At 45.3% G+C, this 56288-nt stretch carries 49 protein-coding genes, 1 tRNA gene and 3 pseudogenes; 23 read left to right on the forward strand and 30 right to left on the reverse strand.

Annotation, left to right across the window (positions count from 1 at the left end):
* Window positions 1–1303, forward strand: a 1303-nt coding sequence (locus PR799_RS16925) for a YadA-like family protein (RefSeq protein ID WP_272522959.1), incomplete at its 5' end; no start/stop codon positions are given.
* Between the two features lie 50 nt (window positions 1304–1353).
* Here the strand turns inward: PR799_RS16925 and PR799_RS16930 are convergent.
* From PR799_RS16930 to PR799_RS16940, 3 genes are all read right to left on the reverse strand, one after another.
* Entirely contained in the window at window positions 1354–1914 is a 561-nt protein-coding gene (locus tag PR799_RS16930) for a DUF6630 family protein (RefSeq protein WP_154627881.1), read from the reverse strand.
* A gap of 88 nt (window positions 1915–2002) precedes the next feature.
* The gene (locus PR799_RS16935; RefSeq protein WP_272522964.1) at window positions 2003–2386 is read right to left on the reverse strand and encodes a VOC family protein; all 384 of its coding nucleotides are present in this window, start codon (window positions 2384–2386) and stop codon (window positions 2003–2005) included.
* A 40-nt stretch (window positions 2387–2426) separates the two neighbouring features.
* Window positions 2427–2912 (reverse strand): MarR family winged helix-turn-helix transcriptional regulator, encoded by a 486-nt coding sequence (locus tag PR799_RS16940; RefSeq protein WP_154627883.1) that lies wholly within the window; start codon window positions 2910–2912, stop codon window positions 2427–2429.
* A 58-nt stretch (window positions 2913–2970) separates the two neighbouring features.
* Here PR799_RS16940 and PR799_RS16945 point away from each other — a divergent pair, with 58 nt between their 5' ends.
* Window positions 2971–3447 carry a carboxymuconolactone decarboxylase family protein gene (locus PR799_RS16945; protein WP_272522968.1) on the forward strand — a complete coding sequence of 159 codons (477 nt, stop codon included), beginning with the start codon at window positions 2971–2973 and terminating at the stop codon, window positions 3445–3447.
* Window positions 3448–3489: 42 nt separating this feature from the next.
* Here PR799_RS16945 and PR799_RS16950 read toward each other — a convergent pair whose 3' ends face one another.
* The 4 genes from PR799_RS16950 to PR799_RS16965 all read right to left on the reverse strand — a co-directional run bounded on the left by PR799_RS16950 (window position 3490) and on the right by PR799_RS16965 (window position 8842).
* The gene (locus tag PR799_RS16950; protein WP_154627908.1) at window positions 3490–5142 is read right to left on the reverse strand and encodes an ABC transporter permease; all 1653 of its coding nucleotides are present in this window, start codon (window positions 5140–5142) and stop codon (window positions 3490–3492) included.
* A 62-nt stretch (window positions 5143–5204) separates the two neighbouring features.
* The gene (locus PR799_RS16955) at window positions 5205–6152 is read right to left on the reverse strand and encodes an ABC transporter substrate-binding protein (protein ID WP_442959366.1); all 948 of its coding nucleotides are present in this window, start codon (window positions 6150–6152) and stop codon (window positions 5205–5207) included.
* 47 nt (window positions 6153–6199) lie between these two features.
* Window positions 6200–6952: an ABC transporter ATP-binding protein gene (locus PR799_RS16960; protein WP_272522971.1), complete on the reverse strand. Its 753-nt coding sequence runs from the start codon at window positions 6950–6952 to the stop codon at window positions 6200–6202.
* A 171-nt stretch (window positions 6953–7123) separates the two neighbouring features.
* Window positions 7124–8842 (reverse strand): lysophospholipid acyltransferase family protein, encoded by a 1719-nt coding sequence (locus PR799_RS16965; RefSeq protein ID WP_272522974.1) that lies wholly within the window; start codon window positions 8840–8842, stop codon window positions 7124–7126.
* A gap of 305 nt (window positions 8843–9147) precedes the next feature.
* Between PR799_RS16965 and fdhF the strand changes: the two genes are divergently transcribed.
* Window positions 9148–11295, forward strand: a complete 2148-nt coding sequence (fdhF, locus tag PR799_RS16970; RefSeq protein ID WP_272522975.1) for a formate dehydrogenase subunit alpha — start codon at window positions 9148–9150, stop codon at window positions 11293–11295.
* Between the two features lie 448 nt (window positions 11296–11743).
* Here fdhF and PR799_RS16975 read toward each other — a convergent pair whose 3' ends face one another.
* Window positions 11744–13339, reverse strand: coding sequence for a sigma 54-interacting transcriptional regulator (locus PR799_RS16975; protein ID WP_272522977.1), 1596 nt, complete (start codon window positions 13337–13339; stop codon window positions 11744–11746).
* A gap of 510 nt (window positions 13340–13849) precedes the next feature.
* Here PR799_RS16975 and hydN point away from each other — a divergent pair.
* From hydN to hybG, 3 genes are read left to right on the forward strand one after another with little or no spacing between them, the layout of a single operon-like run.
* The gene (hydN, locus tag PR799_RS16980; protein WP_132496486.1) at window positions 13850–14398 is read left to right on the forward strand and encodes an electron transport protein HydN; all 549 of its coding nucleotides are present in this window, start codon (window positions 13850–13852) and stop codon (window positions 14396–14398) included.
* A gap of 10 nt (window positions 14399–14408) precedes the next feature.
* Window positions 14409–14750, forward strand: coding sequence for a hydrogenase maturation nickel metallochaperone HypA (gene hypA / locus PR799_RS16985; protein ID WP_272522979.1), 342 nt, complete (start codon window positions 14409–14411; stop codon window positions 14748–14750).
* Between the two features lie 18 nt (window positions 14751–14768).
* The gene (gene hybG, locus PR799_RS16990) at window positions 14769–15041 is read left to right on the forward strand and encodes a hydrogenase maturation factor HybG (protein WP_154627889.1); all 273 of its coding nucleotides are present in this window, start codon (window positions 14769–14771) and stop codon (window positions 15039–15041) included.
* A gap of 132 nt (window positions 15042–15173) precedes the next feature.
* Here the strand turns inward: hybG and PR799_RS16995 are convergent, their stop codons facing one another.
* The 13 genes and pseudogenes from PR799_RS16995 to PR799_RS17055 form a co-directional block, all read right to left on the reverse strand.
* On the reverse strand, window positions 15174–16967 hold the full coding sequence (locus PR799_RS16995) for an NAD-dependent malic enzyme (protein ID WP_272522981.1): 1794 nt from the start codon (window positions 16965–16967) through the stop codon (window positions 15174–15176).
* Between the two features lie 41 nt (window positions 16968–17008).
* The gene (fumC, locus tag PR799_RS17000; protein WP_272522982.1) at window positions 17009–18457 is read right to left on the reverse strand and encodes a class II fumarate hydratase; all 1449 of its coding nucleotides are present in this window, start codon (window positions 18455–18457) and stop codon (window positions 17009–17011) included.
* Between the two features lie 879 nt (window positions 18458–19336).
* On the reverse strand, window positions 19337–19789 hold the full coding sequence (hycI, locus tag PR799_RS17005) for a hydrogenase maturation peptidase HycI (RefSeq protein ID WP_230088566.1): 453 nt from the start codon (window positions 19787–19789) through the stop codon (window positions 19337–19339).
* A gap of 135 nt (window positions 19790–19924) precedes the next feature.
* Window positions 19925–20329 (reverse strand): annotated as a pseudogene (locus tag PR799_RS17010) (formate hydrogenlyase maturation HycH family protein); the annotation flags it as partial.
* Complete coding sequence (locus tag PR799_RS17015; protein ID WP_272522983.1) at window positions 20322–21104, reverse strand: NADH-quinone oxidoreductase subunit B family protein; 783 nt, start codon at window positions 21102–21104, stop codon at window positions 20322–20324. The pseudogene PR799_RS17010 and the gene PR799_RS17015, both read right to left, overlap by 8 nt.
* Window positions 21101–21652, reverse strand: coding sequence for a hydrogenase 4 subunit H (gene hyfH, locus PR799_RS17020; protein WP_272522985.1), 552 nt, complete (start codon window positions 21650–21652; stop codon window positions 21101–21103). Before hyfH ends, PR799_RS17015 begins: the two co-directional genes overlap by 4 nt.
* A 12-nt stretch (window positions 21653–21664) precedes the next feature.
* Window positions 21665–23398 carry a hydrogenase large subunit gene (locus PR799_RS17025; RefSeq protein ID WP_036949178.1) on the reverse strand — a complete coding sequence of 578 codons (1734 nt, stop codon included), beginning with the start codon at window positions 23396–23398 and terminating at the stop codon, window positions 21665–21667.
* 1 nt (window position 23399) lies between these two features.
* Entirely contained in the window at window positions 23400–24980 is a 1581-nt protein-coding gene (locus tag PR799_RS17030) for a hydrogenase 4 subunit F (protein WP_272522989.1), read from the reverse strand.
* A 4-nt stretch (window positions 24981–24984) separates the two neighbouring features.
* A complete protein-coding gene (gene hyfE, locus PR799_RS17035; RefSeq protein WP_006658444.1) occupies window positions 24985–25635 on the reverse strand; it encodes a hydrogenase 4 membrane subunit in 651 nt (216 codons plus the stop codon).
* 12 nt (window positions 25636–25647) lie between these two features.
* A complete protein-coding gene (locus tag PR799_RS17040) occupies window positions 25648–27090 on the reverse strand; it encodes a hydrogenase 4 subunit D (protein WP_036949173.1) in 1443 nt (480 codons plus the stop codon).
* 13 nt (window positions 27091–27103) lie between these two features.
* Complete coding sequence (locus PR799_RS17045; protein WP_154626567.1) at window positions 27104–28054, reverse strand: respiratory chain complex I subunit 1 family protein; 951 nt, start codon at window positions 28052–28054, stop codon at window positions 27104–27106.
* 11 nt (window positions 28055–28065) lie between these two features.
* Window positions 28066–30081 (reverse strand): hydrogenase 4 subunit B, encoded by a 2016-nt coding sequence (hyfB, locus tag PR799_RS17050; protein WP_272522993.1) that lies wholly within the window; start codon window positions 30079–30081, stop codon window positions 28066–28068.
* Window positions 30081–30698, reverse strand: a complete 618-nt coding sequence (locus tag PR799_RS17055; RefSeq protein WP_272522994.1) for a 4Fe-4S dicluster domain-containing protein — start codon at window positions 30696–30698, stop codon at window positions 30081–30083. Before PR799_RS17055 ends, hyfB begins: the two co-directional genes overlap by 1 nt.
* 688 nt (window positions 30699–31386) lie before the next feature.
* On the opposite strand from PR799_RS17055, the gene PR799_RS17060 reads away from it, so the two are divergent.
* Entirely contained in the window at window positions 31387–32790 is a 1404-nt protein-coding gene (locus tag PR799_RS17060) for a cytochrome c peroxidase (protein ID WP_181480341.1), read from the forward strand.
* Between the two features lie 330 nt (window positions 32791–33120).
* On the opposite strand, the gene PR799_RS17065 is transcribed toward PR799_RS17060, so the two are convergent.
* A complete protein-coding gene (locus PR799_RS17065) occupies window positions 33121–33333 on the reverse strand; it encodes a hypothetical protein (protein ID WP_272522996.1) in 213 nt (70 codons plus the stop codon).
* On the reverse strand, window positions 33330–33626 hold the full coding sequence (locus PR799_RS17670) for an ankyrin repeat domain-containing protein (protein WP_442959928.1): 297 nt from the start codon (window positions 33624–33626) through the stop codon (window positions 33330–33332). Before PR799_RS17670 ends, PR799_RS17065 begins: the two co-directional genes overlap by 4 nt.
* 449 nt (window positions 33627–34075) lie before the next feature.
* Between PR799_RS17670 and PR799_RS17070 the strand changes: the two genes are divergently transcribed.
* The 3 genes and pseudogenes from PR799_RS17070 to PR799_RS17080 form a co-directional block, all read left to right on the forward strand.
* Entirely contained in the window at window positions 34076–34912 is an 837-nt protein-coding gene (locus PR799_RS17070; protein WP_272522998.1) for an HNH endonuclease, read from the forward strand.
* Complete coding sequence (locus PR799_RS17075) at window positions 34909–35310, forward strand: (deoxy)nucleoside triphosphate pyrophosphohydrolase (RefSeq protein ID WP_272523000.1); 402 nt, start codon at window positions 34909–34911, stop codon at window positions 35308–35310. The genes PR799_RS17070 and PR799_RS17075 overlap by 4 nt, the downstream gene beginning before the upstream one ends.
* A 98-nt stretch (window positions 35311–35408) precedes the next feature.
* Window positions 35409–35576 (forward strand): annotated as a pseudogene (locus tag PR799_RS17080) (PAAR domain-containing protein); the annotation flags it as partial.
* Here PR799_RS17080 and PR799_RS17085 read toward each other — a convergent pair.
* Together PR799_RS17085 and PR799_RS17090 are read right to left on the reverse strand one after the other, a co-directional pair.
* Window positions 35575–36161 (reverse strand): annotated as a pseudogene (locus tag PR799_RS17085) (tyrosine-type recombinase/integrase); the annotation flags it as partial. The pseudogenes PR799_RS17080 and PR799_RS17085 sit on opposite strands and share 2 nt — an antisense overlap.
* 163 nt (window positions 36162–36324) lie before the next feature.
* A tRNA-Leu gene (locus PR799_RS17090) sits at window positions 36325–36409 on the reverse strand.
* 419 nt (window positions 36410–36828) lie between these two features.
* Here PR799_RS17090 and ampH point away from each other — a divergent pair.
* Entirely contained in the window at window positions 36829–38055 is a 1227-nt protein-coding gene (gene ampH / locus PR799_RS17095; protein WP_272523002.1) for a D-alanyl-D-alanine-carboxypeptidase/endopeptidase AmpH, read from the forward strand.
* 221 nt (window positions 38056–38276) lie between these two features.
* Entirely contained in the window at window positions 38277–38777 is a 501-nt protein-coding gene (locus PR799_RS17100; RefSeq protein ID WP_272523004.1) for a hypothetical protein, read from the forward strand.
* A 93-nt stretch (window positions 38778–38870) separates the two neighbouring features.
* On the opposite strand, the gene lptG is transcribed toward PR799_RS17100, so the two are convergent.
* Both lptG and lptF read right to left on the reverse strand, forming a co-directional pair.
* On the reverse strand, window positions 38871–39947 hold the full coding sequence (lptG, locus tag PR799_RS17105; protein ID WP_154628791.1) for an LPS export ABC transporter permease LptG: 1077 nt from the start codon (window positions 39945–39947) through the stop codon (window positions 38871–38873).
* On the reverse strand, window positions 39947–41044 hold the full coding sequence (lptF, locus tag PR799_RS17110) for an LPS export ABC transporter permease LptF (RefSeq protein WP_272523006.1): 1098 nt from the start codon (window positions 41042–41044) through the stop codon (window positions 39947–39949). Before lptF ends, lptG begins: the two co-directional genes overlap by 1 nt.
* 276 nt (window positions 41045–41320) lie before the next feature.
* Between lptF and pepA the strand changes: the two genes are divergently transcribed.
* From pepA to PR799_RS17130, 4 genes are all read left to right on the forward strand, one after another.
* A complete protein-coding gene (pepA, locus tag PR799_RS17115) occupies window positions 41321–42832 on the forward strand; it encodes a leucyl aminopeptidase (protein ID WP_272523009.1) in 1512 nt (503 codons plus the stop codon).
* A 492-nt stretch (window positions 42833–43324) separates the two neighbouring features.
* Window positions 43325–43774, forward strand: coding sequence for a DNA polymerase III subunit chi (locus PR799_RS17120; protein ID WP_154628793.1), 450 nt, complete (start codon window positions 43325–43327; stop codon window positions 43772–43774).
* 38 nt (window positions 43775–43812) lie between these two features.
* Entirely contained in the window at window positions 43813–46683 is a 2871-nt protein-coding gene (locus PR799_RS17125; RefSeq protein WP_195848266.1) for a valine--tRNA ligase, read from the forward strand.
* A 164-nt stretch (window positions 46684–46847) separates the two neighbouring features.
* Window positions 46848–47351: a GNAT family N-acetyltransferase gene (locus tag PR799_RS17130; RefSeq protein ID WP_154628795.1), complete on the forward strand. Its 504-nt coding sequence runs from the start codon at window positions 46848–46850 to the stop codon at window positions 47349–47351.
* A gap of 133 nt (window positions 47352–47484) precedes the next feature.
* On the opposite strand, the gene rraB is transcribed toward PR799_RS17130, so the two are convergent.
* The gene (rraB, locus tag PR799_RS17135; RefSeq protein WP_272523012.1) at window positions 47485–47907 is read right to left on the reverse strand and encodes a ribonuclease E inhibitor RraB; all 423 of its coding nucleotides are present in this window, start codon (window positions 47905–47907) and stop codon (window positions 47485–47487) included.
* Between the two features lie 162 nt (window positions 47908–48069).
* On the opposite strand from rraB, the gene argF reads away from it, so the two are divergent.
* On the forward strand, window positions 48070–49095 hold the full coding sequence (argF, locus tag PR799_RS17140; RefSeq protein ID WP_154628796.1) for an ornithine carbamoyltransferase: 1026 nt from the start codon (window positions 48070–48072) through the stop codon (window positions 49093–49095).
* Between the two features lie 58 nt (window positions 49096–49153).
* On the opposite strand, the gene phnX is transcribed toward argF, so the two are convergent.
* Together phnX and phnW are read right to left on the reverse strand one after the other, a co-directional pair.
* Window positions 49154–49963, reverse strand: coding sequence for a phosphonoacetaldehyde hydrolase (gene phnX / locus PR799_RS17145; RefSeq protein ID WP_272523013.1), 810 nt, complete (start codon window positions 49961–49963; stop codon window positions 49154–49156).
* A gap of 25 nt (window positions 49964–49988) precedes the next feature.
* Window positions 49989–51107 carry a 2-aminoethylphosphonate--pyruvate transaminase gene (phnW, locus tag PR799_RS17150; RefSeq protein ID WP_272523014.1) on the reverse strand — a complete coding sequence of 373 codons (1119 nt, stop codon included), beginning with the start codon at window positions 51105–51107 and terminating at the stop codon, window positions 49989–49991.
* Between the two features lie 150 nt (window positions 51108–51257).
* Between phnW and phnR the strand changes: the two genes are divergently transcribed.
* The 6 genes from phnR to PR799_RS17180 all read left to right on the forward strand — a co-directional run.
* On the forward strand, window positions 51258–51965 hold the full coding sequence (gene phnR / locus PR799_RS17155; RefSeq protein WP_154628889.1) for a phosphonate utilization transcriptional regulator PhnR: 708 nt from the start codon (window positions 51258–51260) through the stop codon (window positions 51963–51965).
* 135 nt (window positions 51966–52100) lie between these two features.
* Window positions 52101–53114 (forward strand): 2-aminoethylphosphonate ABC transporter substrate-binding protein, encoded by a 1014-nt coding sequence (phnS, locus tag PR799_RS17160; protein WP_154628890.1) that lies wholly within the window; start codon window positions 52101–52103, stop codon window positions 53112–53114.
* Between the two features lie 7 nt (window positions 53115–53121).
* Window positions 53122–54231 carry a 2-aminoethylphosphonate ABC transport system ATP-binding subunit PhnT gene (gene phnT / locus PR799_RS17165; protein ID WP_272523015.1) on the forward strand — a complete coding sequence of 370 codons (1110 nt, stop codon included), beginning with the start codon at window positions 53122–53124 and terminating at the stop codon, window positions 54229–54231.
* Window position 54232: 1 nt separating this feature from the next.
* Window positions 54233–55093: a 2-aminoethylphosphonate ABC transporter permease subunit gene (phnU, locus tag PR799_RS17170; protein WP_154628800.1), complete on the forward strand. Its 861-nt coding sequence runs from the start codon at window positions 54233–54235 to the stop codon at window positions 55091–55093.
* A gap of 2 nt (window positions 55094–55095) precedes the next feature.
* The gene (gene phnV / locus PR799_RS17175) at window positions 55096–55893 is read left to right on the forward strand and encodes a 2-aminoethylphosphonate ABC transport system, membrane component PhnV (protein WP_154628801.1); all 798 of its coding nucleotides are present in this window, start codon (window positions 55096–55098) and stop codon (window positions 55891–55893) included.
* 155 nt (window positions 55894–56048) lie between these two features.
* Window positions 56049–56288: toxin VasX (locus PR799_RS17180; RefSeq protein ID WP_272523016.1), on the forward strand; the 240-nt coding region annotated here is incomplete at its 3' end.

The raw sequence follows: 56288 nt of genomic DNA on the forward strand, positions 1-56288 counted from the left end.
CGGTGAAGAAGTGATCCTCAGTGACAAAGCCAAAGATGCCAAAGCGTTTAATATCGGAAATAAAACCCTGAACGGTGTGAAAGCGGGTAAATTAAGTGCAGACTCCACCGAAGCGGTGAATGGTAGCCAGCTCCATGCCACCAATCAAACAGTGAAAACCAACACTGACAATATTACCAAGAATACAAACGCTATCAGCCAAAATACTCAGGATATCGCAGAAAATAAAAACGCGATTACCACCATCACCAAAAACATTGATTCTGGCTCGTTAGGATTGGTGCAATTAAGTGCAGACAACCAGAAAATAGTGTTGAACAACAAAGCTGATAGCGCCCGTGTATTTGAATTTAACAACCGGACATTAAGCGGCGTATCGGCAGGCCGAGTAGCAGCGGACTCTACAGAAGCGGTCAATGGTAGCCAATTGCATTCCACCAACCAAAATGTGGCTCAAAACACGCAAAAAATTCAAGAAAATAGCGACAAAATAGCGCAACACGATACGGCGATTACGCAAAATACCAAAGATATCCAAGCCAATACCGATAAACTGACGCAGCATGACAAAATGCTTAACCAGAATAGCCAAGATATTAAGGAAAACACCAACCGTCTAAACGAGCACGATAAGGAAATTGCTCAGAGTAAACAGGATATTAAGGCGAATACGGAAAAACTGGCTGAGCATGATAGCGCCATCAGTAAAAACACTAGCGATATTCAGAAAAATACGGCTACGTTAGATAAACAAGGTAGCGAAATTGCGCGTTTATCCTCAGAAATGGGAGATGCCGGAACGCTGAAAATGAGCCGTGATGGTGAAAGCATCAATCTCAGTGATAAGGCAAAAAGCGTCAAATCCATCAATTTTGGTGATAAACAACTTTCCGGTATTGCCGATGCGAAAAATGACAGCGATGCCGTCAATTTAGCGCAAATGAAACGCGGTAATGCCGAAACCTTAAAATCTGCGAATACCTACACCGATGAACGAGTCAATCAGTTGGGCGAATTTACAGAAAATGGTTTAAATCGCCTGAATACCAAAATTGATGATTTAGACAAAAAAGTCGACAAAGGTTTTGCTGCAAATGCCGCACTATCCGGTTTGTTCCAACCTTATGGCGTAGGGAAAATGAACTTAACGGCAGGTGTCGGGGGTTATAAAGATGAATCCGCAGTCGCTGTCGGTATGGGGTATCGCATTAATGAAAATGTCGCTATCAAAGGGGGCGTCGCCGCATCAACGGGTACAGGTTCTTCCACTATGTATAACGCGTCAGTTAACTTTGAATGGTAGTTTGAGTTGATATATGAAGGGGAATACCTATTGTATTCCCCTTTTTGCTATTAATACTCGCTGTAATCCACTTCTTCGTCATTCAGTTCAACCATGACGTCGAAATGTTCCATGATGTCCATAAACGGTTCGAAAATACCGGAAGGAATTAAGATCTCATGGTAGGCATCATTGCCGGAAGTCAGACCCAATAAATAGTAACCAAGGGCTTGTAGTTGCTGATTAGCGCGAACAAAAATTTGGTCTGGTCTTAAATCGTTTTTAGGGTCTTTAACGGCAAAATTTAGCTGAATATCCAACCCTTCAACGTCAACAGCGTCTTCCAAGAAACTCACCGCAGATTCACTGTCTTTCCAGTCTATCCAAAAGCTGTTTCCCATATTCGACCTGACAATAAGATCTGCCATTAAATAGCCAATTTCACCCTCTTCGATACGCTCGACGAACCCCTCTTCGTCTTCACTGATCGACTCTTTTAACTCTTCCTCAAATGAAGAGATATCCGTTTCCATATTCTCGATTGAATCTGGATTTAACAGCTTCGCCAGCTTGTTAACCACCTGCATAATGTCATTGAAATGGTCGAGCGCTTCTGGGTTCATGCCCTGCATCGTTATTCCTTATTTTTAGCGTAATTGGCTGTATTTTCACTAAAATAGGTGATTCGGTATATCGACTAATTCCGATATTTACAGTGAATTAGCCCTGCACTGGTGTGCAAATCTCGATCAAAAAGCCATTTAGGTCATGAACATAACCTATCGTTTGTCTCCAAGGCATCTCCTGCGCGTCTTGTACCAACTCAGCTCCGGCTTTAACCGCCTGAGCCAACGCGTTTTGTACATTATCAGTCTCAAAAGCAAGTTCAAAAACAGGGGCGTGTGGATTGGGAGCAACCGCGCCTTTACCTAGTTGATTCATTAACGCCAATGAAGAAAATGAAATCGTTGTGCTGCCAGTATCCAGCTCACCATAATCACCACTTTCATGGAGAAACGACTTTTTAAAACCAAAAGCTCGTTGGTAAAAATCGAGGGTTTTCTCAACATTCTCGACATACAAAATAGCGTATTTGAATTTCATTATTTTCTCTCACGTCATAGGAAGTATTAGATAGGGAGTATTAAGCTTTGTCGATATCAAATTGCTTGGCGACATCCACCAGCCATTTTCGGATCACTTTTTCATCAGATTCACTCACTCCACTTAATAACCTATTTTCAGTGGACTTAACAGCCCCTTTGCATTGACGTAATAATGCTTCCCCTAATTGGGTTATTTCAATAATTTGGATCCGTCCATGCTCAGGGTGCGGCAACTTAGAGATCATTCCCGCCTTTTCGAGATTTTTAACAATCACACTCATGGTCTGTGGCGTTAATAATGATAGCCTCGCTAAATCAGCCCCTGAGGCTTTAGGATATTCTGCAACCATTAACAACACAGAAAATTGAGGAAGCGTTACTCCCACATCCTGCAAAACTTGCTCCATGCGAATACGATGAGCCGCATGAGCCTGTCGCAGTAAATAGCCAATATGACCTGATTCCCCACGTTTGCCTTCCCCTATTTCAGGGATCATCGATGTATTAACTTTTGACTTGCGCATAATGTAAGAATTCGAATATTATTATCAGAGTTCTTATATTATCCGTTTGGAGCACATAATGAAACCTGAAATTATTGGAAGAAGTGATTGGAACCAGTTTGAAAAAATCGCCCCTGACGTCGTTGCCGCGATGGGAGAACTGGGAAAAGCCGTTAGCAATTCAGGGCTTGAAAAACCACTTACTGAGTTACTGAAAATACGCGTTTCCCAAATCAACGGTTGCGCGTTTTGCCTGCAATATCACTTAAACTTAGCCCGTAAATTGGGGATTGAAGCCGCCAAATTGGATCTTTTACCAACTTGGCGTGATGCCTGTATTTATACGCCTCGCGAACAAGCTGCGCTCGCTTGGGCAGAATCACTAACGCTAATGGCTGCTCAGCATGTTTCTGATGATGTTTATCAAGCACTACAGAATGAATTTACTGAATCCGAAATTGCGTTTCTAACCTCAGCGATTGGGGCGATTAACGCTTGGAACCGCATCGCGGGTGCTCTGCAATTTTCGCCACCAATTCCTAAATCGAGTTTGTAAAATCAACCATCCCAAGGTGAATACCACCCTTGGGATGGTTGATTAACGGCTATACCGCTGCTGAATAAATTGCGCGCACAGCATCAAGGTTAAACTTATCAATACCGCCAGACAGGCCATCGCCATACCGCTGCCAATGGAACCTTGCTCAAACTGGCGCCAAACAAAAATCGACACGGTTTGCATACCCGCAGGAGCCAGTAACAGCGAAGAAACCAACTCTCGCGATGCCACCGCAAACACCAACATCATCGCCGCCACTAAACTCGGTAAAACTAACGGAAATAAAATCAGTCTCAGTGACGTCATTAACCCAGCACCATGAACCCGTGCCGCATCGGATAAACTGCCGCCAATTTGCGTAAATGCCGCACTGCAATAACGCACGGGATAAGGCAGTAATAAGCAACTATAAGCGAGCAATAAAATACCCCAAGTATGGTAAGGCGTGATGGGCCAAAACGGTTGATTCCACGCCAAAATTAGCCCTACTGCGACCACAATGCCCGGAATGGCGATTGGCAGTAACGAGAGCCCATCCAGCAAGGCAGCACCACGGATCCGCTGCGCGACGACCAGCCATGCACATAAAAAGCCCAATATCCCCGTTAATATCGCGGTTGCCGTGGCGAGAGAGACACTCGTCAATAATGCATCTAGGGCTTCCGTATGGCTATTTAACAACCCAGAAAAATGCCGGAGTGTTAGGTTATCCAGCGTCAATCCGCCAGAAACCGTATTGGAAAATGCCGTGCCAAACATAGCCAGTAATGGCATGCCAACCGCACAAAGCGCCACGAAAGAAAACAAACACACAGCAGGAATGCGCCAAATACCTAATGAGCGAGTCACTAATGCAGCGGCTTTACCCGTATTGGTCGCCACATTGCGCCCAGACACTAACGAACGCTGTAAGGTATAAGCCAATAGCGCCAAACTGGCTAACACCAACGACAGTGATGCCGCTCCCGGTAAATCAATCGGCCAATCGGCAAGTCGCTGCTCGATATCCGTTGTCAGAACCCGAATCCCATTCGGAGAGCCAATCGACGAAGGAATGCCGAATTCTTCAATCGCCAAAGTGAAAACCAGCAATAAGCCTGCTGCAATCGAAGGCAAAGAGAGAGGCAATGTCACTCGCATAAATGCCTGCCATGCGGATGCCCCATGAACTTGTGCCACATCCGCTAGCCGGCTGCCAGTCGCCGCCATACTGCGAGAGACGGCGAAGTAAAGAACGGGAAATAAATTCAATGACATAATCACCACCATTCCCCCAAGGGAAAATAGGGCGCTGCCGGGGCTAATGCCAAACAGTTGCTGAGAATAACCATTCGGTTGCAAGGTTAACATCCATGAAAGCCCTGCGATATAAGGCGGAATTAAAAATGGGATCAAAAACAGTAAGTCCCAAACACGGGCAAAAGGCAGGTTAAATAAACCACGTAAAGCCCCTAACGGAATAGCTATCACGGCACTCACCAACGCCACGCCTAAACCCAATAAAAAGGTATTTTGTAGCAAGTTTGCCAGTTCCGGCTCATTAAATAGATGGATAATCGGCTGGAAAATCTGGCTGAAATCCCCTTGTCCAAAATGCGGAAATAGCGCTTGTAACACAATAAAACTCAAAGGAATAATCACTAAAATCGCCAAGGCGATTAAGATAGAGAATGGCAATAAACGACGTGTCATCATCAGAAAATCAGCTCCTGCTGGGTCGCTAATACCACCCAGCGGCGAAGAAGAGAAAACCGTTAGCGGAAAATGCCGCTAAAGCGAGATAACACGCTGCTGCGCTCTGTACTGTCAGTGGTCGGTTCTGGCAACAGTCTTAACGTCGAAAAATCAGGGCGCTTACCTGCAACGTCCGTTCTTGCTGGCATCAACCAGGCATCCGCAACGATTTTCTGACCTTCAGGGGAGAGCACGTAATCAACAAAAGCTTTAGCTTCATTTTGCTGTTTACTGCTATTTAAAATCATCATGGGACGTGGCGCGATGGCTGTTCCGCTACTTGGGAAAATCACCTCGATAGATTCACCTTCCGCGATGCTACCGTAAGCCACATAGTCGACTGCACCAAATACAGCCGCTTTTGCCCCTTGCAACACAGGCGTTAATGCTTGCGCATTCGGGCCAGAAATCACCATTCCATTCGCTTTTAATTCAGAGAATAGCGTCCACGCAGCTTCTGGTTTCGCATTCTGTAATCCCAACAATAAGTCTAACGATGCCCCTGACAATGCAGGATCTGGCATGGTGACTTTGTCTTTAAAAACTGGCTGCGCTAGATCGGCCCAATCCGTTGGCTTCGGCGTGCCGCTTTTGCTATTCCAAACGATCCCCAAGGCGGAGATCCCTTGCGCCACATAGTATGGTGTTTTGAATTGCGCAGGCACTTTTTCGGCATTTGGGCTTTCATACGCCAGTAACCAGCCTTTTTGCTGAAGGTCTACCGCGGTATCCCATGAGGCAGAAATCAAGACATCCGCACGCGGGTTGGCCTGTTCCGCTTCTAAGCGCGCCATCACTTTACCGGTCGTTGCCTGAAAAACATCCACTTTCACACCTGTTTGCTTTTCATACCCTGCGGCTAGCTGTTTTGCCATCGCCCCTGGCCCCGCGGTGTAGACGGTCAAGGCATGAGAAGAAACGGAAAATAGTGCGCAGGATAATCCTAAACTCATTGCGATACCTTTCATGGAAAAATGGTTTGATAACATCAGCTTTTGCATAACAGAGTCTCTCTTCATAAGGTGGTCAAACTGTCGATTTTGCCGTTTTGCATATGAGCGATTTGATGCGCCAATGCGTGGGCTTCTGCAGGATCGTGAGTGACATAAACGGCGGTAATTTCTAATGCGCGAAGTAGCTGCGCCATCTCATCACACAGAGAACAACGTAAGGCAACATCAAGGTTAGAAAGGGGTTCATCAAACAATAAAATTTCAGGTTCTGCGATAATGGCGCGGGCTAATGCCACCCGCTGCTGCTGACCGCCAGAAAGGTCGGCAGGTTTACGCTTGGCAAAACCGGCTAATCCAACCCGCTCTAAGGCTTGGTTTACTCTGCCCTCTATTTCTTGACGCGCCACTTTGCGCATACGTAAAGGAAAAGCCACGTTCTGAAATACGGTCATGTGGGGCCAAAGTGCATAATCTTGAAACACCATACCTAAATTGCGCTGTTCTGGCGGGACAAGTCGCTGGGCACTTGCTACCCGCTTTTCATTCAAGAAAATCTCGCCTGAGCTTGGTTGTAATAACCCAGCTAACAGCTTCAATAAGGTACTTTTACCGCAACCGGAGGGGCCTAATAGCGCTAAGATAGAGCCTTTTGCGACAGTCAGATCAATCCCATCCAGCACCGTTTGATGAGCAAAAACTTGAGAGAGTTTGTGAATAGAAATCATCGGATGCTGCGAGGCTAATTGCGTATTCGCTGCGTTAGCTTTTTGAAAGGCATCCTGACTCCCATTCAATGAAGAGAGTGCGTTTAACATACATTGTTATCCTCTTTGGGACTTAATCGTTATCGAGGATGCTACGAAAGGAATGGGTCAGTGAGATGACAAATTTATGATGGAATAATGACAAGGTGAATGGCATCGATGGAATTATTAATATAGTAAATAAGATAGGAAAGGATGAGTTTCCTCACCCTTCCCATCATTTTATTCAGTCGTCGATTGAGCTTGATGGACTGCGATATAGCGCTGATAACGTTGTGGTTTCAAACGGCTTAAATCCACCAAAACCAAACCGTCGATGCAGTCGTTAAACGCAGGGTCAGTACCAAAATCAATAAACTGCACACCGCCGGGTTCACACAGTTCAGTGTACTGTTTATACAGAGTCGGAATAGAGCAGCCAATATTGCTGAGTAAGCTTTTTAGCTTCACTAAATCTTCTTGGTAGTTATTGCCATCAAACTGGGCTAAAACCTGTGGTAGTGACGCAGGGTAAGGCTTACGGGATTGCGCCATTGCCAGCTCCGAGGAGAAATAGAGGCGATAAAAAGCAATCAGCAAGTCACGCGCGGCAACAGGCATGCTTCCAGAGATAGACACTGGACCAAACAGATAACGATATTGCGGATACTTCGCTAAATATGCACCAATACCTAACCAAAGATAATCTAAGCCGCGTTTTCCCCAATAGGCAGGCTGAATAAAACTGCGTCCTAATTCAATCCCTTGAGCCAAAATCGGCATCATGTCTTGGTTATAGTGAAACAGGCTATTACTGTAGATCCCTTCTAGCCCTTTTTTCTCTAGCTGCTGCTCCGTCGGCACAAATCGATATGCGCCCACCACTTCTAAATCATCTTCATCCCATAAAATAAGATGGTAATAATCGTCATCGAAACTATCGAGATCACGGCGTCGACCGGAACCTTCTCCTACCGCACGAAATGCGATTTCCCGCAATCGTCCTAGCTCACGTAGAATCGGCGTTCGCTCTTCTTGCTGGCGCTGGTAGAGGTAAATAATTTTACCATCGGGAGTCACGCCTAGTTGCTCGCAAGCCGCTAGAGCCTTTTTCAGTTCAATGCGATCTTCAGGTAACGCGATTGGGGCTTCAAAGGTAAACAGCCCCGCCTTTCCTTTCCCTAGCAGATACACATGGCGACGAAACCGCTCTGCCAGTTCATTATCATTCGTTCGCCCGTCATACCATTGGGAAAACGGGATACGCCCGCCGATACGTAATTTGATGCGATTATTGCGCTGCTTGAACATTTCGTTCACCAGCATCAAAGCCGATAGCGGCTTATACACCAAGGATGTTGTGTAGAACAGCAGGCTGTTATGGGCTTGCACATGCACGGGAACAATCGGTGCACGAGATTTGGCGGCTAAACGTAAAAAACCTGTGCGCCAATGACAATCACGAACGCCTTTCGTACCCCAACGAGAAACTTCCCCCGCAGGGAAAACAACCAAGGCCCCTTGATTATCAAGATGAGATTGCATACCGACGACTTGCTGGCGGTTGGTACGATTGCCAACATTATCGACAGGAATAAATAAGCTTTGAAGTGGCTCAAGGTAACTGAGCATTTGGTTGGCGACGATTTTGACATCTGGTCTAACCGTTGCCACAGCGCGTAAAATTGCGAGCCCATCAAGTGAGCCAATCGGATGATTTGCAACAAATAAGACCGGCCCTTGGCTTGGGATATTCTCTAAATCCCCATCGCCTAATTCGCAACGGACATTCAAGTCATTCATAAACTGCTCGACAAGATCGAGCCCTTTTAAATGCGGATAATCTTCAGCAAGCTGCTGGAAATCTCTTTCATGTAATAAACGCTTTAATAACTTCCGTTTCCAAGCGGGCAGTGTTTGCTGCGGAAAAGCACTTTCCAGTAAAGCATCAACACTAAACATAATGAAGTCCTCTCACATGCGCGTTATTGGCAAATTTAAGTCATAATAATGACGAATAAATAACCACTTCGTGACAAGATTATGAAATAAATGATGCAAGAACTATACGTCATTATCCGAGAAATCCTCGACACTTTTGACGATTTCTTCTCCATTTAGCTTTTGTTTACTTTTCATCTAAAAATATTTTCTTTTTATTCAGTCAATTACAAATTCAGTCTTCGCTAAAAAAACTGGCACAAACCCTGCATTAGCTCTCTTGAAAGGGCGGGAAACCGCTACACAAAAATAGAGGAGCAATGTTGATGGAAAAAGTCATCACCGTCTGCCCGTATTGCGCCTCAGGCTGTAAAATCAACCTGAAGGTGGAGAACGGGAAGATCATTGGCGCAGAAGGCGCAAATGGTCACACAAATGAAGGAGAGCTTTGCCTGAAAGGTTACTATGGCTGGGACTTCATTCATGACACTAAAATTTTAACGCCGCGTTTAAAAAATCCGATGATCCGCCGTCAGCGTGGTGGCAAATTAGAGGTCGTTTCTTGGGAGGAAGCCATTGAATTTGCAAGCTCCCGTTTATTAGCCATCAAAGAAAAATATGGCCCAAAAGCCATCATGACGACAGGCTCTTCCCGCGGTCCGGGTAACGAAGCTAACTTCGTGATGCAGAAATTTGTTCGTGCAGCGGTCGGTAGTAACAATATCGACTGCTGTGCTCGTGTCTGACACGGCCCTTCGGTTGCAGGTCTGCAGCGTTCGGTCGGTAATGGCGCAATGAGCAACTCAATTGTTGAAATTGAGGATACCAAATGTATTTTTGTCTTCGGTTATAACGCCGCGGACTCACACCCTATTGTCGCTCGCCGTATTTTAAAAGCGAAAGAGAAAGGGGCACAAATTATTGTCTGCGACCCGCGTTACATTGAAACCGCGCGTATTGCAGATATTCACTTACCACTGAAAAATGGTTCGAATATCGCATTATTGAATGCGTTAGCCTACGTTATCATCGAGGAAAATCTGTATGATCATGCCTTTATCGAGACACATACCGACAAATTCGACGAATATTGTGCATTAGTCGCGCCATACACACCTGAATCGGTTGAAGAGATCACCGGCATCAAAGCCGAGGATATCCGCAGAACCGCACGGATGTACGCTAAAGCTGAAAATGCCACCATTTTATGGGGCATGGGTGTCACTCAGTTCTATCAAGGGGTGGAGACCGTCCAGTCTCTGACCAGCTTGGCATTACTGACAGGCAACCTTGGCAAGCCGCATGTGGGTGTGGGTCCTGTACGTGGTCAAAATAACGTACAAGGTGCCTGCGATATGGGTGCATTACCGAATACGCTACCGGGCTATCAGTATGTTTCGGATAAAGCGGCACTCGAGAAATTCGCTAAATTCTGGGGCATTGACGCAATGCCGGATGAAAATGGTATTCCATTGAGCGAAGTCCCTCACTTTATCGATGAAGGCGTGCTGAAAGCGCACTATGTGATGGGTGAAGATCCACTGCAAACAGAGCCGGATTTAGCAACTATCCGCCGCACGTTCGACAAACTTGAGCTGTTAATCGTGCAAGATATCTTTATGACTAAAACCGCGTCAATTGCAGACGTGATTTTCCCAGCCACTTCTTGGGGGGAACATGAAGGTGTTTATACGGCGGCTGACCGTGGTTTCCAACGCTTCTATAAAGCGGTAGAGCCTGTGGGTGATGTGAAAACTGACTGGGAAATCATCAGTTTAATGTCAACCGCAATGGGCTACCCAATGCACTACAACAACACCAAAGAAATTTGGGATGAGCTGCGTGAGCTTTGCCCGATTTATTTTGGTGCGACTTACGAGAAAATGGCGGGCTTGGCATACATTCAATGGCCATGTCGTACATTAGAAAGTGAAGGCACCGAGTACCTGTATGAAGGTGGTAATTTCGATACACCAAATGGTCGCGGTCAATTCTTTACTTGCGAATGGCGTCCACCAATAGACCAAGTCAGTGCTGAGTACCCAATGGTTCTTGCCACCGTGCGTGAAGTGGGTCACTACTCTTGCCGCTCTATGACCGGTAACTGTAAAGCCCTAGCCTCTCTCGCTGATGAACCGGGTTTTGTTCAGATCAATACAGCTGATGCGAAAGCGTTAGGCATTAAGGATCAGGAACTGGTTTGGGTCTGTTCACGACAAGGTAAAGTCATCACTCGCGCCAATATCAGCGACCGCCCAAATAAAGGCGCCGTATATATGACGTATCAGTGGTGGATTGGTGCTTGTAATGAGCTGGTCGCCGAAAACTTAAGCCCGATAACCAAAACACCAGAATACAAATATTGTGCGGTGCGAGTTGAGCCTATCGCGGATCAACATCAAGCCGAGCATTATGTGGTTCAGGAGTATACGGGTATCAAGCGTAGGCTTCGCGAAGCAGCTGAAGGATTATAGTTTTTTTGACTCTTTGCACTGTAGGAATGCATATTTAAAGCAAACCTACAGTGCAAGTTATATTAAAAGCTACCGATATTAAAAATCACATAACGATAATAAACATCGCAATTCAACAAGCGATTAAAATAAAACATTAATCGCCATTAAAAACTATTTAATAAAAAAATAACCTTCCAACAAAATAATTAACATCCTTTATTTTCACTTATTAATTTTCCTTTTTATCTTTTCCTTTTTTCTATTCTTTTAATACCCATCAATCTCTAAATAATTCGCGTTGTGGCTAGGCGGCAGACGCAGCTAAGCCCTAGGAGCATACATAAGTATGTGACTAGGGTTAGTAAGGATAGCCAACAACGCCACAGCGTGAAGTATGACGAGATTAAGTATGTGACGAAGGTTAGCAAGGTAAGCCAACAACGCCACAGCGTGAAGTATGACGAGATTATTGGAAAAGGTCTTGAACGTTGATTCCCAATCTCTGCATCCTTGAAAGCAACGTCGTACGCTTCAACCCTAAACGAGCTGCCGCCCCTCTCGCCCCTGCAACCACCCCATTGGTGGCTTTCAGCGCTTCAATAATGCGGTTTCGCTCTTCATCATCGCTCTCTGGCGCATCCGTCTGCATTTTCCGCTCTAATGAACTGGGCTTATTCAGAGCTTCTTTAATACGAGATGGTTTTGGGATATTTAGCTCATGCAGTTGAATATTCAGCGTATTTCCACGGGTTAAAATGACCGCGCGTTCAATCACATTTTCCAGCTCTCGCACATTTCCCGGCCATGGATACAGTGATAACTGCGCGAGTGCATCGCGAGGAATACACTCAATTTTACGGTTCATACGCTGCGCCATTTTCTTGGTGAAATAGGTCGCAAGCAGCGGAATATCTTCTGGTCGGTCACGCAATGGCGGGATCACAATCGGGAATACATTCAAACGATAATAGAGATCTTCACGGAACTCTCGGTCTTCCGTCATCGATTTTAAGTTGCGATTGGTCGCCGCTACAAGGCGCACATCCACAGGGATAACTTTATTGCCACCAATGCGCTCAATCTCACGCTCTTGCAAAACACGCAATAATTTTGGTTGTAAATCCAATGGCATATCACCAATTTCATCTAAAAACAGCGTGCTTTTATCCGCCATTTCAAAGCGACCAATATGGGTGCTCATCGCGCCTGTAAATGCGCCTTTATCATGCCCAAACAGGTCACTTTCCAGTAAACCCGTTGGAATTGCCGCACAGTTCATTTTAATCAGCGAGCGTTGGTGACGATGGCTAAGTTGGTGAACGGCTCTGGCAATTAACTCTTTACCGGTGCCCGTTTCACCCAAGATGAGCACGGTGCTATCACTGCGAGCGACTAAATCCACTTGCTCCAATACTTCACGCATCGCCTGACTTTGGAAGACTATTTCACTGAAACTATTGGTGTTTTGGATCTGTTCATTGAGCCATAAATTTTCATTTTTCAGGCTATCTTTGAGGCGAGTGATCTCACCATACGCCGCGGCATTATCCACAGCAATCGCAAAACGTGCCGCAACTTGTTTCAATAAATTGCAGTTATCTTCGGTGAAAATATGGTCATTTTCATGGGATAACACCAAAACACCCAATGGCTTATGATTGAATGCCAACGGCAATAATAAGGTTTCCGTCATCCCTTCTGCACACAAATTTTGATACAGAGGATCTTGCGTTTGACTATCGAGCGTTAAGCGCAGCGGTTTGTTGCTCTCTAAGACTTGAGTGAGATCCGCATGCAGTTCATTAAGATGATACTGGCTTTTTTTAACGGGTTTTGAGCGTTGATAATGGCTTGAATAACAAAGATAAACCGCTGAACTGACATTATCACAAAGAGCAACGCTAATTTGACTAATACCAAAAAATCGGTAAATTTCTCGCGAAACTTCAGCCACTAACCCATCCATTTCAAGATGAGAAAGTACTGAGTTAGTGATGTCCACAAGGATCCTGAATTGGTCACGTTCATGACGAATTTGTTCGGTGGTTTCGGATATGCTCACAAAATCTCCAATCTCGCCCTAATTCGCTGCATTGCTAAGCCATTTAATTACTTCGATGACTAACAATAATGAGAATTAGTTAAAGTTTTAAATTTTCATTTATAAACGACTTATTTATCCATAATAAAAATAAAAAAGTTTAATACTGTGATTAATGCGATTGCTGTTTTTGATTTAATACTAATATTGTAGTCATTATTTGAAAAAATAATATCGAAGTCTGATTTAAGTTTGATCCATTCACCTATTTTAGATATTGGTTGATTTAACCCAATATCCGCTTAATACCGATTTCATGCCTCTCGACAATAATGTCGAAAACTGTGTCGAATATGAAATCTCTATTTTTTCGTGATTATCCGATAATAAGTAACCAAATGATTTTATTGAATTAATTTATTTAACGAATTTGGCACGATCCATGCTTATCTCTGAGTATTGTCAGCATAAGACGAGGCAACTGGAATAGACCGGATCCCATGCCCGTTTACGATCATTCAGGAGAATATGATGAACCGTTTCATCATTGCAGACCCAAAGAAGTGCATTGGCTGTCACACCTGTGAAGTGGCTTGTGTGGTCTCCCACCAAGAGCAAGAAACAGGGATTGCCACAGTTGTGAAGGATGAATTTTTTCCACGTATTCATGTGCTAAAAGGCTATACCGTCAGCACAGCGGTGGTGTGCCGCCAGTGTGAAGACGCCCCCTGCGCCAATGTGTGCCCTAATGGCGCCATCAGTCGTAAAGATGATTTCGTGTACGTAGACCAATCTAAATGCATTGGTTGCAAAACCTGTGTTATCGCTTGCCCTTACGGCACCATGGAAGTGATTAGCCGTCCCGTAGCTCAGCACACCACGGCACTCAATACCATTCCACAGTATCGTGCTGAGGCGCATAAATGCGACTTATGCCATACCCGTGAAGGTGGGCCTGCTTGCGTAGAAGTCTGTCCTACAGAAGCCTTAATGATCGTCGACAGAAATAAAATGGATGAAATTATCAAAGAACGCCGCCGTCGCGCTGCCTTTGAAAATCCAGCGGATATTTTGTCTTAAGGAATGACAAATGCATGAAGTTGCCTTATGCCAAAGCGCATTTGAGATTATTGAACAGCACGCTAAACGCAACCATGCTCGGCGGGTGACAGGTGTGTGGTTAGAACTCAGCGCCGTATCTTGCGTAGAGGAATCCGCCGTGCATTTTTGTTTCGATATTATTTGCCGTAATACCCTCGCCCAAGGTGCCGAATTACATATTGTGATTTCCCCTGCCCAAGCACAATGCCGAGATTGTCAGCATCAGGTACAAATAACCCAATTTGGTGAAGGATGCCCCCACTGCGACAGCCAAAATTTAATTGTCGACAACGCTAGCGCCATGCAAGTGAAGCAGATTGAAATTGAATAACCCGTTTAGGAGCCAGTTATGTGTTTAGGTATTCCCGGTCAAGTGGTTGCCGTTGGCCAAACCCCCATGGATAGCGCCCAAGTGGATGTTTGTGGTGTCCAGCGTGAAGTGAATATTGCCCTTGTCTGTGAAGGGGATACCGAGAGTATGGTCGGTAAATGGGTATTAGTTCACGTCGGTTTCGCCATGAGTATTCTCGATGAAAAAGAAGCTAAAGATACCTTAGAAGCGTTAATGGCAATGGAAGAAGTTGAGGAAGATGTAGGGTATTTTTTGCGAGGAAACGCGTGATAGCACGTGTTTATTCCCCCACTGCTTTTTGTATTTCACACCTTTTTACGCATCAAAAAACCTGACACACTTTTGTGTCAGGTTTCATTAATTACCGTTTTACTCAATCAAACTATCAATCACACTCTGTAATTAGATAGCTTCAACTGGCACATAAACCGGCCACCAAGATTGTGTTCTCACCATTTCGACTTCAGAATCACTGGCGTTAACCCCTGCTACGCCTTGGCTTTTCGCCATACGTAAAACAGCAAGAGCAACGATACTTGAAGTGATACGTAAATCTTCATTCGATGGTAATAACGATGCACCTTCTGAGCCTAATGTTGCTTGGCTTGCCACGGCTTGAACTGCGGCAAAAATCATTTCATCGGTAATTTTCGTCGCTTTAGACACGATAGCACCGAAACCTAGCCCTGGATAAAGCGCTGCGTTATTTGCCTGACCGATTTTGTAGCAAACACCGTTATAAATCACATCATCAAATGGCGCGCCCGTTGCAACAAACACTTTCCCCTCAGTCCATTCAATTAAATGCTGTGGTGTTGCTTCATGCAGTAATGTTGGGTTTGATAATGGGAAAATAATTGGGCGTTCAACATGGCTTGCCATGCAGCGAACGATATCTTGAGTGAAAGCACCCGGTGTTGTTGATGTACCAATTAAAATCGTTGGTTTTACATTCTCGACAACCGTTGCTAAATCAATAATACCTTTAGCTTTATTCTGTTTCGCAAGGATATCCGCCATATCCGGCCAACGGGTTTGTGCTTCAACAGAAACATCAACAATCTTTCTTGGATAATTGGCAACATCTTGGCTGTTTTTCGCATAATCTTTTTGGAAATACAGTAAGCTATCTACCATGTCGGTGGTCAGTAGTCCCGGCAAGTCAATTAACCAAATGCGAGAAATGGCTTCTTCACGAGACAGACCACTGCGGATCATTTGGTCACGAATTTGGTCTGCAATACCACAGCCCGCAGTTCCTGCACCAAAGATAACCACTTTTTGCTCACTCCAAAGCGTTTTACTTAATTTCACCGCATTCAATAAGCCCGACAATACAATGGCACCCGTGCCTTGCACATCATCGTTAAATGTCGCGAAATTCGCTCTGTATTTATCCAAAATGCGACGCGCATTTGTTGAACCGAAATCTTCCCAGTGCATAACAGCATTTGGAAATAGCTTTCTTGCCGCTTTGACATAAGCATCAACAAAATCGTCATAGACTTTGCCTTGAATACGCTCATGACGATTACCCACATAGGATGGGTCATTTAACAGTTTTTCATTGTTAGTCCCGACATCGAGAACAACAGGAATAACACTGTGAGGATCTACGCCCGCTGCGGCAGTATAAACAGCCAGCTTACCGACTGAAATATCGATACCATTAGAACCCCAGTCTCCGATGCCTAAAATTTCTTCTGCGTCAGTGGTCACGATCAGTCGAATATCACCACCTTCAGCACCGAATGCACGCAGCTTTTCTTCGATTAATTCAGGTTCATTAATACTGAGGAAGATCCCGCGAGGACGAGTAATAATCTCGCTATAGTTTTCAATGGCATCGCCGACAACTGGGTCATAAACGACTGGCAGCATTTCCAGCATATGACGTTGTAATAATGCATAAAATAATGTCACGTTATTATCGTGCAAACGCCACATGTAAATATGTTTATCTAAATCAGAATGGCATCCACGGTAAGCGTGATAAGCACGGTTTAATTGTGTTTCCATATCCTCAGTGACAACAGGAGGAAGAATACCATTTAAGTCCAGCGCTTTTCGTTCTTCTTCAGTAAAAGCCGTTCCTTTATTTAAGGATGGATCGCGTAATACTTCATATCCTCTTGCCGTCGTTTTTATTTTACGAATATTATTTTCCACAACAACTTTAGCTTGACGATTATACATAATTAATACCTTTTAATTTAAATATTATAATTTTGGGGAAACTACGCGCCAGATAGACCATTTCCTGTCATATCAATCGGATTGACATATTTATTAAAATCTTCTTCACTTATTTTCCCAGAAGCGATTGCGGATTCTTTTAGTGTGATATTTTTCGCTATTGCATTTTCAGCAATATGTGCGGCATTTTGATAACCAATAATTGGGGATAATGCCGTGACTAACATGACACTATTGTCCACATACTCGGTTATTTTCGTATTATTTAATTCAGTGCCTTCTACGGAATATTCCATAAATTTACGGCAGCCATCAGAAATAATACGAATGGAATGCAGGAGGTTATTAATAATTACCGGTCTCATCGCATTTAATTCAAAGTTACCTTGGCTACCCGATATCGCAATCGCCGCATCGTTACCCATAACCTGAATACCAATCATGACCATCGCTTCACATTGAGTCGGATTCACTTTACCCGGCATGATAGATGAACCAGGCTCATTCGATGGCAGTATTAACTCGCTGAAACCACAACGGGGGCCCGAAGCTAACCAGCGCATATCATTCGCAATTTTGATAAGTGCGACAGCTAATCCACGAATAGCGGCATGTGTACGTACTAACGCATCAAGGGAGCCTTGAGCGGTAAATTTATTGGGCGCAGTAATAAACGGTTTTTGGGTTAATTCCGCTATCTTATCTGCGACATCTTTTGAAAAGCCTTTTGGCGCATTTAATCCTGTACCAACAGCCGTGCCGCCAACGGCGAGTTTATAAAGATCTTGCTGACTACGCTTAATATCATCTAGCGCATCGCGTAATTGACCCGCCCAACCATGCCACTCTTGCCCTACAGTTAAAGGTACTGCATCTTCGAGGTGAGTACGACCTATCTTAACGACAGTCATCCACGAATCAGCTTTCTTTTCAATAAGTTGAATTAAATCTTCAATACTTGGAATCAGCTGTTCATCAAGCGCAAAAATAGCGGCGATGTGCATTGCAGTAGGGAATGTATCATTGGAAGACTGGCCCATGTTGACATCATCATTGGGTCCAACGGGTAATTGAGTTCCTAATGAGCCACCTAATAATTGAATTGCGCGGTTAGAAATAACCTCATTCACATTCATATTAGATTGTGTACCAGAGCCCGTTTGCCATACATAAAGCGGATAGTGTTCATCTAATTGACCCTGAATAGTTTCATCCGCTGCGATAACGATCGCTTCTTTTTTCCATTCAGGTAAACGACCTGCTTCGCAGTTAACCAATGCACAGGCTTTTTTTACATAGCCATACGCGTGGTAAACCGATTTTGGCATTAAATCATCGCCAATATTAAAGTGCTGTAATGAACGTTGAGTCTGTGCCCCCCAATAACGATTTGCAGGAACATTTACTTTTCCCATGCTATCGAATTCTTCACGGGTGCCTGTTTCATTAATACCAATAGGGATGCTCTTATTTAGAATATAATCAGTCATTACAATAACTCCATTTTAAATATAAAACATATGAGCAATTCCTATACTAAGTTAAAAAAATTAATTAAACATCAAATACCAAACATACGTTCAAATAAGATATTTAAGCTATCAAGATAACAAAAACACAGTTTAAAATATAAAAAATAAATTACCTTGCGATTTTTTATAAAATATAATTATCGCAAACAGACTGTCTATTTCATCCAGAAATCATATAAAGACTAAAGTTTCAAAATAATATTAAAAACAATATAATGTATTATCAATCTTATCTTTTAATGACATCCAAAATAAATTAAACAATTTAATTATATAAATAAATTATTGAATCTATGATATGAAAAATAAACGACTCATGTATTGAGTAAAACATATAAATTAATAAAATTTTAATTTTTAAATATATTAATAAAATAAAAACAATCACTGAAATACAAATAAAATAATATTATTTAATATAAAAAAATAATAGGAAAGAGCTAAAAACATGTTATTCATTTAAAATACAAGGTGATATACCCACTGAGTTTCCCTTTAGTTTAATACACATTAATTCCAAAAAAATCATCCTTAATTATGCTTATACAAAAACAGAAGTCATCACAACTCAATAATACTGAAGAGAAACACTTTATAATAGTGATAATACCCGCTTTAGTTGGTCATTGAACCTAACTCCACGCACAAAACGAGTGATGAGTTTAATAATCATACCGATGCCATATTAAACACTGGGTTTAGACAATTTTGGAGAAATAGCCGAACTTGCAGGGTGCGATACCGTCATTTTTCAGTAAAACCGCACTGCATCCCTGTAGCGCGGTCTATTTATTCCTTTAAAATTTTATCCTTGATATAAAGGCTTCCAGTTTGCCGTTACTCACCCTCAAATAACCGGAATCCCCCTAACCCTTTCCATGCTGGTAAGGCTTGATAAACTTGCTCGACGGCGGCAACCACTTTGTCATTCATCGGCATATAAAAACCGACTAAATCGGGCTGAATACCTAAGAAAATAATTTCCCCGACATCCTCTTTTAACTGATCGATAAGAAAATTCAGCGGCAGATTATGGGTGCTCATAATAAACATTTCGGCGATATCATCAGGGTCGATAACCCTAATTTCCCCCGGCGCTAAACCAATATCTGCGGCATCCACAATTAATAAACGCTCAGGTTTTAAGGCTCTCACTTGGTGAGAAACACTTTCAGGGCTGCTTCCCCCATTAATAGCGACCCAACCATCAATCGGCGTTTCTTGCATGAGGTCAAATAGCATCGGACCTGCGCCATCATCCCCCATCATGCTATTGCCCACCGCCAGCATGAGATTTTGCACGGGTGATGGGTTGTCTGAAGATAAGAGATTTTTTGCTGATGCGCTTTCTGCTGAAGATTCGATTTCCATCGAAAAAGACGGTTGAGTTTGTCTCGCAACATCGCTCATCGGCTGCCTTTTCACAATCAAATAAATTGCCGGCTCACGCTCAATTTCACCGAGTAATCGAATCAGTGTGGCGCTCCATGCCTGATAGGGAGAATCACTGTCTTTAGCGAAACCATCTAATGCTAACGCCAGCATATTGGTGTGGGTGGAATCGATATTAATCTCGCCAAAGGTGATCAAACCCTGTAATTTGCGACGCGCCTCCCCTTCAGGAAGCGCATTCACCCATGCTTGGTAACCATCCAATGGACATTCCAATTCCGTTTTTAAGCAGTCAATCATCCCAACATGGTGACCAATGGCCAGTGAGTAATACATCACTTGCTGCGCGTCTTCTGGCACGTCATCGTCACTGTCGACAAACTTCTGGCGCAGTGACCAGAAAATCACTTTGCCCGTTTCAGTTGCTGACTCACTCATCAATGCCCCCTTGTTGCAGCACGGTCACTAGGCGGTTCACAATCTCACGCAACCGTGGGTCTTGCTCCTCGTCCATCCATGCTTGCATGGTGACTTTCACTTGGCTTGGGGTTGCCCCATCCAATAGCGTCAAGAAGCGGTCACTGATTTCTCGACCTTGGAAATACCCTGCTTGGCGGCGAGCTTCACGCTCGATCATCACGCGAGTAGCCAGAGGGATTGATGGCAACAACAGCTCCACTTTTTCCCCGTCGGCTTCACGGTGATCCTGTCCCACCAATTTCTGTTTCAATAACCCTAATGCCACCGCAAAACCATAAATCGTGGCAGCAGGGGTTGGTGGGCAACCTGGGATCCACACATCGATCGGCACAATGTGTTCGCTTCCCCCCCAAACACAATACAGATCGTGAAAGATCCCGCCGCCACACCCACAAGCCCCATAAGAGATACAGATTTTTGGATCCGGTGCAGACTCATATGCCCGCAGTGCAGGCATGCGCATTGCACGGGTAACCGCCCCTGTGAACAGTAAAATATCCGCATGACGCGGAGACGCCACCACTTTGATCCCAAAACGCTCCGCATCAAAAACAGGGGTAATTGCCGAGAAAATCTCGATTTCACATCCGTTGCAGCCACCACAGTCCACGCGATACACATAGGCTGAACGCTTAATATCTTTCAGTAGCGTGCTTTTCAGTTTTGCGACCTGCTCATCGAGCACAATCGGCTGGCTAACGTGATGGTTGACGGGGATATTTGGCAAACTCATGATTTATCTCCCTGAATATGCAAACGGAAGTTCTGACGACCATTATTCAATAGATTATTTTTTTGCTTACAGGATGGGCAGGTTTCATACATTGGGCGCAGAGCTTCAATGCCGCCTTCCTCTATCCCCGATGCCACCATCAACGCCATGGCATACTCCACGGATTTTTTCGGGGCAAATGCTTCGCCACACTGGCGACAATGTTGCAGGCGGAATGTCCCTTTCATATATAAATCCGCTTTGTTCATTACCGCCGTTTCAAATTCTTCCGTTAAGTGGATGGCGCGAGTCGGGCAAACTTCTTCACAGCGCGCGCAATAAATACAGCGACCTAAAAACAGCTGCCAGCGGCGTTCACCACTTTCTAAGTCAGTTTCCATGGTTAACGCATTGGCAGGGCAAGCGGAAATACAGGCACCACACGCGATGCATTGCTGTGGATCGTACTCGGGTTTACCTCTAAATCCGTGAGCCACTTCCAGCGGTTTGAACGGGTATTTCACCGTTGCAGTACCCGCATTACGAAGGGTTTTAAAAAGTTTAAACATGGTGTCCCTCCGTTATTTCATAATCGAATGTTTGCGCTCGATACTGTGCTGTTCGAGCTCTTTGTATGCGACGGTTTTTGCTTTGCGTTTTTTCACATCCACCAGCGTCACGCGGTCAGTACAGGAGTAGCAAGGGTCTAGGCTACCGATAATCAATGGCGCATCAGAAACGGTGTTGCCTTGCAGCATATAACGCAGCACTGGCCAATTCGCGTAAGTGGCAGCACGGCAGCGCCAACGATACAGTTTTTGGTTATCGCCGAGCATGCTCCAGTGAACATCTTCACCTCGCGGCGCTTCGGTATAGCCCAGTGCAAATTTATGAGGCTGATAGGTAAAGCCTTCGGTCAGAATTGGGCCTTCTGGCATATTGTCGAGGGCATATTCAATCATCGACAGGGAATCCAACGTCTCTTTGATACGCACCATCACGCGGGAATAAACATCGCAACCATCTAAGGTGAATAATGTTTTTGGTAAATTGCCATAATCCGCAAATGGGTGGTCGAAACGCACATCGCGCTTGAAGCCGCTGGCGCGGATCATCGGTCCCACAGGGCTGTAATCACGGGCAACTTGTGGATCGAGGCGACCGACACCGACGGTGCGTTGCTCCATATTTGGTGTGCTCAGCAACATATCCACCAGCTGAGTCACATCTTGGCGCATCTCTTTAACCAGCTGAATAGTTTTGACACGCTGCTCTTTTAAGAAGTCACGGCGAACCCCGCCAATTAAGTTGGTACCGTAGGTTTTACGGGCGCCTGTCAGTAATTCCGCCATGGTCATGGATTTTTCACGCACACGGAAAAATTGCATGAAACCGGTATCAAAACCGGTGAAGTGGCTCGCTAAACCGATATTCAGCAAGTGGCTGTGTAAACGTTCCACTTCCAGTAACACACTACGAATTGTATGAGCGCGCTGAGGCACATAAATACCGAGCGCATTTTCCACGGAGGTGGTGTACGCCACGCTATGGGTAAAGCCGCAAATACCGCATACGCGGTCAGATAAGAAAGTGACTTCGTTGTAACCCATGCGGGTTTCAGCCAGTTTTTCCATTCCGCGATGCACATAGAACATACGGTAATCCGCATCCACAATGCGCTCGCCATCCACAAATAGACGGAAGTGTCCCGGTTCATCGGAGGTGATATGCAGCGGACCAATTGGCACGATGCGGCTTTGGGTTTTGCTGTCGTTGATAAACTCGTAGGTTTCAGTGTCGGTAGTTGGCGCTGGGCGCTGGCGGTAATCCATGGTGTCTTTGCGCAGTGGATACAGGTCTTCCGGCCAGTCATCCGGCAATACTAAACGACGCTCATCCGGCAAGCCCACTGGGCGTAAACCGTACATATCACGGATTTCACGCTCACCCCATACAGCCGCAGGCACCCGTGGCGTTACAGATGGGAACTCTTGAGTGATTGGGCTAACATACGCTTTCACCGTCACCCAACACTTTTCCCCCTCTTCCATCGACAGCGCATAATAAACTGCAAACTGCCCATTGAGAGGACGCTCATCGTTCCCCCATAACACCGGCAACCAACCGCCGCAGCCGTAATAGAGGAATTCCACCACTTCTGGCAGCATCTCAGTTTTGACGGTAATGGTGACTTGGTTGGCGGTTTGCCACTCCTCTTCCAGCATGGCATGAGGAAATTTCTCGCGCACTTTTGCCAGATAGCCCGCGCCTTTGCGAACGCCCTGAAGGGTATCTGTATAATTCTGATAGCTCACGTTATTTCTCCTGCGATGAAGGTTCGGAGGTGCTTGCACCCCACGGCCATTGGTAATTTAAGGTGGTAATTTGGTGGTCGGCTGTCGCACTATCTTTGAGCACGATTGTCGCGGCATTTTCCAGTAAGCGACTGACAGGTTGAGGAATATACGTTCCCATCACCAGCATCAGTACAATCAAAATCGCCATTGGTAATGTGGTTAAAATGCCCAGCTCGCCACGCGCTACGCACTCTGGTTGCTCGCCAAATAAGGTTTTGGAGATCATGCGGATCAACCCGCCCAGCACTACCGTAATCAAGATCAGCACCAGCAAGGTTAACCAGAAATGGTTAGCGACCAGCCCCGCCACCACAATCATAAATTCACTTAAAAAGACGTTGAATGGCGGCATACCACCCAGTGCTAATGCGCCCCCCGCAAACACCACCGCGGTAAATGGCATGGTGCGCAGTAAACCTTTTACTACCGTAATATCGCGAGTGCCATATTTCAGTAACACGTTACCGGAACCGCAGAACAGCAAGGTTTTACCCAAACTGTGGTTTAAGGTATGCAGCAGCGCAGCCAGCACACCTAGAGGCCCGCCGATACCTAATGCCACCGCGATCAGCCCCATGTTTTCCACACTGGAGTAGGCCAGCAAACGCTTCATATCTTTTTGAACCAAGATAAAGAACGCCGCCACCGCCACGGACATTAACCCGAACACCAGCAGTAAGGTTTGAGTAAATTCACCACCAATGGATGACGTGACGATGATGTAGTAACGGATGATAATCAGCAGTGCGCAGTTCAGCAGCACCGCAGACAGCAACGCTGACGTTGGGCTTGGCGCCTCACTGTGCGCATCCGGTAACCAGGCGTGCATTGGGAACAGACCGGTTTTGGTACCAAAACCGATTAACACAAAGACAAAGGCAAGATGCATCAAGGTTGGATCTAGGAGGTCGGTATATTTCAAGACTTCCGTCCAGAAGATAGCCATTTCAGGATCCGGCATGACGTTCACCGCATTGGCATACACTAAAATAGTACCAAACAGACCAAACGCCACACCTACGCTACAGATAATGATGTATTTCCATGCTGCTTCCAGTGAAGAACGCTGACCGTAAATGCCCACTAAAAACGCTGAGCTCAATGTGGTCGCTTCGACCGCTGCCCACATTAAAATTAGGTTATTACTGGTGATCACCAGCAACATAGTGAACAGAAATAAGTGGAAAAAACCGTAATAGTTACATAAGGTTCCAACACTAATTTCCCCTTCATGCACTTCATGGTTCATATAACCGATGGAGTACAAGCCAGTCAGGAAGCCGACGATCCCTAAGATAGCGAGGAATAACCCGGCGAGGCTATCAAGGTGGATCCAGTGACCTGCCATCAGCAAATCACCGACTTTATCTATCGTGCCAACCATCCAGAGCGATAACACCAGCAATGCCGTGATCCCAATAGCATGGATCACCGTGACAGGGATTTTTGCTCCGTTACCCAATAAGCGGCAGGCAAACGCCAGCAGTGAAATCACCAGCGGGGTTGCCATCAATAAGGTTAATAACATTGTTTGACTCATCTCATCACCCCTTCAGCGCGGTCAGTTGATCCACGTTCAGTGTGTTGAGCGTGCGATAAATTTTACGAGCCAATACCGCCATAATGATCACCGCAAAAATGGCGTCTGTGGCGATACCAATCTCCACTAACTCAGGGGCTTTATACGCCAGTAACGCGAGGGTCAGATGGGAGCCGTTTTCCATTAGGCAGTAACCAAAGGCTTGCTTGAGAATATTGCGCTGCGTAACAATGCACAGCAGCCCCAACATAAAGTGCCCAAGAGAAACCGCTAAAGCGGGTTTTAAATCCGCCGCCAAAGGCAGTTTAATTGGCTCGACCACAAACCAGCACAGCACCACAATCACCGCTGCCGCTAACATCAACCAAGCTGGGCTAATCACCCCGCCGTTAGCGGTTGGGTCGGACAATTTTCGGAAGGCGTAGCCCATAATCAGCGGCACTAAAACCACTTTGGTAGCGAATGCGGTACCTGCCCACATTGCCAATTCAGGGGCGTTGAGGGTGTAAGATAACGTGCCGAAAATCGCGACTAACACCAGCGACTGCAACGCATAGAACCAACAAGAGACCACCGGCTTTTTCGCGCCGATCACCAGCAGCGACGTGATCATCATCAGCCCTGCTAAATTATTCACAATCATTGAACCAGTCATGCTTTCTCTCCCTTAACCGAGCCAGATGACGGCAATAACACTAGAACAGAAGGACATTACGATCAGTAAGCCGATAACCCACTGCATTGCCCAAGGAACTGCGCTGCCGTTTGCCACTTCTTCGCTAGGTTCCCCCGGAACCACTTTGCCGAACCAGTACAGCAACCATGCAAAGCTCGCGACAGATTCAATCAATACCAACACCATAATTGGCGTTAACACCCAGAACTGTTCAGACAGCGCGAAGCCCGCTGCAAAGATAGGGAATTTACTGAAGAAACCATTAAGTGGTGGAACACCCGCAATAGCCAGTGCCGCCACACAGAAGCCCACACCGAGTAATGGATAGCGTTTTGCCAAACCACGTAAGCGCGGCAGCATACGGGTACCGCAGCTGTAACTCAGCGCGCCCGCCACTAAGAAGAACAGGCTTTTCGCAAATGCGTGGTTGAAGATATACGCGATACCACCATCGAAGGCTTCTTTGGAACCGAAAACGGATAAGGATAAAGCGAGGAAGATATACGCTAACTGCGTGATGGTTGACCATGCCAGCAGACGTTTCATGTCTTTTTGCGGCAGGTACATCATAAATCCATACACCAATGTGATGACCGCCATCACAACGCCCACCCAACCAATAATTTCTGGCACATGAGTGGAAGACATCAAGCCACGGGCAAAGATATACACACCCACTTTCACCATTGAGGCGGCGTGTAAGTAAGCACTAACTGGAGTTGGGGCTTCCATCGCATCGGGAAGCCAGGCTTGCAGTGGTAACTGCGCTGATTTACCCCATGCGGCAAACAAAATGCCACCAAACACAATCAAGCTTTGCGATTCACTTAGACGGTCGATGGCACTCAGTGCGAACGTTCCTGTGCTAATAAATAATGTTGCTGCCGCCATGTATAAGCCGAGTGAACCCACATGGGTGATCAATAACGCCTTCATTGCCGAGCGCTGCGATTTTTCAGTTTGGTAGTAACCAATGAGCGCCCAAGAACATCCACCGGTAATTTCGAAGAACACCAATTGCCCTAAGATAGTGGAAGAGAGCACAACCCCTGCCATCGCACCGATAAAGATCAGCAAGAAAGCGTAATAACGGCGAGTTGGCCCATGAGCGTGTTCACGGTTTCCTTCAGTGAGATACCCCGTTGAATAGAGGCAAATCAAGAAGCCGAGGAATACCACCGCAAACGCAATCAGCGTGCTCACGCCATCCACGGTAAAACCGAATAACGCCACATCACCTGTCTGGATTAACTCCAGCGTAGTGGCGACCTTGCCACCGTCTAAATAGAGCCAGCCTAATGCTGCCGTTCCCAAAGACGCCAGCAACGCCACTAAGGTACTTAGCCACGGCGCTAGACGGGTGGGTAGCACACTGACCAGCAACGCCCCGATGAACGGGATTATCAAGGTTGCTAGTGCAATATTTTCTAACATGCTTCGTCGCTCCTTATAGACCGGTGAGGTAGAAGACGAATCCGAGTGCCGCAACACCGAATCCTAACCAAGTCACATGGTGCGTTAATAAGAAACGACCACGAGCCAGACTGTTTTCGACCAGCGACGCCAGCACGAAAATCACCAATAATTTCACTAGCAGTAATCCCATCGCTAACAGCACACTGCCAACGGTAAAGACACTGGCATTACCAAATGGGAAGAAAATCGACAGAAACAGAACCGCAACGACCACTTGTTTCAGGCCAATGCCCAATTTCACCATCGCGAATCCTGAACCGGAGTATTCGGTTAATGGACCTTCTTGCAGCTCTTGCTCCGCTTCCGCCACGTCGAATGGAATTTTGCCCATCTCAATAAATGTCGCAAAACCGCAGGCTAACAGCGCTAATAAAGTGGCGGTTGGTGACACCCAACCTTCACTCATGGTGGCGCTGATAGTGCCAATATTAGTGGAGCCCGCAATCAGCGCCACCACCAACAAACCGAGGAATAACGTCGGTTCCACCAGTACGCCAAGTGTCAGTTCACGGCTCGCACCGATACCCGCAAATGGGCTGCCAGTATCGAGACCGGAAAGTGAGAAGAAAAAGCGGAATAACGCAAAGATATACAGCACGATAATGATGTCTGCCGCACCACTAAACAGCGATGTGTTAGTGACCACTGGCAACGCCATCGCTAGCAGTAACATGCTGCCCAGCAGCACATACGGCATGATGCGAAAGATAATGCCAGAATCACGCGGCGCGACAGATTGACGTGTCAGTAGCTTGATAATATCTCGGTAGTCCTGCCAAATACCAGGGCCTTGGCGGGAATGCATTTTGGCGCGAATTTGACGGGAGATCCCTGTGAACAGCGGTGTCAGCAGCAGTAAAACTACGGCTTGAACGACGGCGAAGATCCCTGTCATCAATGTGGGTGTTTCTTGAATCGACATGGTTTCTCTCCTTACGCCGCAATCACAACAAGCAGCACGATCAAGGCCGCGACCACATACAGGCAATAGAGCCTGAAGTCCCCGCCTTGCAGGCATTGCATGCGTTTTGCTATTCGGTTAATCACGCGAACCAATGGGTAGATAATTTTCTCATCCCAGAACGGTTCCACCTTCCCTGCCCCCTCTTTCGTCACTTCTAAGGTTTGCGCTAAACGCACTGAAGGGTCGAGCTGAGTACGCAGGCGATACAGCGGTGCAAACATAGAACGCAGCGGCTGAGTAAAGCCTCCCGCGGACACGGACATCTCTTTTTCCCATGCATAACCACACGCCCAAGCATCCCCTTTACGGCGCGCTTCGAGCTGTTTGCCTTTAAATACCATGTAGATAATCAATGGAATGATAGGCAGTGCGAGCAACAGGAGCAGCGTCATAGCTGGAGAGATCATCGCTTGAGACGCGCTGTTTGGAACTAGCATCGCCCCTTGTGCCACAGTGATATCGGTGGCGTGAGTCAGGGACATCGCCACGTTGGCTAAGACGGGAGCGATATAGGTCGCACCTACCCCTAAAATCACGCAGATAGCCGCTAAAATCAACATCGCGGCTGTCATTGTCCATGGCACTTCGCGAGCATGCGTCGCTTGCTCACTGCGAGCACCACCGCAAAAACTGACACCATACACTTTCACAAAACACATTGCCGCCAATGCCCCGGTGATGGCTAACATCACAATGGCGATTGGGCCGCTGATGCGCATAATGAAAGTGCCTTCGTGGCTCATAGAGAACAGAGATTGGTAGGTGTACCACTCACTCACAAAGCCGTTGAGTGGTGGCAGTGCGGAAATCGCCATACAGCCGATTAAAAACGCGGTTGCGGTGAGTGGCATTAACTTCGCCAAGCCCCCCATTTTTTCCATATCACGGGTATGCACACGGTAAATCACGGCGCCCGCGCCGAGGAACAGTAAGCCTTTAAATACGGCGTGGTTAAGTAAGTGGTAAATCGCACCGAGCAGACCGATAGTTGCCAGCACAGGCATATTGTTTGCCATGCCAACCATCGCCACACCCACACCCATCAGAATGATCCCGATATTTTCGACGGTGTGCCATGCGAGTAAACGTTTAATGTCGTGCTCAGCCAGTGCATACATAACCCCGAGAGCCGAGGAGACTGCACCGAATGCCAGCACCACAATGCCCCACCAGCCTTGAGTGGCACCGAGTAAGTCGATACCTACTTTGATGATCCCAAAGATACCGATTTTTACCATGACGCCGGACATTAATGCTGATGCGTGAGACGGTGCTGCGGGGTGAGCTTGCGGTAACCAGCTGTGCAATGGGAGCATCCCTGCTTTGGCACCAAAGCCAAAAAATCCCAATAAAAACACCACCGATGCCATCGCCGGTGAGAGCGAGAGCTGGCGGAAGGAGTCGAAATCTAAGCTTCCACTTTCACGCCACATTAAGAAGAAGGCGATCATAATTAAAATCGAACCGGCGTGGGCTATAAAGAAGTACAGCAGACCCGCGCGGATGGATTTATCATCTTGGTCGGCAATGACTAAGAACCAAGAGGCCAGTGACATCATTTCAAACAGGATGATGAAGTAGAAGGCGTTATCCATCACGACCAAGGCGACCATGGAAGCGATAAACAGGTTCAGGAAGAATCCCATGCTCCACGCACCACGACCGCAATATTCCTGAACATAGTTTAAGGAATAGAGGGCACTGACAGTCACCAGCAGCGAAATCACCATCACCATAAAGGCGGCGAGGCTATCTAATCGGACGGCAAAGTTGGCAAACGGAAATGGGCCTTGCGATAGGTAAGTGAGTACTTCGCCACTCATTAACACAGGAATAGAGCTGCATAAGCCCAGCACACCGCCTATCATGGCTGAAATTCCCGCGACATAAATAGCGAGCTTTTCTTGGCGTTTAAAGAGCAACGAAACAAAGCCACCCACCGCGTAGAAAATCACCGACCATAAAAGTAACTGAAGAGGTGTCATTATGGGTTCTCCCGATCAGCAACAAAAATGTCGAACTCTGGCGGCATGGCATCGACAGATGCGCTGCGGCGTTTGGCACTTTCGTTTTCGAGTTGGTGTTCTTCCACCAGATGGAGGGCATCGGTTGGGCAGACTTTGACGCAAGCTGGCCCTTCGTCACTGAAATCACACAGGTCACACTTCACGGCGACATTGCGAATTCCCGCGTTCCATGCAAGGAAGGGATTCATGGTTGGGAGGCTATCTGGCACATCTAATAACCTCTCTTTTGGAACATATTGTTCAAAGAAATCAGGCATATCCACCGGTTTGCTACCTGATGGCGTGATAGCCCCAAATGGGCAAACCAGTCCGCACAGTTTGCACCCGATACACAGGCTTTCGTTCAGCACAATCATGCCATTTTCGTGGGTGATGGCATTGACCGGACACACGCGCGCACACGGGGCATCGTCACATTGACGACAGAGCATCGGTGCGGTGAGCTCGCCAACTTTGACCACCTTTAGTCGCGGATGTGTTTGTAATCCTTGGGCTTTATGCGTTTCTGAGCACGCTGCCATGCAGGTATTACATCCGATACACAGTTGTGGGTCTGCAATTACAAAGCGATTCATTCGCTTTCCCCTCCAATCAAATCGATCGAATTATTAATATTGATGGAGTTGTATTAGCATATTTCATGCCATGATTATTTTTGTTATTTATCAAATGGTTAATTTAATCACATGGAAAAATCGACACTAATGACGATAAATTAGGGCGGCAAATAGCCATTATCGACACGAATCTACATCACAAAATATTTTCAGAAGAAATGAATTTCAAAGGGGAATTACTAACTGAATTATTTTTAATAAGTTTCGCGGTAATAAAATAAAAATAATTCGCTACTTTTACATTATTATTTTTAATTTACGCTTTGTTTATTTTTTCTATTTTAAAAATGCATTTATTTTTCAATAAACATAAACATTTACTTAACTTATATAGAAATTTTCTAAATTTATTTTAATTAACGGCAAAATCATCATTACTGACCAATCATTAACAAATGATAATTTCAAGTAAAAAATAAAAACAACCAAATAAAATCATATAATTATGAAAACAAAAAAACGATAAAAATAAATTTCACTCTTATTAATAGGCAAATCTTATTTCAGCAATCGATTAAATCGATGGCTATCATTGATAAAAATCAAAAACCATTGTGCTTTATTTAACCATAATAGCCCGTCCATAGAATTATATTAACTAAAAATATTTAATTATATTTGACCGCAATCTTCCAAGGATAGTGTAATGAAAAAATTTACTCGCATTACGGTCGCTACCATATTTTTGCTTTTACTCGGTTATTTTGGGTTATCTGGATATGTGTGGTACCACGATAATCAACGAAGACAAAATAGTGACATTCAGACATCTAAAATTGCAGAAAATAATCAAGTCCTCCAATTCTTTGCCGAAAAAGGATGCGATTACTGTCACACGCCGTCAACTGACTTACCTGCTTATGCCTCATTTCCAATTGCTAAACAACTGATGGAGTATGATATTCAACTGGGTTATAAGTCCTTTAACCTTGAAGCCGCTCGCGCTGCGTTAATTGCTGGAGAACCAGTTCCTCAGAGCGAATTAAATAAAATTGAGTGGGTGATGCAGAATCACACCATGCCACCAACACGCTATGTCGCACTGCACTGGGCAAGTAGTGTGAGTGACGAAGAACGCGATAAATTACTCGGTTGGATTGCGAAGCAGCGCGCAGAGCATTATGCCACCGAGGACACTGCGGTAGAGCACCGCAATGAACCAATCCAACCAATTCCAAAATCACTGGAAGTGGATGATAAGAAAGTGGCGTTAGGCTTTCGCCTGTACCATGACGCTCGCTTATCTGGGGACAGTACCATCTCTTGTGCTCACTGCCACGCGCTAAATGCTGGTGGGGTTGATGGTCGTAAAACCTCCATCGGTGTTGGTGGTGCCGTTGGCCCAATCAACGCACCCACCGTATTCAACTCTGTGTTTAACGTCGAGCAATTCTGGGATGGTCGAGCCCCTGACTTACAAGCACAAGCAGGCGGTCCGCCATTAAATCCAATCGAAATGGCATCCAAATCATGGGATGAAATCATTGTAAAACTGGATAAAGACCCGGTATTAAAACAGGATTTCAATGCGGTTTACCCTGAAGGGTTTACAGGCGACAGCATTACTGATGCCATCGCAGAATTCGAAAAAACCTTAATCACCCCAGATTCACCATTCGATAATTGGTTACGCGGCGATAGTGCTGCACTCACAGCGCAACAGCAGCATGGTTATCAATTATTTAAAGAGAATAAATGTGCAACTTGCCATGGCGGCGTGATCCTCGGTGGTCGTTCTTTCGAGCCGTTAGGTTTGAAGAAAGACTATGAATTCGGTGAAGTTACCGCACAAGACATCGGACGTATGAATGTCACCTCTGAAGAACGCGATAAACTGCGCCAAAAAGTCCCAACTCTGCGCAATGTTGAGTTAACCGCACCGTATTTTCACCGTGGTGATGTGGCAACCTTAGATGAAGCAGTCAAACAAATGTTGCGTTATCAAGTGGGTAAAGAGTTACCACAAAAAGATGTCGACGATATTGTCGCCTTTCTGAAGAGCTTAACGGGTGTTTACACGCCGTATGTCTCACAGAACGAAGCACAATAATGATTGATTGAGTTGCATAGCACCATGCAATCAGAGTATTTATTAAAATGCATTATGTAGTGGCTAATTACTATTACATATTTGCATGATATTACTGTTTCGCCATAGCCAAAATGGCAATCTAGATACTGAAGAAAGAATAAATATTTTGTAGATAAATCAATGGCTAGTGTTTATCGCACTAGCCATAAATCTTATTTAGGGGTTGATAACTTCAATACAGTTAAATCGATTATAATCAAACTTACACTGCAGATTTTTTCCCAAAAATACTTTTTCAGTTTGTTCGAATCTCGTCTCGCCTAAAGAGAAGGCCATGCTACCGAGTCCTTAGCACCTTACCTTGGCATACCTTTTACCCATACCAAACCTATCTTTGTGATCTATTATGGCGGATAATATTTGCTCAAATTGACTCTCGCTCTGTTCATCACTGCCTGTTTTACGTAATTCAATGATAGGTAAATACGCTTCGCTAATTTGTTCCCCCTGAGAAACTGCGGTCATAAGTAGCGTTTCTTTTCCAGTAATGGATAAATTCACATCACTATTAGTCCTTGTACTATCTCTATATCACTACCACGAGCGCTCGCAAACATGAGTGCTGATACTCCTAATTTCGATTTGATATTCGTGTCTGCTTTGTGTTTTAACCGAAGTTTTACCACATCGGGTCTATTTTCTGCTGCGGCAACTATTAACCCTGTAATACCCTGCGTATCCTCCGCATCTATATCAAACACATCTGCAATCATTGACTCAATGCTTGAGATATTCTCATATTTGCAAAATTGAACGCGTGAACAAATTAGCAAGCTTTCAATCCTCCGTGACATTTAGGCAAATATTAAAGGATAAGCTTGGAGCTAGTCAGATACAATGACGAAAAATATTTTGGAACTATGAAAATATTTTATAAATTAGAAAAGAATTTAGTTTTCATATGACCAGCTGAAAAAGATGAATCACGATTTTTTATAATATTAGCTCATTTAACAATCTATTCTTAACTCAATTAAACTCTTTATTTAGTTAATAAACTTCAGCACCCACTTAAAAATTCTTTATAAAAATTCAATGTGAACATCGAGAGTCAACATAACTAACATCAGATATCAAAAAACATGTGAACATGCCCCCCAAGACATTAAGATATTCTGCAAAATTAAACATACACATATTCCAATGATCAATTATCGCCTGTAAAGTATGACAATTAATTGAGCTAGTAATTATTCAAGGTTTGTTAACGCTGAATATGCTAAGAATGGAGTAGAAAAATATTGTGTACAAATATAATGATCTAAAAATAGGTACAAAACTTAACAACACTGAGCTATGTGAAACATTTGGATGTAGCCCCCAAGGCGGTATGCGTCGTGCACACAAAACAAATACTTTAATTATTATCTCAAACCACATCAAATCTATCTACGATGACCGATGGTCCGGCAATGTACTTCATTATACCGGCATGGGTACTAAAGGCGATCAAAGCCTAAGCTTTCAACAAAACAAAACCTTAGCAGAATCAAAAAGTAACGGGGTTACTGTTCATCTTTTCGAAGTATTCAAAGACCAAGAATATACCTATATGGGTGAAGTGATTCTTGGTGGTACTCCGTATCCAGAAACACAAACTGATGAACAAGGAACGCTCAGAAAAGTATATATATTCCCGTTAACGCTAATTTCGGGTGAACGACAAATTCAGCAAAAAGATAGAGACAACATAGATAATATTAGAGCTCGTAAAGCAAAAAAATTATCTATCGAGGAACTTCAAGAATTAGCAGCTGGAAGTGGAAAAGTAGCGACTTGTTATCAACAAAAATCCACAAATTATGAAAGAAATATTTGGGTCGCTGAGTTGGCTAAAAGGTTAGCAAAAGGACAATGTCAGCTTTGCCTTCAACCCGCACCGTTTAAAAATACCAAAGGTGAGCCTTATCTGGAAACACATCATATTATTTGGCTTTCCAAAGGTGGTGATGATACCTGTGAAAATACTGTAGCCTTATGCCCTAACTGCCACAAGAAAATGCATATAGTTAATAATGAAGAAGATATTGAGACTCTAAAAAACCGAAGTAAAGAATTATTAGAAGCGAACAACCAATGATCAGGAAGCATATTGAAGTCGTCGCTGCTGTGCTGAAAAATGAAGATAAGTTTCTAGCCGTGCAAAGGGGCTTCTCGAAGTTAGATTATATAAGCCATAAATGGGAATTTCCTGGAGGCAAAGTAGAAGCAGGTGAAACACTTGCCGCTGCAATTATTCGAGAACTAAATGAAGAGTTAAAAATTACAGTTACCGACCCAAAGTTTTTATTAACTATCGAACATAACTATCCTGACTTTGATATCACAATGCATTGCTTTGTAATTGAATTACCCAATAGAGCGGTAGAACTGACAGAACATATTAATTCTCTTTGGCTTTCTAAAGAAAAATTAAGAACCGTAGATTGGGCATCTGCCGATATTCCTGCGGTAGAAAAACTCTTAACAACATTTTGAGTGTATTTATTCCGGATTATAAAAAATAGCTTGTTAACTTTCTATTGATAACTAACAATCACATTTAACTTAAGTTAACCAAAGGAATGGTGATAAATATGGCAATAGGCTATTTTTTGCGAGTTGGCGATAAAACAACATGTGGTGGTCAGATTTTAACAGGAGATAATACTTTTATATTTCATGGAAGGTCTGCTACACGTCAGGGCGATCTGGTTACCTGTGGAAAGCATTCTGGGACTTACAACATACTGGGTGGCGTTAGTGCCCACACACTTCCTTCTTAGTGTCATAGCCCATCACTCGTAATGAGTTATTCACTGTGTTTTCACTCATCGATTTTCTAGGATATCGATTTTCTAGGGGTATGACCGCCGATAAAGATCAGCTCATGGTTACCGCTAAATTGATAGATATGTTTTAAGATCTCAATGGCTTGTCTACTTAAAGGAACTAAATGGGTAGTACGCATTTTTGATCCGCGATGTGAGTGCTTAACCCCTTCTATCGCTTCGCGTTCTGTGGGGATCGTCCACATGGCATTGTCAAAGTTGATTTCATCCCAACGAGCGAAACGCAGTTCACTGGAACGAATGAAGACTAACTAGGTAAATTTGACTGCAAGTTTAGTTAAAGATCTGCCCTTATAATCATCGATACGTTGTAAGAACTCAGGTAGGTGTTTAAGCTTTAATGGGTTCACGTAGATCCCGAGTTTTCAGTTCGGCAATATTGCGTTTACCGATAGCCGCAAAGATATTGTCTTCAAGACTTTTTAATACTCGATGGCTATGCCCTTCAGACCACTTCTTATTGGTTGCATGCCAATCGCGAGCAACTTTCTCGAATGTATTAAAATCTTAGAGATACCAACACATATACCAACACATATACCAACACATATACCAACAGTAGGTACTTGATGTTAGTTGAATTAGCAACGTTAAAACGCGAAGAAGGATGACAAAGCTAGTATTTCAGACATAAAAAAAGACGCTCTAAGCGTCTGATTTTTGGTGCCGAAGGCCGGACTCGAACCGGCACACCCGAAGGCGGTTGATTTTGAATCAACTGCGTCTACCAATTCCGCCACTCCGGCACGAAGTGATGTGTTTCTTGGAAAACGGTGCCATTATACTTGCCTGATGCCGACTGGCAACATTTATCTTGAACAATCAGATTGTTCGATTAAAAAAAAAGCACCTGAAAAAATCTTTCCATAAAAAGCGCAATATCCCCTGTTATGTTCAACAACATTTGAATATCTATGCTAATTTTCCTAAGAGCATTTTCATTGTCTTAACCCTTGGGTGACTGGCGACAAAGCATAATTTTTGTTAGTTTATCCGCACTCTTATGTAAAATTATAAAGGCATATTTTATGGGCTTTGTTGGATGGATAGCCACTGGTCTGGTTATTGGCATCTTAATTGGTGTCGTCATGAAAATTTTCTCAAAGAAAAAATAAATATTGGCTGAAAAGCCTTTTATAAACAATCATATCGGCTGGCTTCAAACATGAAGAAAACGTTTCTTAAAATTTTGTCGGTATCCGCACTCTCTGCGGCATTGATGGCCTGTTCCTCAACGACAGAAAAAAACTCGCAAAGCTCACCAAATGGCATGCTTGCAGGTAACTCCGAGTGGCAAATATTCGAAGGTGATAGACGAACTTACGAACGAGTCACCAAAATTGTCGATATGTATGCGAACCGCATTTATAACGAAAGCGATGCCCGTGGCATGGCGATTATTGTTATTGATAATAACCAAACCTTATCCCGCTATTATGGGGAAACTGCGCCGGGTAGCAGACAAAAACCGGGCCCTAACTCCCTGATCCGTATCGCTTCTGTTAGCAAATTAATGACCAGCGAAATCTTAATTAAGCTGGAGCAAGATAAAAAACTAGCGATCACCGACCCGCTACAGCAATACAGTTACAACGGTGTTACCGTGCCTGATAACAATAGCGGGCAACCTATCCGACTGTATCATTTAGCGAGCCATACCAGTGGCTTACCTCGCGAACAGCCGGGTGGAAAATGGGGTCGCCCTGTCTTTATCTGGCCAACCCAAGAGAACCGTTGGACATGGCTGAAAACCGGTAAGCTCGACTTTACACCGGGCACTGAAGCGGCTTATTCCAACCTCGCCTATGATTTACTCGCCGATGCGATGGTCAAAGCGACAGGTCAGTCATACCCGCAATTGTTCAGCAAATACGTGACATCTCCGGCAAAAATGACGGATACCACCTATACCCCAAGTAAAGGTCAGTGCGCCCGATTGATGGAAGGCACCAAACCAAGCCCTTGCCATAATACCCTTGCGGCAGCAGGAAGCGGCGGTGTGTATTCCACGCCTGCAGATATGCAAAAGTGGATGCAGCAGTTTTTATCCACGGATAATAACCTACGTAAAGCGACTGCAGCCCGCGAGCAGGGTATTTTCTTCCCGCGTGAAAAGCTGTTAGATGCCAAAGGGATGGACGTGGCAGGTTATGCTGATGGTCTAGGTCTTGGCTGGGTTTATATGAAGCCTAAAAACGGTATCCCGGGGATCTACCAGAAAACTGGCGGCGGCGGTGGATTTAATACCTATATGGCGATGATCCCACAGCAAAATATTGCGGTATTCGTGGTGATGACCCGTAAAGAGGGTAGTAAGTTCAGTAAGTTAACCGCCGGTGTGAATGATATGGTTGCTTCGTTATCGTCTAACCATGCGTATGGGAAAAATTGAAAGGGTACCGCCGACGCGATTAATGCACTGGCGAGTTATACCCCTACCCTAAAACGCGGATTTGTGCGCCTACTGACATTTATCGTGACAACTGCCTGAGCCCTTCAGGCAGTTTGTTACTCGTCGCTATTTTTGATAGGCGGTTGCTTTTTATGCAATATTTTAGTATGACCTTTCGCTACTCTTAGGCCTTATCACTCATTATTGACAAAGGAACTAAGATGAAAATTATCCCGCTTTCCGCTCATAACATATTACGTCCCAGCTCCGTAAAATCAGGAACGAACACTGTTTCTGAATTAGTACAGCAACTCAGAAATGTATTTAATCATCAAAAAGCCTTTCCACCGCCTGAAGAACCAGACTATGTCGAAATAGATCTTTTAAGACTGGTTAATGAGAAAGCGGATGATCCGGACATTGAAGCAACCGCTGAGTATAAAAAACTATTAGCAGATACCAGGAACGAAGCAAAGCAATCATTCATCCAAGAAACCTGGAGAAATACTTACAGGATTAGAAAATCATACAGTGCAAATGGCGGTTCTTTCTCTTATGCACAACAGATTGCCAACAAAAGTGGAAAAAACGTGATTGGCATTATCGGTGAATATACCTCTCAGACGGAACAAAAAAGGATCCAGCAAGTATTATTTAAGCCACAAGGAAAAATTCAATCGATGCTGAGTAATTTCGGTAATTTTATCCTCAGCATAAAGTGAGTATGGTCTTGATATGAAGACTTGCCGTCGACAATAAAAAAGGCTGTAAAATCATTCGATTCTACAGCCTTTTTTCAATTTAAAGGGAATGGACTATTTTCGTTTAACTAACAAGAAGATACTCACACCCAAGAACAAGACACTCGGCAGCGCAGCCGCAAGCACTGGCGGAATGGAATAGACCAAACTCCAGTTACCAAAGCCTTGGTTTAAGATGTAGAACAAGAAGCCGCCCACAATCCCTGAAATCACACGCACGCCCATCGGCACCGTACGCAGAGGTCCGAAGATAAAGGAAACCGCCATCAACATCATGACTGCCGCAGAAAGTGGCGCTAGGATTTTTTGCCACATACTCAGCTGATAAACCGAAGCGACTTGCCCGCTTTCTTTCAAATAAGTGATGTACTGATACAGACCGCGAATTGAAAGAGAATCCGCATTCAGGGAAACAATCCCTAATTTTTCCGGTGTTAGATTGGTTTTCCAGTCATAGGTTAAACGCTGTGAACCGGTAATTTTTTGCTGGCTACCCAAGATAGATTCTTGAACTTGAGATAACACCCACAGTTTTTTATCTGCATCATAAGTTCCGCGAGCGGCAAACATCACTGACTCTAATTTGCGATGATCATCGAAGCGATAAATAGAAACATCTTGGATGGTGCTAGCATCTTTAATACGTTGTATATAGATAAAGTCATGAGCATCTTTCGCCCACATACCTGAATCCGTCACCACCAAAGAGCTACCAACAATTTTTTCTGCACGGTAGTTACGCGCCCACTGCTCGCCCGCAGGTGCAATCCACTCTCCCATGATCATCGTCACGATAACCAATGGAATCGCTGTTTTCATCACCGACATCGCAATTTGCAAACGGGTAAAACCCGACGCTTGCATTACCACCAGTTCACTGCGGGAAGCTAACGCGCCTAATCCCAACAATGCGCCCAATAATGCCGCCATTGGGAAGAAAATATCGATATCTTTGGGAACGGTTAATAAGGTGAAAACCCCTGCGCTCATCGCCGTGTAATCACCGTCACCCACTTTGCGAAGCTGCTCGACAAATTTGATAATCCCTGAAAGGGAAACCAACAAAAACAGCGTCATCAAAATCGAATTGAGGATGGTTCGGCCGATATACCTATCTAAAACACCAAACATCAGGCAACCCCTCTGGTCAACTTAGCACGCATTTTGCGCATTGGTACGGTATCCCATAAATTCAGTATTACTGCTAACAACAAGTAACCGAAGTTAACCGCCCACATTGCATATTTAGGGTCGACATCCCCCTTATCCGCGCTATTACGTAATGTACTTTGTAATAAGAAGAAAATCAGGTACAGCAGCATGGCTGGGATCATGCTGAGCACGCGCCCTTGACGAGGGTTCACTTCACTCAGCGGCACTACCATCAACGCCATCACGACCACAGAGAATACAATGGTTAGACGCCAGTGGAATTCAGCATTGACCTCAGGATTACTTTCATTCCACAGCTGCATCATGGTTTTTTGTTCCACTTTATCCGTACTGACATCCGTGGCTTTATGGTCAACAACGGCTTGGTAATTCACGAAGTCGGTGATGCGGAAATCTCGCAGCATTGCCGTGCCTTCGTAGCGAGTACCTTGGTCTAGCACCACCATCTGGCGGCCATATTCGTCTTCTTTCATATAACCGCTATCCGCAACCACAACGGAAGGACGCTGCTCATTGGCAGTACGCAGCTGAGCTAAGAAAACATTTTTAAAATCATTGCCTTTGACTTCACCGATGTACAACACAAAGTTGCCATCTTTGGTGGTTTTAAACTGCCCTTCCACCATCGCCGCTAAACCGGGGTTGGCTTTTGCATCCGCCAACACTTGCTCTTGATACTGAGATGACCAAGGCAACATCCAAGTAATATTGGCAACAGCGACTAAGGCGGTTAATGCAGCAAGTATCAGCGCCGCTTTCACAAGCACACTTTTACCCAGACCGCAGGCATGCATCACAGTAATTTCGCTTTCTGTGTACAATTTGCTGTAAGTCATCAGTAGCCCAAGAAATAGGCTTAAAGGTAAGATAAGTTGCGCCATCTCCGGCACACCTAATCCTAATAATGGAAGAACTAAATTCGAAGGAATATTCCCCTGAACAGCGGCACCTAAGATGTCGATGGACTTTTGACTAAAAAAGATAAGCAGCAGGACAAAAAGTATCGCCAGCTGGCTTTTCAGGGTTTCCCGAACCAAATATCGAATAATGATCACGCTTATTACGCCTGTGAAAACTTGTCTTTTGGGATGAAAATGGCTAAGTTCGTTCTATGACAGCCATTTACTAAAATATACTCTGGTTTATTGTTTGGCTAGAATGATATAAAAGCATTATCTATACTAAGTGCTATATCGGAATATGCTTAATATAAGCGAAACTAGGTATTTGCTCAATTTAACACAAAGAGTTCATTCTCTATAAGCCAGATCATGCGAAAGGCTAATTTTAACTGGAGCATCGACCTTTGTCTTTAAGATTCAGGAGAACGCATGGAGTTTAGTGTAAAAAGTGGTAGCCCGGAAAAACAACGTAGTGCTTGTATCGTTGTCGGAGTCTTTGAACCACGCCGTCTGTCCCCTATCGCTGAACAGCTGGACAAAATTAGTGACGGATATATCAGCGCCCTGCTGCGCCGCGGTGAGCTTGAAGGTAAAGTAGGTCAATCCTTGCTGCTGCATCATGTGCCTAACGTTCTATCTGAGCGTATTTTACTGATCGGTTGCGGTAAAGAACGTGAACTCGATGAGCGTCAATTTAAACAAATCATTCAGAAAACGATCAGTACTCTGAATGAGACTGGCTCAATGGAAGCCGTTTGTTTCTTGACTGAGTTACATGTAAAAGGTCGCAATAACTACTGGAAAGTTCGCCAAGCAGTTGAAACAGCGAAAGAATCCCTGTATGTCTTCGACCAGCTGAAAAGCAACAAAACTGAACACCGCCGTCCACTGCGTAAACTGGTCTTCAATGTACCAACACGCCGTGAACTCACTAGCGGTGAACGTGCTATCGCCCACGGTTTAGCTATCGCCTCTGGCGTTAAAGCGGCTAAAGACTTGGGGAATATGCCGCCAAATATCTGTAACGCTGGCTATTTAGCATCACAAGCTCGTCAACTGGCAGACATTTCTGACAGCAAACTGACCACTCGCGTAATCGGCGAAGAGCAAATGAAAGAGCTGGGCATGAATGCGTACTTAGCGGTGGGTCAAGGTTCTCAAAATGAATCTCTGATGTCCATCATGGAGTACAAAGGCAATCCAGATCCAGAGTGCAAGCCAATTGTCCTCGTCGGTAAAGGTTTAACCTTCGACTCAGGCGGTATTTCCATCAAACCCGCTGATGGCATGGATGAAATGAAATACGACATGTGCGGTGCGGCGACCGTTTACGGCGTCATGCGCTTTATTACTGAGCTGCAACTGCCAATTAACGTCGTCGGTGTACTGGCTGGCTGTGAAAACATGCCGGGTGGACACGCATATCGTCCAGGTGACGTCCTAACCACCATGTCTGGCCAAACTGTTGAAGTGCTGAATACGGATGCGGAAGGTCGTTTAGTTCTGTGTGATACCCTGACTTACGTTGAGCGTTTCGAGCCTGAACTGGTTATCGATATCGCCACATTAACAGGCGCATGTGTGATTGCCTTAGGTAGCCACTACACTGGGTTGATGTCTAACCATAACCCACTGGCTCACGAGCTGTTAAATGCTTCTGAGCAAGCTGGCGACCGTGCTTGGCGCTTACCGTTAGCTGACGAATACTATGAACAAATCAGCTCTAACTTTGCTGATTTAGCAAACACAGGTGGTCGTCCGGGTGGTGCAATTACCGCAGGCTGCTTCTTAGCACGCTTTACGGGTAAATATAACTGGGCACACTTGGACATCGCCGGTACTGCATGGCGTTCAGGCAAAGCTAAAGGAGCAACCGGTCGTCCGGTTTCTATGTTAGCTCAGTTCTTACTGAACCGCGCTGGTTTAAATGGTGACGAGTAATTTCGATTACGATTAAAAATCGCCATTGATTAAGTTGTAATTATAATATCCCGATGAGCAGGTTCTGCGATTCGGGATATTGTTTTTAAGCAACAAGCAGTTAGGTCACACTTACCACTCCATTTTGAGGCTGTGGTAAAAACGAGTATAATTCAGCGCAGATTTAATCTTGCTTTAGGTCAGCGAAAGAATACAACCAACACTCCTGCAAATTGATGGGTAGCAACTCGCGATATACCCTAGATAATTCAGTTTGTAGGTAGGCGGCAAGTAATTGAGACCTTGGGAGCATACATAAGTATGTGACCGAGGCGAAAGAGCGCAGCCAACACCCCTACAAATTGAAGTATAACGGGTAGACCCTAGATAATTCAGTTTGTAGGTAGGCGGCAAGTAATTGAGACCTTGGGAGCATACATAAGTATGTGACCGAGGCGAGAGAGCGCAGCCAACACCCCTACAAATTGAAGTATGACGGGTACAGACGGGTATATGAAAAAAGGTACGTTTTACCAACTCCAACAGCCCTCCCCACAAGCGGAATACGAAGCCCACGAATGGCTCGCTTGTGAACTTGCTGCACAAGCGTGGCGCAACGGAAAACGCATTCTGATTGCCTGCGAGGATCAGTTGCAAGCTGAAAAAATGGATGAGGCGCTTTGGCAACGGGATCCTCACCAGTTTGTACCCCACAATTTGGCGGGGGAAGGCCCTCGTTATGGTTCGCCGATCGAAATTTGTTGGCCAAATAAACGCGGCAATACACCTCGCGATATCCTGATTAATTTACAAAGCCAATTCGCAGATTTTGCAACGGCTTTCCATGAAGTGATAGACTTCGTGCCTATCGATGAAACTTTAAAACAGTTGGCGCGTGACCGGTATAAAACTTACCGGAGCGTCGGCTTCAATTTGACCATGGCGACGCCGCCAACTTACTGAACACAAAGATAAAAATGGAAAAGAAACCAGACAACGCAATGATCGAGCCATCCCTCGACAAAACTTATAACCCAGCGGAAATCGAACAGTCCCTGTATACCCACTGGGAAAAAAACGGTTACTTCCGTCCGAACGGTGATACTTCAAAAGACAGTTTCTGCGTCGTGATCCCACCGCCGAACGTCACAGGTAGCCTGCACATGGGTCACGCCTTCCAACAAACCATTATGGATACCATGATCCGTTACCAGCGTATGCAAGGGAAAAACACCCTATGGCAGACGGGTACTGACCACGCGGGTATCGCAACTCAAATGGTGGTTGAGCGTAAAATTGCGGCTGAAGAAGGTAAAAACCGCCATGACTACGGTCGTGATGCGTTCATCGACAAAATCTGGGAATGGAAAGCGGAATCTGGCGGCACTATCTCTCAACAAATGCGCCGTTTAGGTGACTCTGTTGACTGGGATCGCGAGCGCTTCACCATGGACGAAGGCTTATCTAAAGCCGTTAAAGAAGCTTTCGTTCGTATGTACAAAGAAAACTTAATCTATCGCGGCAAGCGTCTGGTTAACTGGGATCCGAAACTGCACACCGCAATTTCTGATCTGGAAGTTGAAAACCGCGAAGTTAAAGGTTCTATGTGGCACCTGCGTTATCCGCTGGCTGACGGCGCGAAAACTGCTGAAGGGAAAGACTATTTAGTGGTTGCGACCACGCGCCCAGAAACCATGCTGGGTGATACCGGTGTGGCCGTTAACCCTGAAGATCCACGTTATAAGGATTTAATTGGCAAAGAAATTATCCTGCCAATCATCAATCGCCGTATTCCAATCGTAGGTGATGAACACGCCGATATGGAAAAAGGTACCGGCTGTGTGAAAATTACCCCAGCCCATGACTTCAACGACTACGAAGTGGGTAAACGTCACCAACTGACCATGATCAACATGATGGACTTAGATGGTAACGTTCGTAACGAAGCGGAAGTGTTCGACACTAACGGCAACCCTTGCACCGATTACAGCAGCGAAATTCCAGAAGCCTACCGTGGCATGGAGCGTTTCGCAGCACGTAAAGCTATCGTCGCTGAATTTGAACAATTAGGTTTACTGGTTGAAGTCAAACCTCACGATTTAACCGTACCTTACGGTGACCGTGGCGGCGTAGTTATCGAGCCAATGCTGACTGACCAATGGTACGTGCGTACCGCGCCTTTAGCGAAAGACGCTATCAAAGCCGTTGAAGATGGTCGCATTCAATTCGTTCCGCGCCAATACGAAAACATGTATTTCTCTTGGATGCGTGATATCCAAGACTGGTGTATTTCTCGTCAATTATGGTGGGGTCACCGTATTCCAGCTTGGTATGACGACAAAGGCAATGTTTACGTGGGTCGTGATGAAGACGAAGTTCGCCGCGAAAACAACTTAGGTGCCGATGTAGCACTGCGCCAAGATGACGACGTATTAGATACATGGTTCTCTTCCGGTCTGTGGACATTCTCAACCTTAGGCTGGCCAGAAAATACCGATGCACTGAAAACTTTCCATCCAACGGATGTATTAGTCAGTGGCTTCGATATTATTTTCTTCTGGATTGCCCGTATGATCATGATGACCATGCATTTCATCAAAGATGAAAATGGCGAACCTCAAGTTCCGTTTAAAACCGTGTACATGACAGGTCTGATCCGCGATGAAGAAGGTCAGAAAATGTCTAAATCCAAAGGGAACGTTATCGACCCACTGGATATGATCGACGGTATTTCATTGGAAGCCTTACTGGAAAAACGTACTGGCAACATGATGCAGCCACAACTGGCTGAGAAAATTGCTAAGCGTACTCGTAAAGAGTATCCAGACGGCATTGAAGCACACGGTACTGATGCCCTGCGCTTTACCTTAGCGGCACTGGCATCAACGGGTCGCGATATCAACTGGGATATGAAGCGTCTGTCCGGTTACCGTAACTTCTGTAATAAATTATGGAATGCGAGCCGCTTCGTTCTGATGAACACCGAAGGTCAAGATTGCGGTCAAAACGGCGGCGAAATGAGCTTCTCATTGGCTGATCGCTGGATCATGGCGCAGTTCAACCAAACCGTGAAAGCGTACCGTGAAGCGTTAGATACTCACCGTTACGATATCGCAGCGGGTATTCTGTATGATTTCACCTGGAATGAATTCTGTGACTGGTACTTAGAGCTGTCTAAACCTGCGGTTCATAAAGGTAATGAAGCCCAAGTTCGTGCGGCGCGTTTCACCCTGATTGAAGTACTAGAAGGCTTACTGCGTCTGGCTCACCCAATCATTCCATTTATTACCGAAACCATCTGGCAGCGCGTGAAAGTGGTGAAAGGGATTGAAGCTGACACCATCATGCTGCAAGCGTTCCCAGAGTTCGATGCCGCGAAAGTGGATGAGCTGGCACTGAGCGATTTAGAGTGGATCAAAGAGACCATTGTTGCTGTCCGTAATATTCGTGCAGAAATGAATATCGCGCCGGGTAAACCATTGGATGTGATGCTGCGTAGCACCTCTGCGGATGTGGCTCGCCGTGTGACTGAGAACGAAAACTTCCTTCGTTCAATGGCGCGCTTAGCAAGCATTCGCGTGCTGGCTGAAGGCGAAGAAGCCCCAGTTTCTGTGACTAAATTAGTCGCAGGCGCTGAAGTACTGATCCCAATGGCAGGTCTGGTTGATAAAGACGCTGAGCTAGCTCGTTTAGATAAAGAGCTGGAAAAAGTGGTAAAAGAAATTGATACCATTGAAAGCAAGCTGGCAAACGAAGGCTTTGTAAGCCGTGCCCCTGCTGCCGTGGTTGAGAAAGAGCGCGCGCGTTTAGCGGAAAATATCGAAGCGAAAGCGAAGATTGAAGCGCAAAAAGTGACTATCGCCTCTTTATAATCATTACGCTTTAAATCTCTAGCCCTGACTCGTCGCCGATGAGTTAGGGCTTTTTTGTATTCTGAGTATTGAAAAGCCTAGGAAGATACTCAATATCATAAATATTGCACCAGTAAATAGTGCAATTAAAAATATAAATAATACAAATAGAAAGAGATATTCTTATGACAACAAACACAACCTCAACCGTTCAAGTTCGTTTAATTCAACCTCAAGATAACCCAGGGATCGCCGCTGTTATTCGTGAGGTTTCCGCTGAACATGGGCTAACCGCAGATAAAGGTTTCGCAGTTGCGGATCCTATTTTAGACACGCTGTATGACGTGTATAGCAAGCCACGCAGCGCATATTGGGTGGTGGAAATGGACGGTAAAGTGGTTGGCGGTGGCGGCATTTCACAAGTCGCCGGTGGTGATGAACACACCGCTGAATTACAGAAAATGTATCTCTCTTCTGTGCTGCGCGGAAAAGGTTTAGCCAAGCAAATCGTCTTAATGTCTTTGGAATTCGCTAAGCAGCAAGGCTATACCCGCTGTTACTTAGAAACCACCAAAGAGCTACAAGCCGCTATTAAATTGTATGAAAAGCTGGGTTTCGATTTTATCGACGAGCCATTAGGCAATACAGGTCATAGTGACTGCGAAATTCGTATGCTAAAAGCCCTGTAATGCTCATTAATTATGTGATGCAAGAGCTAGCAGACTGATATAAAAACAAAAAAGCACTGACGATATTCTCAATCAGTGCTTTCTTATCTTTCAATCCAGCGGTATTACCGTGTATTGAAATTTGAAGGATCAATTAGTGAACGCGATTTTCGGACTCATCGTCCCCTTCGTCGTCGCCCTCTTCATCATCGTATTCTGCGTCTGGATCTTCAAAATAGGTGCCCCAACCATCGTAGTTCACACCGATTTTTTCTGCTAACTTCATTAACTGCTCAACTTGCGCGTCGATCAGTTCTGCATTTAAGGCACTTTCGCTGATCACATCGCAACACATCAGGGTTTCACCGGTTTCAATTTCCAGTTCTTCCGCATCAGTCACTTCATAACCCAGTTTGAATGCTTCAACAGCCGCTTTTTCTAACAATTCAAAATTGTCCGCAGAGAAGTGATGCTCAATCGCGTACAGTGCATCAGGATCACTTCCATCTTCCAGTAACTCTTCAATGATCAGGCGAGTTTCTTCGTACTGCGCATCAAATTCAGCTTTATCTACCATCTCCACACCCCTTGTTCCGTGGTATTAGTCTCCGGCTCATTCTCCCATAGGGTCGAAGGTGAAACCATACCTAATAAGATAATTTCTTTTGCATGAGGGGTTGATTTTGAATTTTTATGAATATAAATTGAATATTAATTCAATTATAAAAGGCTGTAATTTATGAATCCCCTATATGGAAAGCATTTTTTAAGATTACTAGATTTTACCTCTAACGATATTCATGCATTATTAAAACTCTCCACTTGGCTAAAATCAGCCAAAAAATCTGGTACTGAGCCACCTTTATTAGCCGGTAAGAATTTTGCGCTGATCTTCGAGAAAGATTCCACACGGACGCGCTGCGCATTTGAAGTCGGCGCTTTCGACCAAGGGGCAAGAGTTACCTATCTTGGGCCATCCGGTAGCCAAATCGGGCACAAGGAGACCATGAAAGACACCGCCAGAGTATTGGGTCGGATGTACGATGGCGTGCAATATCGGGGTTATGCACAAAGCACCGTCGAAACATTAGCTCAGCATGCGGGAGTGCCTGTCTGGAATGGATTAACTAACGAATTCCATCCCACACAGTTATTAGCCGACCTACTCACCATCCAAGAACATAAACCGAATACACCGCTTTCTGACATCAAGTTCGCCTACCTCGGGGATGCACGCAATAACATGGGAAACTCAATGTTAGAAGCAGCGGCATTAACAGGCATGGAGCTGCGTTTAGTGGCACCAAAAAGCTGCTGGCCAGAGGCTGAATTAGTTACAGAGTGCCAGAAAATCGCTAAAACCACTGGCGGAAAAATCATTCTGACGGAAAACGTGGCAGAAGGCGTTAAAGACGCAGATTTTCTGTATACCGATGTGTGGGTTTCGATGGGAGAACCTAAAGAAGTCTGGGCGCAACGCATTGCTTTAATGAAACCGTACCAAGTGAATATGGACGTGATCAAACTGACGGGTAACCCAGACGTGAAATTCTTACACTGCCTGCCGGCATTTCATAATGAAGACACGACATTAGGCGCTCAGCTTGCCAAAGAGTTTAATCTTTATGGTGGACTGGAAGTGACGGAAGAGGTGTTTGAATCCCCTTACAGCATCGTCTTCGACCAAGCGGAAAACCGCCTGCATACCATTAAAGCAGTGATGGTAGCGACAATTGCGCCTGAATTACCGATAAATATATTCTAAATCTACCGACCAAGTAGGCAGGCGCCCCTACTTGATCAGTTTGAATATTGATGTCTAGCTACGGCGTTTCGCCTTTTGCCAATTTTGCGTTGATTTCGTCAATCACACGAGGAAGATCCGCTAGCGTATCAATCACATAATGGGCGCCCGCCGCATACAGTTTGTTCGCAGCTTGCTGACGTAATGGCGCAATTTCTTCTTGGCTCATGCCTTGATATTCATCCCATGTTTTACCGAATTCATTACCCGAAATAGCGAGCCCAATACTCCACATTCCCGCATTGCGCCCCTCTTCAATTCCCGGCACCGCATCATCCACCTTCACACAATGGGAGACGGAATTAACCGCCAGTTTAATCACATTTTGCAGCGCCATCCACGGCCCTGGACGTCCGCCAGCCGCTAAATCATCGCTCGCAATCCAGTAATCGGGCTGATACCCCAATGTTGCCGCCGCTGGAACCAACTTTTCCATTACCGCCCTAGGGTAACCTGAACAAGAACCTATTTTAATCCCCTGCTCACGCAACGTTGCAATGGTGCTAACAACCCCAACAATCGGCGCTGCAAAATCAACCACTTTGGCAATCTGTAATGGCATAAACGTTTGGTAGATAGCATCGATATCTTCGCTGGTCATTGAGCGCTCAAACCTTGCCTGCCACATGGCATCAATCTCTGGTAATTTTCCTAATACTTCAATATGTTGCCATTTACCTAACCCCATAGGGATACGGGCTTGTGCCAGTGTAATATCAATCTCAAATGCGGCTTTAAATGCTTCAATAAAAATCTGAGTCGGTGCAAAAGAGCCAAAATCGACCGTCGTTCCCGCCCAATCCAAAATAACAGCTTCAATACGGTTCATGATTAATCCTTATTTTTACAATACGTTATTTTGCTAATGCCTTATTTTTCCAATACATCGCATTCTTAATTGCCACCAATAGCGCATCAATATTGTGTGGATACACTTCCCCAATATTGCCAATGCGGAAGCAATCGCTCTTTGAAACCTTACCCGGATAGATCACAAACCCTTGGGCTTTGAGCTGCTGATAAAATTGGTTGAACTGATAATCTTCGGCACCTGGCGAATAAAATGCCGTGATAATCGGCGATTGTTGGCTATCGTCTAATAATGTGCGAAATCCTAACTGACGCATACCGTCCACCAGCTTGCGCTGATTTTGCTGATAACGCTGGAAACGGGCGCTCACGCCACCTTCTTGAGCTAGCTCTTTCAGTGCTTGAGCGAAAGCCAGCACCGTGTGTGTTGGGGAGGTAAAGCGCCATTTTCCATGAAATTGTTCCATGCAGCGCCATTGTGCATACAGATCAAGGGACAACGAACTCGAGCGTCCCGCACATTTTTCCAGTTCGCTGGAACGAGCTATCACAAACCCAAACCCCGGCACTCCTTGGATACATTTGTTTGCAGAGCTGATCAGAAAATCAATATTCAGCGCCCCCACATCCAGAGGGATCCCCCCAAAACTGCTCATCGCATCCACGATATAGCGTTTCTGATAGCGCTTGGCTAATACCGCAACTTCCTCGATGGGGTTCAAAATCCCGGTGGTGGTTTCACAGTGCACCATCGCAATATGGCTGATTTGGCTATCTTGCTGTAGAAGCTGCTCAATCACTGCCACATCAGGCTTAGCCACTTCACCGCAATCATAAACATGGTGTGAAATGCCCATTAGCTGCGCCATTTCTGCCATTCGGGCGCCATAAGCGCCATTGCTGACAATCAGGATTTTATCTTGCGGTGCGAGTACCGAGCCCAGCGTCGCTTCTACGGCGTAGCTACCACTCCCTTGGAGTAACACACTGGTATACCCCGCTTGGGTTGTCGCCAATTCCACCAGCTGTTGGCGAATACGTTGCACTACCCCTAAGTTGTAATCATCGTCCCATGTGCAGCTATCAAACAGCATGGCCTCTTTCACAGTTTGTGACGTGGTCAAAGGTCCCGGTGTTAACAGCAGATATTGATTCATTGTCATTTAAATTCACCATTGGTCTATACCAGATTGATATTATAATGACGGCAGATGAACAAGAAGGTCAAAGGAAAAGACGCCCTGCAACAAAAAATTCATATTGACGTGTATAATGGATAAAAAATTTTGCGACGAAAAACGGATACATTATCGATGGATGAACAGCCACAGTACCTTCTTATCAAAGCGCAATTACAAGCAAGAATTCAGAACGGCGCGCTGAAAAGTGGCGATAAACTGCCCTCTGAACGCGAACTGTGTGCCATCTTCAATACCACGCGCGTCACTATTCGAGAAAGCTTGGCACAGCTAGAATCTAGCGGCGCAATTTACCGTTCTGAGCGCCGAGGCTGGTTTGTGACGCCCGAGCGTTTATGGCTCGACCCAACGCAAAATACCAACTTCCATAAGCTGTGTTTAGAGCAAGGCCGCCAGCCCAAAACCAAGTTGTTAGAAGGGAAGGTCGTCACCGTGCCTATCGAAGCCATGACGCCACTGCAATTGCAGCCTTTCGAACAAATTTACCTACTCACTCGTCTGCGTTATGCGGACGACCGCGCCGTTTGCTACAGCGAAAACCACTGTCTTCCCGCTCGCGTACCGGAGCTATTAAGCCATGATTTGAATGGCAGCCTCACCGAAGTGTATGAGCAGCAATATGATTTGATTTATACCAGTATGCATTTATCGTTTTATCCCACCGCCATGCCACCACAGGCGGCCAGCGCATTAGGGGTTACAGTCGGTCGCCCAGCCCTGCTGTTGCAACGTTTAAACTACGATCAGCACGGGCGAATTTTGGATTATGATGTGGAATATTGGCGTCATGACAGCCTGCGTATTGAGGTCGATACCCTCTAACTTTCACTTCAAAAATAAATTTTTGCTTTCTCGGTAGATTTCATTTTTCTGTCACATAAACCCGTTAGCGTAAAAACACTGGTATATACCAGATAACTTTAACGACTCACTGGAGATCTGGAGATGAAACGTAAAATGAAGCCTACCCCTCTTGCCGTATTACTCCTTGCCGCCCTAGGTTCGACCTCGGTTTTTGCCGCCCCTGTCGTCACGGTTTACTCCGCAGATGGTCTCCATGATGGCAATAACAGCTGGTATCAGGCTCAATTTGATGCCTTTACTCAGCAAACAGGGATTAAAGTACAGTACGTCGAAGGCGGCTCCGGTGCCATCGTTGAGCGTTTAGCCAAAGAGCGCACTAACCCACAAGCGGATGTGCTCGTCACCGTTCCCCCGTTTATCCAACGTGCGGCCAAAACCGAATTACTGGCAAAATTCACACCGGATGCCGCGGTAAGTATTCCTAACTCAACGGAGTACTACACCCCCATCGTCAATAACTACCTGACCTTTATCTATAACGACAAACTGCTAAAAGCCCCTCCAGCAACGTGGAATGAACTCCTCGACGCCCGTTTTAAAAATAAACTGCAATACTCCACACCAGGGCAAGCGGGAGATGGCACTGCCGTCATGCTTCAAGTGTTCCATAGCTTCGGTGGCAAAGAGGCCGGTTTTGATTACCTCGGTAAATTACAAGCCAACAACGTCGGTCCATCCGCCTCAACAGGGAAATTAACTGCGTTAGTGAACAAAGGTGAGCTGTACGTGGCAAACGGTGATTTGCAGATGAACCTTTCCCAAATGGAACGCAATCCGAACGTGAAAATCTTTTGGCCAGCCGATGAAAAAGGCGAACGCAGCGCGCTGATTCTGCCTTATGTGGTTGGCTTAGTGAATAACGGCCCTGAAACTGAAAATGGCAAAAAACTGATTAATTTCCTGTTAGACAAACAAGCCCAAAGTCACGTTAGTGAACTGTCATGGGGGATGCCAGTACGCTCAGATTTGACGCCAAACGATCCGCAATTCCACAAAGCCACTGAAACCCTCAAAGGCGTCAAAACATGGCAACCGAATTGGGACGAGGTTGAAGTGTCTCTTTCGAACGATATTACCCGTTGGCACAAAGTGACTGAAAGCGAGTAAGTGAGTTATGTTGATGAAAAGAAAGACAGAAACACCAAGCCAGCGCACTGATCACTCAGGCATTGTGCTGGAATCTTTGCGGGTTTCTTACCATAACAATGTGGTGCTTAAGCCGTTATCCCTGACCATTGAGCCCGGTGAAATACTGGTGCTCATTGGGCCTTCCGGTTCAGGGAAAACCACCGTGTTACGGTCAATTGCAGGCTTTGCACAACCAGACAGCGGACGCATTTTAATGGGTGATACGGATATCACCCACCACCCCCCGTATCAGCGGGGGCTGGGCATGGTCGTACAGAACTACGCCCTCTTCCCGCATATGAAAGTGGAAGATAATGTCGCCTTTGGCTTACGCGCCCAAAAACAGCCTAAAGCGCTGATCAAAGAGCGCGTGGCAGAGGCATTACACATCGTAGGAATGAGCGACTATGCCACCCGTTACCCGCATCAATTATCCGGTGGTCAACAACAGCGCGTCGCCATCGCCCGTGCCATAGCCGTTCGCCCACGAGTACTTTTGCTCGATGAGCCGCTATCAGCCCTCGATGCCCAAATTCGTCATAATATGGTGGAAGAGATTGCAAGGCTACACCGCGAATTGCCTGAGCTAACCATTTTATACGTCACCCATGACCAAACTGAAGCCCTCGCTCTGGGGGATAAAATTGGTATCATGAAAGATGGCTATTTGGTGGCCCACGGAGAGAAAAACGCCCTTTACCATCGCCCGCCTAACCGCTTTGCCGCCGAGTTTTTAGGGCGTGCCAATATTCTGTCGGCAACCGCCTTGGGCTTTTCCTCCGTACCTGCCCAAGTCAGTGTGAGCTGTGGCGGAACGCTAATTGAAGCGCAAACCCAAGGAATGCAGCACAATAGCCACAAATTAATCTGTATTCGCCCGCAGCATATTAGCCTCACCCCACGTACAGATACCTCAAACCAATTACACGCTACCTTGCAGTCCATCCGTTGGCAGGGGGATATTACCCACTTATTGTGTGATGTGGCAGGGGAAAAGGTGACGGTCGCTGTCACCCATTTATCCCCGTTACCGCAAGCTGGCGATAAACTCACGCTGTGGTTTTCTCCCACTGATACTGTGTTGATTGAGGAATAATATGTCGGCTATCAACCTGTCTAAGCCATCATCCATAAACCTAAAACCGTTTTATTGGATAGCGCCACCGCTGCTCGTTCTAGCGACGTTATTTTTTTACCCGCTGATGCTGATTAGCGAGCAAGCCATTCAAAGCCCCACGGGTGGCGTAAGCTTAGAAACGTTCTGGCAAGTCGTTGAGTCAAAAAGGTTTATTAGTGGTTTATTCAATACACTACACATCGCCTTTTTTGCCACTCTCGGCTGCTTAGTGCTTGGTTCGGTTCTATCCCTGATTCTGGTGTTTATTCCTTTTCCTGGAAGCCGTTTTATTACCCAAGTCATTGATACCTTTATCGCGCTGCCGACGTTTCTGATCACGCTCGCGTTTACCTTTATTTATGGTTCGGCGGGGTTACTTAATGGCACCTTAATGGCGCTGTTTGATTTTGAGCTGCCCCCTGTGGACTTTTTGTACTCGATTAATGGCGTGATTTTGGCAGAGATCACCGTGTTTACTCCACTTATTATGCGCCCACTCATGGCTGCACTACGCCAAATCGATAAGAGCCAGTTAGAAGCCGCCAGTATTTTAGGGGCACACCCTGCCCGCGTGATAAGCCAAGTGATTTTTCCGGCGGCGCTTCCTGCATTACTTGCAGGTGGCAGCTTGTGTTTGCTTCTGACCACCAACGAATTTGGCATCGTGCTGTTTATCGGAGCAAAAGGGGTAAATACCTTGCCGATGATGGTTTACAGCAAAGCGATTCTAGAATCTGATTACAGCGTCGCGTGCATGATAGCGCTGATTAATATACTGCTGTCTGTGGGGCTATTTAGCCTGTATCGCATGGCAACAACCCGTTTTGGAGTGAAAAAATAACCATGTTAATCTGGTCTAAAACTGGGCGAGCCATTTCAACCGCTATCGCCATCACGCTGTTTTCTTGCCTGTTCTTGCTGCCATTAGTGATGATTTTAATGTCCAGCTTTAGCCGACAATGGAACGGTATTTTACCCTCCGGCTTTACCTTCGAACATTTTGTAAATGCGTTTCAAGGACCTGCATGGGAAGCGATTTTGTCCAGCCTGATTATTGGCTTTTGCGCCAGTCTATTCGCACTGTTTTGCGGTCTGTGGGCAGCCCTTGCCTTACGTCGCCATAGTGCGAGAGTGCAAAAATATCTGGGTATCGCATTCTACTTACCTAGCGCCATTCCGTCTGTTTCTATCGGTTTAGGGATCTTAGTAGCATTTAGCCAAGGCTATTTACAGATGAACGGCACCTTTTGGATTGTGTTTTCTGCTCATTTTGTTCTGATTTCCGCATTCACGTTTAGCAATGTATCCACTGGATTAACCCGTATTTCCGCAGATGTTGAAAATGTGGCATTCAGTTTAGGGGCTTCTCCGTGGTATCGCTTGTGCCATGTCACCCTACCGCTGTTGATGCCATGGATGATTTCAGCGCTAGCACTGAGCCTGTCCTTATCCCTCGGCGAGTTGGGCGCCACAATGATGCTGTATCCCCCAGGTTGGGCGACATTGCCAGTGTCCATTTTCAGCCTGACCGACCGCGGAAATATCGCCGATGGCTCTGCCTTGACTATCGTCCTCGTCGCTATCACGCTGTTATTAATGATGAAGTTGGAGAGAGTGGCAAAGAGATTGGGGCAGAGGTAAGGTAAAGTGCTCTTAGTTGATGCAAAGGTGCATTAAATACCAGCAATTTCTCAATGTTAACAAAAAGCATGCGATAGCAGTCAATAAATGTTAACTTAACCGAAATTTATTAATTTAGCATTAGTTAATTATTTATTTCATGGAGTAGAAATCGCATGGATCAGCCCTCTAAATCAGAAGGATGCAATTTTTGTCAGCGTCGAGGATTGCCTATCTTACCTGTTCGTCCAGCCATTATGTCGCAACAAGATGTTCTCCCTGTTATGCCCAATCATATTCAGGCTCCCGTTCTTGCTCAAGGTGAAACTGCTTATACATTAAGGTTATTACGCCCAGGATATCTCAATATTTGGGATGAAAGGGGAAATTCATGGATTAACTATTTTGTCACCGAG

Source organism: Providencia sp. PROV202 (assembly GCF_028479565.1).
In the GTDB taxonomy this organism is placed as follows: domain Bacteria; phylum Pseudomonadota; class Gammaproteobacteria; order Enterobacterales; family Enterobacteriaceae; genus Providencia; species Providencia zhijiangensis.

Coding starts and splice junctions, on each gene's coding strand:
- PR799_RS16930 (WP_154627881.1), bottom strand. CDS start 1,914: ATGCAGGGCATGAACCCAGAAGCGCTCGACCATTTCAATGACATTATG.
- PR799_RS16935 (WP_272522964.1), bottom strand. CDS start 2,386: ATGAAATTCAAATACGCTATTTTGTATGTCGAGAATGTTGAGAAAACC.
- PR799_RS16940 (WP_154627883.1), bottom strand. CDS start 2,912: ATGCGCAAGTCAAAAGTTAATACATCGATGATCCCTGAAATAGGGGAA.
- PR799_RS16945 (WP_272522968.1), top strand. CDS start 2,971: ATGAAACCTGAAATTATTGGAAGAAGTGATTGGAACCAGTTTGAAAAA.
- PR799_RS16950 (WP_154627908.1), bottom strand. CDS start 5,142: ATGACACGTCGTTTATTGCCATTCTCTATCTTAATCGCCTTGGCGATT.
- PR799_RS16955 (WP_442959366.1), bottom strand. CDS start 6,152: ATGAAAGGTATCGCAATGAGTTTAGGATTATCCTGCGCACTATTTTCC.
- PR799_RS16960 (WP_272522971.1), bottom strand. CDS start 6,952: ATGTTAAACGCACTCTCTTCATTGAATGGGAGTCAGGATGCCTTTCAA.
- PR799_RS16965 (WP_272522974.1), bottom strand. CDS start 8,842: ATGTTTAGTGTTGATGCTTTACTGGAAAGTGCTTTTCCGCAGCAAACA.
- hydN (WP_132496486.1), top strand. CDS start 13,850: ATGAACCGTTTCATCATTGCAGACCCAAAGAAGTGCATTGGCTGTCAC.
- hypA (WP_272522979.1), top strand. CDS start 14,409: ATGCATGAAGTTGCCTTATGCCAAAGCGCATTTGAGATTATTGAACAG.
- hybG (WP_154627889.1), top strand. CDS start 14,769: ATGTGTTTAGGTATTCCCGGTCAAGTGGTTGCCGTTGGCCAAACCCCC.
- PR799_RS16995 (WP_272522981.1), bottom strand. CDS start 16,967: ATGTATAATCGTCAAGCTAAAGTTGTTGTGGAAAATAATATTCGTAAA.
- fumC (WP_272522982.1), bottom strand. CDS start 18,457: ATGACTGATTATATTCTAAATAAGAGCATCCCTATTGGTATTAATGAA.
- hycI (WP_230088566.1), bottom strand. CDS start 19,789: ATGCTGGCGGTGGGCAATAGCATGATGGGGGATGATGGCGCAGGTCCG.
- PR799_RS17015 (WP_272522983.1), bottom strand. CDS start 21,104: ATGAGTTTGCCAAATATCCCCGTCAACCATCACGTTAGCCAGCCGATT.
- hyfH (WP_272522985.1), bottom strand. CDS start 21,652: ATGTTTAAACTTTTTAAAACCCTTCGTAATGCGGGTACTGCAACGGTG.
- PR799_RS17030 (WP_272522989.1), bottom strand. CDS start 24,980: ATGAGTCAAACAATGTTATTAACCTTATTGATGGCAACCCCGCTGGTG.
- hyfE (WP_006658444.1), bottom strand. CDS start 25,635: ATGACTGGTTCAATGATTGTGAATAATTTAGCAGGGCTGATGATGATC.
- PR799_RS17040 (WP_036949173.1), bottom strand. CDS start 27,090: ATGTTAGAAAATATTGCACTAGCAACCTTGATAATCCCGTTCATCGGG.
- PR799_RS17045 (WP_154626567.1), bottom strand. CDS start 28,054: ATGTCGATTCAAGAAACACCCACATTGATGACAGGGATCTTCGCCGTC.
- hyfB (WP_272522993.1), bottom strand. CDS start 30,081: ATGACACCTCTTCAGTTACTTTTATGGTCGGTGATTTTCTACGCGGTG.
- PR799_RS17055 (WP_272522994.1), bottom strand. CDS start 30,698: ATGAATCGCTTTGTAATTGCAGACCCACAACTGTGTATCGGATGTAAT.
- PR799_RS17060 (WP_181480341.1), top strand. CDS start 31,387: ATGAAAAAATTTACTCGCATTACGGTCGCTACCATATTTTTGCTTTTA.
- PR799_RS17670 (WP_442959928.1), bottom strand. CDS start 33,626: ATGTCACGGAGGATTGAAAGCTTGCTAATTTGTTCACGCGTTCAATTT.
- PR799_RS17075 (WP_272523000.1), top strand. CDS start 34,909: ATGATCAGGAAGCATATTGAAGTCGTCGCTGCTGTGCTGAAAAATGAA.
- ampH (WP_272523002.1), top strand. CDS start 36,829: ATGAAGAAAACGTTTCTTAAAATTTTGTCGGTATCCGCACTCTCTGCG.
- PR799_RS17100 (WP_272523004.1), top strand. CDS start 38,277: ATGAAAATTATCCCGCTTTCCGCTCATAACATATTACGTCCCAGCTCC.
- lptG (WP_154628791.1), bottom strand. CDS start 39,947: ATGTTTGGTGTTTTAGATAGGTATATCGGCCGAACCATCCTCAATTCG.
- pepA (WP_272523009.1), top strand. CDS start 41,321: ATGGAGTTTAGTGTAAAAAGTGGTAGCCCGGAAAAACAACGTAGTGCT.
- PR799_RS17120 (WP_154628793.1), top strand. CDS start 43,325: ATGAAAAAAGGTACGTTTTACCAACTCCAACAGCCCTCCCCACAAGCG.
- PR799_RS17125 (WP_195848266.1), top strand. CDS start 43,813: ATGATCGAGCCATCCCTCGACAAAACTTATAACCCAGCGGAAATCGAA.
- PR799_RS17130 (WP_154628795.1), top strand. CDS start 46,848: ATGACAACAAACACAACCTCAACCGTTCAAGTTCGTTTAATTCAACCT.
- rraB (WP_272523012.1), bottom strand. CDS start 47,907: ATGGTAGATAAAGCTGAATTTGATGCGCAGTACGAAGAAACTCGCCTG.
- argF (WP_154628796.1), top strand. CDS start 48,070: ATGAATCCCCTATATGGAAAGCATTTTTTAAGATTACTAGATTTTACC.
- phnX (WP_272523013.1), bottom strand. CDS start 49,963: ATGAACCGTATTGAAGCTGTTATTTTGGATTGGGCGGGAACGACGGTC.
- phnW (WP_272523014.1), bottom strand. CDS start 51,107: ATGACAATGAATCAATATCTGCTGTTAACACCGGGACCTTTGACCACG.
- phnR (WP_154628889.1), top strand. CDS start 51,258: ATGGATGAACAGCCACAGTACCTTCTTATCAAAGCGCAATTACAAGCA.
- phnS (WP_154628890.1), top strand. CDS start 52,101: ATGAAGCCTACCCCTCTTGCCGTATTACTCCTTGCCGCCCTAGGTTCG.
- phnT (WP_272523015.1), top strand. CDS start 53,122: ATGTTGATGAAAAGAAAGACAGAAACACCAAGCCAGCGCACTGATCAC.
- phnU (WP_154628800.1), top strand. CDS start 54,233: ATGTCGGCTATCAACCTGTCTAAGCCATCATCCATAAACCTAAAACCG.
- phnV (WP_154628801.1), top strand. CDS start 55,096: ATGTTAATCTGGTCTAAAACTGGGCGAGCCATTTCAACCGCTATCGCC.